The following is a 57,489-nucleotide window of genomic DNA, read 5'->3' as shown; positions in this document are numbered from 1 at the left end:
ATGGCGTCATCATGCCGCCGTCGGTGTCGGAGGACAAACAGGTCATCGACCTGCTGCGGGACCTGGACTGCCCCTATGTCCGCATCGCCTCGGTGGCGCTGGACGAGCCGCAGGCCATGGTAGTCACCAACGACTGGATCGGCGCGGCCGAGGCGGCGGCGCATCTGGCCGACCTGGGGCACAGGCGAATCGGCCTGGTGCGCGGCCCGGACCTGTTCCGGTCGTCGGCCGTGCGGGGCAAGGGCTTCCTGGACGCCCTGGCCGAGCGGGGCATACCGCTGGACCCGGCCTATGACTTCAAGGGCGCCTATACGTTCGAATCGGGCGTCGAGGCCGGGCACGCCCTGCTGGCGCTGGATACGCCGCCGACCGCCATCTTCACCCTGAACGACGACATGGCCATCGGCGTGATGCAGGCGGCGCGGGATCGTGGGCTGGAACTGCCGCGCGACCTGTCGCTCGTGGGCTTCGACGACCTGCCAATGGCGGCGCGGGTCTGGCCCAATCTGACGTCGGTGCGCTTGCCGATCCGCGACATGGGGCGGATGGCGGCCGAGAAACTGCTGGCGCCGATGCGCGGCGTCGATCCGGCCAAGATGCAGCAGCCGGAAGTCCGACCGGCCCTGGTGGTGCGCAAGTCGGCGATTCCTGCGGCCTGAAAGAAGGTCGGTCGGCGCGCGTGATCGCGCGCCGACCTCTAGGCCTTAAGCCGTTTCGAGAACGGACTTGGCGGCGAGAACACTCTTCAGATAGTCGCGGATGCCTTCGTCGGTGGCGTTGGCGAAGAAGTATTCCTGGAAGCGCTCGCCGGCGATGGCCGCCTTCAGCAGATCCTGGTCCATCGTCTTCAGCACCGTCAGCATGTCGTGGCAGGTCACGGCCTTCAGGTCGCTGAGCACGCCGCGGTTCTTGCGCATGATCTCGGCCCGCTCACGCGGATAGCCCAGGCCGCGTTCGCCTTCGAAGAGCTTGCGATAGACGTCCTGCAGGTTCAGTTCCGCCGCCCAGCCAAAGCCCTTGGCGTAAGGCATGGAGATGGCGTTGCCGTCATTGATCTGGCCGAACAGGAAGGCGTCGGTCGGGTCGATGATCAGGCCGCAGAAGACGCCCGGCATGCTGTTACAGGCCAGCATCGATCCCGTGCCCGTGCCGCAGCCGGTGACGACGAAATCGGCGGCGCCCGAGTTCAGCAGGATGGCGGTCAGGACGCCGTTCATCACATAGGTCAGCGAGGCCTTATCCTCGGCCGCATACATTCCATAGTGGAAGACTTCGTGGCCCAGGGGCTCCGCGACGGCGGTCAGCGCGGCATGCACCATCTCGCTTTTGGCGGCCTGGCTGTTTTCGATGATGAGAGCGATCTTCATGGGGGAATCCTCAAGACGGTGGCGAAGCGATGCCGAACAGATGTCGGCGATTATGGTCTAATCCATTGCATCATAATATGACACCGGTTACCTAGTCCACAGAAGGACGGACGCAAGATCCGTCACTGTGGCTCGCGGTGCGAGTTCCTAGGGAGACGGCATGTACGACCCCATGTACGACAAAGTCTATCAGGCGACCCATCCCGACATGATGGACGGCGCCTCGAACCAGAAGCTGCGGGATCGCTATCTGATCGAGGGTCTGTTCGTTTCGGGCAAGATCAGCCTAAACTATTCCCACCACGAGCGCATGATCATCGGCGGCGCGACACCGGCCGAGACCGCCCTGAGCCTGCCCACCCATTCCGAGCCGCCGTCACTGGCCGGCGCGCCGTTCTTGCAAGCCCGCGAACTCGGCGTGGTCAATATCGGCGGCGCCGGTTCGATCACCGTCGACGGAGAGACCATCGAACTGGGCTTCCGCGACGGCCTGTATGTGCCGATGGGGTCGAGCGAGGTCAGCTTCGCCTCGAACAACGCCGCCGAGCCCGCGAAATTCTATCTGGTCGCCACCCCGGCCCACGCCCGCTACAACCTGACCAAGATCTCGATCGACGAGGCCGTGCCGCTGGAAATGGGCGCGCTGGAGACATCGAACGAACGGACCATCTACCAGTATGTCGTGCCGGCCAAGGTGAAGTCCTGCCAGCTGCTGCTGGGTGTGACGGTGCTCAAGCCTGGCTCGGTATGGAACACCATGCCGCCGCACATTCACGACCGCCGCTCGGAAGCCTATCTCTATTTCGGCCTGGGCGAGGACGACCGCGTCTTCCACTTCATGGGCGAACCGGACAAGTCGCGACACATCGTCATCGCCGACGGCGAGGCCGTGATCTGCCCGCCGTGGTCGATCCACACGGGCGCAGGCACGTCGAACTACACCTTCATCTGGGGCATGGGCGGTGAAAATCTCGACTACACCGACATGTACAAGCTCGACATCTGCCAGTTGAAGTAATCAGGACAAGAGGAAGAAAAACATGAGCAATCCGTTCGACCTAACCGGCAAGGTCGCCCTGGTCACCGGCGGCAATGTGGGCCTGGGTCAAGGCATCGCCCTGGCTTTGGCAGAAGCCGGCGCCGACATCGTCTCGGTCGCCCTGTCGGAGTCCGACGACACGGTCGCCAAGGTCCAGGCCCTGGGCCGTCGCGCCCACGCCATCAGCGCCGACCTGACCTCGATCGAGCCGGTCGAGCGCGTGGTTCAGGAAGCCCTGGCCGCCATGGGCCGGATCGACATCCTGGTGAACAACGCCGGCCTGATCCGTCGCGCTGATGCGGTGGACTTCACCGAGGCCGACTGGGACCTCGTGATGAACATCAACCTCAAGACGGTCTTCTTCATGAGCCAGGCGGTCGCCCGCCTGTTCATCAAACAGGGCGAGGGCGGCAAGATCATCAACATCGCCTCCATGCTGTCCTTCCAGGGCGGCATCCGCGTGCCCTCCTACACCGCCTCCAAGTCGGGGGTCGCCGGCCTGACCAAGCTGATGGCCAACGAGTGGGCGCCGCACCGCATCACCGCCAACGCCATCGCCCCCGGCTATTTCGCCACGGCCAACACCCAGGCCCTCCGCGAGGATCCGGTGCGTTCGGCCGAGATCCTGGGGCGTATCCCCGCCGGTCGCTGGGGCGAGCCTTCGGACTTGGGCGGCGCAGCCGTCTTCCTGGCCAGCCGGGCCTCGGACTATGTCCAAGGCGCCATCCTGCCGGTCGACGGCGGCTGGCAAGCACGCTGATCTAAGGCTAGCCTTCCGACCATGACAGACCACGCCTCGGGCGGCAGGATTCTTTGCTTCGGCGAGATGCTGCTGCGGTTCTCGCCCAACGACAACGAACTGCTGATGCAGTCCCCCGCCCTGACGATCCGTCCGGCGGGGGCCGAGGCGAACGTCGCCGTGTCGCTGGCCCGCTTCGGCGCGCCAACCGGGATGGCGACGGTCCTGGCCGACAATGCGCTTGGCCGAGGCGTGCGCGACGAGGTGCGCAAGCACGGCGTCGACACCTCGCAGGTTGTGTTCAAGCCGGGCCGCATGGGCCTGTATTTCCTGACGCCCGGCGCCGTGCGTCGTCCGTCGGAAGTGCTTTACGACCGCGCCGGTTCGGCCTTCGTCGAGCATGTCGATACGGCCTTCGACTGGGATCAGTTGCTGGACGGGGTCGAATGGTTGCACGCCTCGGGCGTGACGCCGGCGACGGGGCCGAACGGCTCGGCCGCCGCCGTGGCCATCATCGAGGCTGCCGTCCGCAAGGGCGTGAAGGTCAGCTATGACGGCAACTTCCGCGGCAAGCTGTGGGAACAGTGGGACGGCGATCCGCCCGCCACCCTGGGAAAGATGCTGGCCGGCGCCACGGTCGCTTTCGCCGACGACCGTGACTTCGCCCTGGTGCTGAAGACCAGGTTCGACAGCGCCGATCCGGCCGTTCGCCGTCGCGAGGCCGCCAAGGCCGCCTTCGCCGCCTTCCCCCGCCTGCAACGAATCGCCTGCACCCTGCGCGTCCAGGAAAGCGTCGCCGACCAGGCCTTGTCGGCGGTTATGCTGACGCGCGACGGCGATGGGGTGATCGAGACAAACGCCGAGGCCATTCAAATGGCTGGCGTCGTGGACCGCGTCGGCGGCGGCGACGCCTTCGCCTCCGGCGTGCTGTTCGGACTGTGGAGCGGATGGTCGGATCAGGAGGCGCTGGACTTCGGCCTGGCCGCCGCCGGGCTGAAGCACTCCGTGCCCGGCGACTTCAATCTGTTCACGGCCGACGAGGTGCGCGCGGCCATGGGCGACGGCGGGTTCGATATCCGCCGCTGAGGCCGCAAACATCGTGATGTTGGTGGAGGCTGCGTGGAGAAGTCCATGCGGCCTTTTTCATTGACGACGAAGCACTAGGAAACCGGTGTCAGTCATGCTTGAGTAACGCTTCGAAACGGTCGCCAAGAACCGTCCGAGGTCACACCAGGAGTTCCCATGTCCGTCACGTCCATGAACCGCCGCGCCCTGCTGGCCGCCGGCGCCGCCGCCACCTTCGTCGCCGCATCCGGCCCCGCCTTCGCCCAGACCTCTCCCGAGCGCGCCGCCGTCTTGGACGCCATGAAGCGCGCCGCCCGGTTCATGAGCGAGGAGGCCGCCGTCGAGGGCGGCTATGTCTGGCAATATCTGCCCGACTTCTCGCGCCGCTGGGGCGAGCTGGAAGCCAGCCCGACCATGATCTGGGTCCAACCGCCCGGCACCGCGACCGTAGGCCACCTGTTCCTGGACGCCTATCACGCCACCGCCGACGAATATTACTATGAGGCCGCCAAGAAAGCCGCCGATGCCCTGGTCAAGGGCCAGCACCCATTGGGCGGCTGGAACTATGTCATCGACACCGCCGGCGAGGAGTCGCTGAAGGAGTGGTATGGCACGGTCGCCGCCAACGCCTGGCGGCTGGAAGAATACCACCACTACTATGGCAATGCGACGTTCGACGACGCGGGCACGGCCGAGGCGTCTCAACTTTTGCTGCGGGTCTATCTGGAGAAGAAGGACCGCAAATATCTGGCGCCGCTGAACAAGGCGATCAGCTTCGTGCTGGAGAGCCAGTACGAAAGCGGCGGCTGGCCCCAGCGCTATCCATTCGTCCAGAACGGCGGCCTGCATGGGCACGCGGACTATACCCCCTACATCACCTTCAACGACGATGTGGCGGGCGAGAACCTGGAGTTCCTGATCTACGCCTATCACGGCCTGGCGCGGAACGGCCGGGGCGACGCCAAGGTGCTGGACGCCATCAACCGCGGCATGGACATCTTCGTGAAGACCCAGCAGCCGCAGCCGCAACCGGCCTGGGGCTTGCAGCACTTCCCCGACACACTGAAGCCCGCCGGCGCCCGGACCATCGAGCCCCAGGCCTTCGTCACCCATGCGACGGGGACCAACATCAAGTCGATGCTGGGCTTCTATCGCCTGACCGGTGACCGGAAATATCTGGCGCGCCTGCCCGAGGCGATGGACTGGCTTGATCAGGTGGCGACCAAGCCGCCGCTGAACACGCCGGGCCGCACGCACCCGACCTTCGTTCTGGAAGGCGCCAACACGCCGATCTACATCCACCGACGCGGGTCCAACATCGCCAACGGCCAGTATTATTCCGACGACAACCCCACCAATCTGATCGTCCACTACGGCTCGTTCCGCAACGTGGACACCCCTGCCCTGCGCGCCGAATATGCGCGCCTGTCCGCCCTGCCGGTCGATGAGGCCACGCAAGGCTCGCCGCTGAAGGCGCGTCCCGGCTCGCTGAATCTGCCGAAATATTTCACGCTTCAGGACGTGGATGTCTGGGACATGTCCAGCGACGCCCGTCGTCCGACCCGTCCGCACGCGAACCGCGCCGCCGAGGTGATGGCCGGGCTGAACACACGCGGCTACTGGCCCACGCCGCTGACCACGACGTCCAATCCGTACAAGGGGCCTTCGCCCACGGCGGTGACCGGCGGCGAGTATCAGATGACCCGTGTCGGCGACCTGTGGGACACCTCGCCTTATCAGACGGATTTCCCGGTCGAGGGTGTCTCGACCTCGGTCTTCATCCGCAACATGGGCGACCTGATCGAGGCGTTGGGAGCGTAAGCCGCACATATCCCTCTCCCGTTGGGAGAGGGCTTGAGCCTCGGAGAGCCGCAGGCGATCCGTCAGGCGAAAGGGTGAGGGTCGGGTCTGCGACCTGGCCCACCACCCGACCCTCATCCGACCGCTTCGCGGCCACCTTCTCCCAACGGGAGAAGGAACAAGAAATCAGAGCGCCAGCATCTCGCGGGTGATGCCCTCGACCGACTTCGCCCCGGTCAAGGTCATGGCCACCCGCATCTCCTTGTCGAAAAGGTCGAGCAGGTTGGCGACACCAGCCTCCCCACCCGCCGCCAGCGCATAGACGAACGCCCGCCCCAGCAGGACGGCGTCAGCGCCCAAGGCGATGGCGCGCACCACGTCCAGGCCGTTGCGGATGCCGGAATCGACCAGGATTTTCAGATCGCCTTTCACCGCCTCGGCGATGGCCGGCAAGGCGCGGGCAGACGACAGCACCCCGTCCAACTGACGCCCGCCATGGTTCGACACCACGATGCCGTCGGCGCCGAAGCTGACCGCGTCACGGGCGTCCTGAGCGTCCAGAATGCCTTTGATGATCATCGGCCCGTCCCAGAAGTCGCGGATCCATTGCAGATCCTTCCACGAGATCGACGGATCGAAGTTGTTGGCCAGCCAGCCGATATAGTCGGCCAGACCCGTCGGCTTGCCCAGATAGGCGGACACATTGCCCAGATCGTGCGGCCGGCCGTTCAGCCCCACGTCCCACGCCCAGGCCGGATGGGTCATGGCCTGGGCCATGCGGCGGATCTCGGCGTTGGGGCCACTCATGCCCGAATGGACGTCGCGGTAGCGGGCGCCGGGGGTGGGCATGTCCACGGTGAAGACCAGGGTCTTGACCCCGGCCGCCCTGGCGCGCTCCAGCGCATTTCTCATGAAGCCCCGGTCGCGCAGCACATACAGCTGGAACCACATGGGCCGGTCGATCGCAGGGGCCACTTCCTCGATAGGGCAGACCGAGACGGTGGACAGGGTGAAGGGCACGCCGCGCGACGCCGCCGCCTTGGCCGCCTGCACCTCGCCGCGCCGGGCGTACATGCCGGTCAGGCCGACGGGCGCGAGGATGATCGGCAGGCGCAGGGTCTCGTCGAACAACCGGGTTTCGAGGCTGAGGCTGGTCATGTCCTGCAGCACGCGCTGGCGAAGCGCGATGGCCTGCCAGTCCTCGACGTTGCGGCGCAGGGTCTGCTCGGCGTAGGCGCCGCCGTCGATATAATGGAACAGGAAGGGCGGCAGCTTGCGGCGCGCCGCCTCTCGGTAATCGCCCGGCGACGAGATGATCACGCGCCCGTCCTACTGGAAGTTGGCGAAGGCGCCGCCATCGACCAGCAGGGCCGCGCCGGACATGTAACCGGCCATGTCCGAAGCCAGGAAGGCGACGACCGAGGCGATGTCCTCAGGCCGGCCCAGCCGGCCCAGGGGAATGCGGCCTTCCATATATTCGCGCTTGGCCGGGTCGGCGAGATCGTCCTTGTTGATGTCAGTGGCGATGGTGCCGGGCAGGACCGAGTTGCAGCGGATGCCATGGCGACCCAGGGCGACGGCGCAGGATTGCATCAGGCTGTGCACCCCCGCCTTGGTCGGGGTGTAGTGGGTCTGCATCTCGCCGCCGACCAGGGCCGAGATCGAGCTGATAGCGACGATCGATCCACCCTCCCCTTGCTTCACCATCTGGTTCGCCGCCGCCTGCGTCATGAAATAGGCCCCGTGCAGATTGACCTCCATCGTGCGACGCAGGGTCTCGACCGGCATGTCGAGGAAGCCGTGGAAGGGGCAAATGCCGGCGTTGGACACGAAGACGTCCACGCGCCCGAACGCCGCGACGGCCGCGTTCACGAAGGTCGTGGCGCTGTCCGGCAGGGCTACGTCGGCGTCGACCACGATGGCCTTGCGACCCAGAGCCTCGATCTCGGCGACAACCTCGGCGGCGACGGCGTCGTCCTTGTAGGTATTGATGGCGACATTGGCGCCCTGGCGTGCGGCCTCTCTCGCCGTCGCCCGTCCGATACCCCGCGATGCGCCCGTGATCAGGACGACCTTGTTCTCAAGCAGCATGCGGGCTCCGGCGTTTCACTGTATTCAGGGTTTCGGCAGCCAACCGAGGTCGGCGCTGATGGCGTTGGCGGCGTCCGTGACAGTCTTGGTCAGTTCCGTCATCCGGGCGTCGGACATGTATTGGGCGGCCGAGGAGACGCTGAGCGCCGCGACGATATGGCCGTCCACCGAACGGATCGGGGCGGCGACGCAGCGGATCTGGTCCTCGTTCTCTTCCAGGTCGAAGGCGTAGCCCTTCTGGGCATAGCCGTGCATCCGCTCCAGCCAGACGGCGCGGGCCGACGAATCATAGGGCGCGCCCTCCGGCGCATAGAAGTCCATCCAGTCCGGCTCGGACTTGTCGAGAATCAGGGCCTTGCCCAGGCCCGTCGAGGCGATGGGATGGCGTTCGCCCAGGCGCGAGCCGATGTTGATGCGGCGGCGACCGGCGACCTTGTCCAGATAAAGAGCGTGGCGACCATCGAGCACGCCCAGGTGAACCGTGTCGTCGGTCTGGGCCGACAGCTGTTCCAGCCAGGGCCGGGCGACGCGCGGCAGGTGCATCTGCTGGCTGGCCGCATGGCCCAGTTCCAGCAATTTCGGGCCAAGAGAATATCCCTCACGCGGGCGGAACGACAGCAGACGACGATCCACCAGGGCCGAAGCCAGGCGGTGGGTCGTGCTGCGGGTCAGGTCCAGCTTCTCGGACAACTCGGCCAGAGGCAGCGAGCCCTCCATCAGGGCGTCGATCACATCCAGGCCGCGCAGCAGGGTCTGACTGCCGGACGCCTTGGCGCCGACTTCTTCTTCCCCATCGACCTGTGCGGTCTTGATTGACGTCACTCGTCCCATTTCGTAATCCTCATTCTCAGAATGTAGCAAAACACGCAAGCTTGTCCGGGGAACTGGGTTGAGTTTGACGCGGCGCACGGAGGAAAGCCAGTGAAATCCCGCATGATGGGAGCAAATCACCAAATGCCGGTGATTTCTCAATGAGCCGCCTGCCGAAGATCAAACACGTCCGCGCCTTCGTCGTGAAGAACGACGGAACCGGGGGCGGCGCCGACTATCATGACCAAGGCGACGGCCACTGGATCGATGATCATATCGCCACGCCGATGGCCAAATATCCCGAGTATCGCCAGAGCCGCCGCAGCTTCGGCATCAATGTGCTGGGCACGCTGGTGGTCGAGATCGAGGCCGAGAACGGCGTCGTCGGTTTCGCGGTGACGACCGGCGGCGAACCCGCCGCCTATATCGTCGAGAAACACCTGGCCCGCTTCCTGGAAGGCCGCGATCCGTCCGAGGTCGAGAAGATCTGGGACCAGATGTATTTCTCCACCCAGTATTATGGCCGCAAGGGTCTGGTGGTGAACGCCATCTCCGGCGTCGATCTGGCCCTGTGGGATCTGCTCGGTCGTCTGCGCCAGGAGCCGGTCTTCGCCATGCTGGGCGGCCCTGTCCGCGACGAGCTGACCTTCTACGCCACCGGCGCGCGGCCCGACAAAGCCAAGGAACTGGGCTTCATCGGCGGCAAGATGCCCCTGCACCACGGCCCCGCCGAGGGCGAGGAAGGCCTGCACAAGAACATCGCCGAGTTGGAGGCCATGAGGAACGCCTGCGGCGACGACTTCTGGCTGATGTTCGACTGCTGGATGGCGCTGGATCTGAACTACGCCACCCGCCTGGCCCATGAGGCCCACAAGCTGGGTCTGAAGTGGATCGAGGAGGCGCTGAGCCCCGACGATTACTGGGGCTATCAGGCGCTCAAGAAAGCCGCCCCCAAGGGGATGCTGGTCACGACTGGCGAGCACGAGGCCACCCGCTGGGGCTTCCGCATGCTGCTGGAAATGGAATGCTGCGACATCATTCAGCCCGACGTGGGCTGGTGCGGCGGCGTGACCGAACTGATCAAGATCTCCGCTCTGGCCGACGCCAAGGGCGTGCTGATGATCCCGCACGGATCATCCGTCTATTCCTACCACTTCGTCGTGACGCGCCATAACAGCCCGTTCGCGGAGTTCCTGATGATGGCCCCCGACGCCGACGAAGTCGTGCCCATGTTCCATCCCCAGCTGATCGGAGAGCCGGTTCCCGTAAACGGCAAGCTCAAGGTGCCGGATGCGCCCGGTTTCGGCGTCGAGCTGAACCGCGACGTCGCCCTGCATCGCCCCTACGCGCGCTAAGACGAAAGACACTTAAAGAATGAAACTGCTGCGTTACGGCCCTAGGGGCCAGGAAAAGCCGGGCACGCTGGACGCCGAGGGGCGCATTCGCGACCTATCGGGCGTCGTCGCCGACATCACGCCGGACCAACTGCATGGTGCGGCGCTTGAGGCGCTGAAGGCCATCGACCCGGCTACGCTTCCCCTGGTCGAGGGCGAACCCCGATATGGCGTGCCGGTGAACGGCAGCCGCAAGTTCATCGCCATCGGCCTGAACTTCGCCGACCATGCCGCCGAATCCAACCTGCCCATCCCGGGCGAGCCGGTGGTCTTCACCAAGGCCATCACCTGCCTGAACGGGCCGAACGATGACGTGATCATTCCGCGCGGTTCGGAAAAGACCGACTGGGAAGTCGAGCTGGGCATCGTGATCGGCAAGCCCGCCACCTACGTCACCCAGGACGAGGCGCTGGATCACGTCGCCGGCTATGTGCTGATCAACGACGTGTCCGAGCGCGCCTATCAGACCGAGCGCGGCGGCACCTGGGACAAGGGCAAGGGTTGCGACACCTTCGGTCCCGTCGGTCCCTGGATCGTCACTAGCGACGAAGTGGGCGACGTCCAGAACCTGGACATGTGGCTGGACCTGAACGGCAAGCGCATGCAGACCGGCAACACCAAGACCATGATCTTCGGCGTCGCCGAAATCGTCTCCTATTTGTCGGAGTTCATGACGTTGGAGCCCGGCGACCTGATCACCACGGGCACCCCTCCGGGCGTGGGCCTGGGCCAGAAGCCGCCGCTCTATCTGAAGGCCGGAGACACGGTTCGCCTGGGCATCCAGAAGTTGGGCGAACAGGGCCAGACCTTCGTGGAGTGGACGCGATGAGCGCTTATCAAGGGCGCTTCGCGGGCCGCACCGCCGTCGTCACCGGCGGCGCCTCGGGCCTGGGCAAGGCCTCGGCCGCCCGCATCGTCGCCGAGGGTGGCAAGGTCGTACTGTGGGATCTGAACGCCGATGCGCTGAAGGCGGCGGCCGAGGAGGTCGGCGCGACCCACGTCGTGGCCCTGGACGTCTCGGACGCCGACGCCGTCGCTGCGGCGGCCGAGGAATCAAACAAGGCCTTGGGCAGGATCGACATCCTGATCGCCTCGGCCGGCATCACCGGCGCCACCTTGCCGGTGCACGAGTTTCCGATCGACAGTTGGAAGCGCGTCGTCGACATCAATCTGAACGGCGTCTTCTACTGCTCGCGCGCCATCGTGCCCTTCATGCTGACCAACGGCTATGGCCGCATCGTCAACGTGGCCTCGGTCGCGGGCAAGGAAGGCAACCCCAACGCCAGCGCCTATTCGGCGTCCAAGGCCGGCGTCATCGGCTTCACCAAGTCGCTGGGCAAGGAACTGGCGGGCAAGGGCGTCATCGCCAACAGCCTGACCCCCGCCACCTTCGAAAGTCCGATCCTGGCCCAGATGCCGCAAAGCCAGGTCGACTACATGCGATCCAAGATCCCGATGGGCCGTCTGGGAGAAGTCGACGAGAGCGCCGCCATGGTCTGTTTCATGGCATCGGAAGAATGCAGCTTCACCACCGCCTCGACGTTCGACACGTCGGGCGGACGCACCACCTACTAGGGCGCGCGGGTGGGTTCGGATCTGCGTATCGTCGACGGCCACGTCCACCTGTGGGACTTGTCGCGTGCGCGCTACGGCTGGCTTCAGGACGATCCCCTGCCGAACAATCCGGCGGGGGACATGAGCCCCATCGCCAACGCCGACTATCTCCTGGACGACTATCTGGCCGATACGGCTGGATGGCGCGTGGACAAGATCGTCCACGTCGAGGCCGGCCAGCCGGTGGGCCAGCAGTTGGCCGAGACCGACTGGCTCCAGTCCATGGCCGATGACCGCGGCTACCCGCACGCCATCGTCGCGGGCGCCGACCTGCTCGATCCCGACCTCGATGCCCTGCTGGAGGCCCACGCGGCACGCCCGAACGTGCGCGGCGTGCGCCAGATCGTCTGCTGGCACGAGGATCCGCTGAAGACCTATACCGACCGCGACCTGCTGCGCGATCCGCAGTGGGTCAAGGGCTTCGCCAAGCTGGCGCGCCACGGCCTGTCGTTCGACCTTCAGCTTTATCCGTCGCAGATGGAGACCGCCGCCATCATCGCCGCGCGCCATCCCGACATTCCCATGATCGTCAACCATGCCGGCCTGCCGACCGACCGGGACGAGGCGGGCATGGAGCGCTGGCGCACGGGCCTGCGCCTGCTGGCCGCCCAGCCTCAGGTCTCGATCAAGATCTCGGGCCTGGGCATCACCGACCGCGCCTGGACACCTGACAGTATCCGCCCCGTCGTTCTGGAATGCATCGACGCCTTTGGGACCGAGCGAGCCATGTTCGCCTCCGACTTCCCCGTCGAAAGCGTCCACGGAACCTTCGACGCCTTCTATTCCGCCTTCGACGCGATCACGGCCGACTTCTCGGCCGCCGAACGCGACCGCCTGTTCGCCGCCAACGCCGAGGCGATCTACCGCATCTGACCCCCATTCCGCCGAAGCCGCATCAAGACGGCTAGGCCCCAAGGAAATCCAGGAGAGTATCCCCATGGCCATCGAGACCGACGCCGCCCACACCCCCGGCGGCCTTGCCAAACCCGCCGGTTCGCTGAAGGGCCCGCTGGCCTTCGCCATCGCATGCTTCCTGATCTGGGGTCTGGCCTATGGTCTGCTGGACGTGCTGAACAAGCATTTCCAGGAGACTCTGAGCATCAGCCAGGCCGACAGCGCCTGGCTGCAGATCGCCTATTTCGGGGCCTATCTGCTGCTGTCGATTCCGGCGGGCATGCTGCTGAATGCGCGGGGCTACAAGTTCGGCATCGTATCGGGCCTGGCGGTCACCGCCATCGGCGCCCTGTTGTTCATTCCGGCGGCTGGCGCGGGCGCCTTCCTGCCCTTCGTCGGCTCGATGTTCGTGCTTGCCGCCGGCCTGTGCATCCTGGAGACCAGCGCCGACACCTACGTCAATGTCCTGGGCGATCCGGCCAAGGCCTCGCAGCGTTTGAACCTGGCCCAGTCGTTCAACGCACTGGGCGTCTTCTTCGGTCCGCTGATCGGCGGCGCGGTCTTCTTCAGCCCGACCACGACCGAGGCTCTGGGCGGCGCGACCCGCTCGATCCAGATCGTCTATGGCCTGATCGCCGTCGGCGTGGTCCTGTTCGCCCTCGCCGTCTGGCGCGCCCGCCTGCCCGAGACCGGCCTGTCGGATCACGGCGGCGCGGTCGAAGGTGAGGCCCCCGCCCTGCCCCTGTCCAAACAGCCGCACTTCATCGCCGGCGTGATCACCCAGGCCCTCTACATCGGCGCGCAGGTCGGCATCGGCGCCTATTTCATCAATCTGGTGACCCACAACTGGCAGGGCCTGACGTCACAGCAAGGCGCCTTCATGTTGTCGCTGGCGGCCATCGGCTATCTGGTCGGCCGCTTCTTCGCCACCGCCCTGCTGCTGAAGGTCAAGCCCCGCGTCCTGCTGACCACCTATGGCGTGATCAACGTCGTCCTGACCCTGGTCGTCGCCGCCGGCATCGACAAGGTCTCGCCCATCGCCTTGCTGGCCGTCTTCTTCTTCATGTCCACCATGTTCGCCACCATCTTCGCCCTGGGCACCACTGGCTTGGGCGCCGGCACCAAGAAGGCCTCGTCCCTGATGGTTATGGCCATCGGCGGCGGCGTTCTGCTGCCCTGGCCCATGGGCAAGATCGCCGACCTCTACGGCGCCAACGTCGCCTTCCTGCTGCCCGCCGTCTGCTTCGCCGTCGTCGCCTGGTACGGCTGGAAGGGCGCCGGCCTTGGACTGAAGAAGGAAGCCGCCTGATGCGTCTTCGCACCGCCCTCCTCGCCTTCACCCTGCTGGCCGGTCCCACGGCCGCCTGCGCCCAGACGGTGACGCCTACCGCCGCCGTCGCGCCCGCCGCGACGATCGACAGGCACGCCCTGGTCACGCGCCACAACGTCAGCCTGACCGCCATCGACCGCCATGCCCCGATCATGCTGGGCAACGGCGACCTGGGCTTCACCGCCGACATCACCGGGCTTCAGACCTTCCCGGAACAGTATTCGGAACTGTCGCCCCTGCTGACCATGGCCCAGTGGGCCTGGCACAGCTTTCCCAATCCCAACGGCTATACCGAACAGGACGGCCTGATCGACGTGCCCGTGCCGGGTCGGGGCGAGCAACCCTATGCCTGGATGAAGTCGTGGGCGGTCGCCGAGACCCAGCCCGCCTACACCTGGCTGCGGGCCAATCCGCATCGGTTCTCGCTCAGCCGCATCGGCCTGACGTTCGCCAACGGCAGGCCGCTGGACTTCGCCAAGGTCGCCGACACGCGCCAGACGCTGGACCTGTGGTCCGGCGCCCTGACCAGCCGTTTCACCTATGACGGCCAGCCAGTCGAGGTCGTGACCCGGGTCCACCCGGCGCTGGACATGGTCATGGTCGAGATCGCCTCGCCCCTGGTCGCCGCCCAGGGTCTGGGCGTCCAGGTCCACTATCCGGGCGTGAACCCCGCCATCAATCCCGATCCGACAACGTTTGAGGCCTCTGGCGCGCAAAGCCTGAGCATCGTCGCCTCCGACACGGGCGACGTCCGCATTCGCCGCACCCTGGACGACACCACCTATTATTCCGGCATCACCGCCTCGGGTAAGATCGAACAGAGCGGCGCCGACGCCTTCCGCGTGGCCGCCGCTGGTCGCGAGCGTCTGACCGTCATGGTCCGTTTCGACCAGCAAGCCCAGACGCCAGCCACCCCAGCCTACAGCGCCGGCGTCCAGGCGACGACTACGCACTGGAACGGCTTCTGGACCCAGGGCGGCGCCGTGGATTTCACGGGCTCCACCGATCCGCGCGCGGCCGAGCTGGAGCGCCGGGTGGTCCTGTCCCAATACCTGTCGGCCGTTAACGGCGCCGGCGAACTGCCCCCGCAGGAAGAGGGCCTGTTCTCCAACAGCTGGTACGGCAAGTTCCACCTGGAAATGCACCCCTGGCACGCCGGCTGGCAGGCCATGTGGGGCCATCCCGACATGCTGGAGCGCAGCCTGCCCTGGTATGTCGGCAATCTGGACAACGCCCGCGCCGAGGCCGCCCGCCACCATGTGAAGGGCGCCTGGTGGCCCAAGATGGTCGGGCCCGAGGGCCGCAACAGCCCCAGCCTGGTCTCGCCCTTCATCATGTGGCAGCAGCCGCATCCGATCCTTCTGGCCGAACTGGTCTGGCGTGCCGAGAAGGATCCGGCCGTGCTGGATCGATACGGCGAGGTGGTCGAGGCCACCGCCGACCTGTTGGCCTCCTGGCCCATCGAGCAGGACGGCCGGCTGAACCTGGGCACGCCGATGATCCCGGCGCAGGAGAACTACGATCCCCTGACCACGGTGAACCCGACCTTCGAGGTCGAGTATTTCCGCTGGGCGCTGGAAACCGCCCAACAGTGGCGCGAACGCAAGGGTCAGGCTCGCCGCGCCGACTGGGATCAGGCCCTGGCCAAGATCGCACCGCCGCCGATGAAGGACGGTCTCTATCTGCCGATCGAGAACCTGCCGGACTTCTGGGAGACTGCCATGTCCGACGCCTGCCGCAAGCACGCGGCGGCGGCTCAGTGCAAGAACCGCGATCATCCCTCCTTCCTGATGGCCTATGGCTTCATCCCCGGCGCGCGGATCGATCCGGCCGCCATGCGCCGCACCTTCGAGGCGGTGGAGCAGAACTGGGACGTGCGTCAGACCTGGGGCTGGGACTTCCCGATGATGGCAATGACGGCGGCCCGCATAGGCGAACCGGACAAGGCCGTGAACTGGCTGTTCGCCAACCTGAAGAACAACCAGTGGGGCGTCACGGGCATGACCCCGCGCGTCCACCTAGACGAGCACGCGGACGAACTGGTGCCCGTGTCGGCCGGCGCTGGCGGGGTCGCGATGGCGGTCAACCCGGATGGACCTGGATACCGCCGCGCCGCCGAAACCTATTTCCCGTCCAATGGCTCGCTGCTGATGGCCGTCGGCCTGATGGCGGCAGGCTGGGACGGATCGAGCGGCCACGCCCCAGGCTTTCCCAAGGACGGCTGGACCGTCCGGGTCGAAGGCCTGACCCCCGCGCCGTAATCCAGAAAAAACCGAGAGGAACGCCCCAATGACGACCTCCAGACGCACCGCCCTGAAGGCCCTGTTCGCGGCCCCCGCCGTCGGCGCCTTGGCCACCACGACCGTTCAGGCCCGGCAGGCCGCAGCCTCGCCTGCGCCGGGCCAGACCCCCGTCTGGCCCGCGCCCAACACCGCCCCGCCCTCGACCCAGGAGACGCCGGTCGAGCGGCCGCGCTGGGATGGCCCCGTGCCGACCGAGTGGGTCGATCCGAAGACCGGCCACCGCATCCGCCGCGTCTCGCCCGATGGCGGCGGCGGAAAGCCTTATTTCTACAAGAACATGTTCCTGCCGCCCAAGGCCGGCGCGCCCGACCTGATGGTCATCTCGACGCCCCAGGGCATCTCGACCGTTGATCTGGCGACCTGGACCGTCAGCGTCCTGGTCCCCGAGCACGACGCCGATCTGATGTTCACCGGCCGCAAGGGTCGCAACGTCTATTATTCGGTGACCGCGCCCGGCGACGGCCAGCTGATGGACCGGGCCAAGACCCTGTTCGTCATCGACGCCGACACCAAACAGCGGCGCGAGATCGGCCGCATTCCGAACGGCCAGATCAACTCGGTCAACGCCGATGAAACCTTGCTGCTGGGCTTCGTCGCCTATGACAGCCAGCCGCTTCAGCCGACCGTGCCCGATCCGCGCAACCGTCGCTTCGACCAGGCCGAATACGAGGCCAACGGGCCGGACGGCAAGCCGCTGAACTTCGCCCGCGCCAAGGGCGTGCGGATGCTTCAGCGCTGGGCCGCCGGGTATCCGATGGAGATCTTCGTCATCGACCTTGCGAAGGGCGAGCGCCGCGTGATCCACAAGACCAACGAGTGGATCGGCCACACCCAGTTCTCGCCCACCGATCCCCAGCAGATCATCTTCTCCCACGAAGGCCCCTGGCACCGCGTGGACCGGATGTGGGCCATCCGCGCCGACGGCACGGGCCTGAGGAAGACCCACCAGCGGACGATGAACTTCGAGATCTTCGGCCACGAATGGTTCAGTCCCGACGGCAAACAGGTCCTCTATGACCTGCAGACCCCGCGCGGCCAGGTCTTCTGGGTCGCCTCGGTCGATCTGGAGACGGGCCGCCGCGTCTATCGCCGGGTCGAGCAGAACGACTGGTCCGTCCACTACAACGTCTCGCCGGACGGAACCCTGTTCGCCGGCGACGGCGGCGATGGCGACATGGTCGCCCATGCGCCAGACGGCAAGTGGATCGTCCTGCTGCGTCCCGAACCGATCGTCGACGCCGATCCGTCCAGCGACAAGGACGACCAGATCTTCGTCGAATATCTGCGCTCGGAACGCCTGGTGGACCTGTCCAACCACGACTACCGGCTGGAGCCGAATCTGACCTTCACGCCGGACGCCAAATGGATCGTCTTCGTGTCCAACATGCATGGCGCCAATCACGTCTATGCCGTCGAAGTCGCGCGTCGCGCCTAGAAACATCGACAATTTGTCGATGCAGCCCAGCTGAATTGTCGAGGTTTTGTCGAGAATTCGACCTCAATTGTATCAGTTCGGATTTGGGCTGGTTGCAAAATGCGGGAAGCTGTCGCAATAAACGGCACGTCGCCAATCCGACTATGCGCGACAGCATACCAAAAAATGACACCGGTGCCAGATGGCCGCCGGGATGGGGAGAGAACGAATGCGACGGACCAACACCCGGACTCTGTGCGCCGTTGGCGTGTCCCTGGCGGCCCTGATGGGCGCGTCGGCGGCTATGGCGCAGACCGCCCCTGCCGTTGAGCCCGTAGCCGAGGAAGCCGCCCAGGACGACGCGACCGTCGTGGACGAAATCGTCGTCACCGGCTTCCGCTCCAGCCTGCAACAGGCCCTGAACATCAAGCGCCAAGAGGCCGGCGCCGTCGACGCCATCTTCGCCGAAGATATCGCCGACTTCCCCGACCAAAACCTGGCCGAGGCCATCCAGCGTCTGCCCGGCGTGACCATCGATCGCGAAAACGGTCAGGGCCGCAAGATCTCGGTCCGCGGCCTCGGCGCCGACTTCACCCGCGTCCGCATCAATGGTCTTGAGGCCCAGGCGGCCTATGGCGGCAACCGTGATCGCGGCTTCGACTTCTCCATGTTCGCATCCGAGCTGTTCAACAGCATCAAGGTCCGCAAGACGCAGTCGGCCGAGATTGAGGAAGGCTCGCTGGGCGCCACCGTCGATCTGCAAACCGGCCGTCCTTTGGACTTCAGCGGCAGCGGCTTCAACTCCGCCCTGTCGGTCCAGGGCTCGTACAACGACCTGTCCGAAAAGACCGTGCCGCGTATCGCCAGCCTGCTGAGCTGGTCAAACGACAGCCGCACCTTCGGCGCGCTGGTCTCGGTCGCCTATTCCGAGCGTGCGCCGATCAGCGAGAGCTTCAACACGACGCGCTGGCAATCGGGCAACGCTTCGATGGCCTATGGCTCCGGCAACAACTTCGCCGGCTGCATCCCCTGCACCACGACAGGGCAGCGCACCGAACTGCTGAACGCCTTCTACCCGCGCATCCCTCGCTATACCTTCGGCACGTTCAACGAGGATCGCCTGGGCGTGACGACGTCGCTGCAGTGGCGCCCCAGCGACCGTACCGAGGTCGTTATGGACCTGCTGTGGTCGCGCTTCAACATTGAGGCCGAGAGCCCCAATATCGAGGCCATCAGCTTCAGCCGCGCCGCCGGCGGCGTGCGCGACACCATCGTGCGTGATTACGCGATCGACGCCGACAAGAACGTCATCTCCTACGGCGTGTTCGACCGCGTCGATATTCGGTCCGAAAACGGCTTCACCCGCGACGAAAGCAACTTCTACCAGGCCTCGCTGAACCTGCGCCACACCTTCACCGATCGCCTGCGCGGCACGGCGAAAATCGGCGCGAACAAGTCCGAGGCCCGCACGCCTCAGTCGTTCGCCTATATGTTCGACGCCAATGACCAGAACGGCTTCACCTACGATTTCCGTGGCGATGATCGTCTGCCCCTGATCAACTATGGCTTCGACGTCACTTCGGGGTCGCGCTTCACCCTGACCGAGCGCCGCAAGAGCACGGGCGGCGCCAACTTCGAGAATGCAGTCTTCGCGGGCAATCTCGAATACGACTACACGCCGGACTTCACGATCAAGGCCGGCGGTGAATATCGCACCTACGGGTTCGACACCTTCGGCATGCAGCAGGCCTCGTCGATCTTGTCGGGCGCCGACCGCGTCGTGGGCGTCGATGCGCTGGGCAAGATCGTCAGCATCGACGGCAAGCTGGACATCCCTAACGGATCGAGCCTGAACTACATCGTTCCCGACATCTGGAAGATCAACGAGTTCCTCAGCGTCTTCGACGACGCGCTGGTGCCGACCTACAACGGCATTCGCGAGGTCGAGGAGACTGACAAGGGTCTGTTCATCCAGGCCGACTTCAACACCCAACTGCTGGGCATGACGGTTCGCGGCAACGCCGGCATCCGCCGCGCGATCACTGAAACCACGTCCAAGGGCTTCCTGAACACCGACTATGTCACGGTGGAAAACGAGTATGCGGACACCCTGCCCTCGTTCAACCTGGCCATCGAGCCGCGCGACGACGTCGTCATCCGTATCGGCGCCGCCAAGGTGATGTCGCGGCCGGCCCTGGGCGACCTGACGCCGGGCGGCACCCTTTCCACCCCGACGCGTCGCGTGTCCTATGGCAACCCTCTGCTGGAGCCATTCCGCGCCACCAACTTCGACGTGGCGGCCGAGTGGTATTTCCAGAGCGAAGGCCTGCTTGCGGCGGCTGTCTTCTACAAGGAGATCGACAGCTTCATCACCACGATCACCGATGTCGTGCCCTGGCGCAGCCTGGGTCTCGACGACAGTCTACTGATCGGTACGCCTGCCTCGCCGGACGAGGACTTCGAGGTCACACGGAGGGTTAACGGCGACGGTGGGTCGCTGCACGGGCTGGAAATCCAGTACCAGCAGCCCTTCACCTTCCTGCCCGGCTTTTGGTCCAACTTCGGCTTCATCGGCAACTACACCTACGTCACCTCCGAGGTGACCTATGGCGACGGCCGCAAGGGACCGCTGACGAACCAGTCGAAGAACGCCTTCAACACCACCCTGTACTACGAGGTCGATGGCTTCCAGGCCCGGGTCTCGGCGGCCTATCGCAGCGGCTATCTCACGGCCTTCCCGGGCGGCAACGGCAACACCGAAGAGGGCGTCAACGACACCGTCAACTTCGACGCCTCCATGTCCTACGAGATCACCGACAGCCTGACCGTCTCGCTTGAAGGCCTGAACCTGTCCGACGAGTTCAACGACCGCTACGTCGATGTGACGGACCGCGTCTCGAACTACCGTCACACCGGCCGAGAAATCGCCGTGGGATTGCGCTGGAAGTACTGATCTTCCCTCCCTGACGCTTCTAGCGCGATAGACTTAAGGCCCGGAGCGAAAAGCTCCGGGCCTTCTTTTTGTTCGGTGCTGAAGGTTTGCGGGCGGGTGTCAGGCCACGCGAGGGCGCAGGCCGGTGACGCCCGTCGAGTCCGTAACCTTGGGCCCCTTGCCGTCCAGGGTGTCGATATTGCAATCGCGGAAGCGCCAGTTTTCGGCGTTGGCGATGGCCCCCGCGTCCTGAACGTCCCAGTCCAGTCGTTCGAAGGTGAAGTCCTTCAGCGGCGCCTCGGGATAGGCAGCGGCCGCAAAGCCGACCTTGCCGCCGACGGCCTTGATGTTCGACAGATGGACATCGTGGATGCGGGGAATGCCCTGTTCGCGCGGGACCGGCATGGCCAGGGCGCGCCAATAGTCGGGGACGTCGGCGATGCCTGCCGGGATCTGGGCATAGCTGTAGTTCGGATACCAGTTCAGATTGACCTGCATCAGCGTCCGCACGTCTTGCAGATGGATGTCGCGCAGGCGGATATTGGAGATCACGCCGCCGCGCGTGTGCCCCGACTTGAAGAAGATGCCCAGCGGCACCGGATATTCGATCCGCAGGCCTGAAACCTCGATGTCGTCGAAACCGCCCGAGGTCTCCGAGCCGAACGTCATGCCGGCCAGGGCGTCGCGAACGATACAGTCGCGGATCTTCACCTGGCGACACGGGCGGGCGACCCGCAGCCCATCCCAGTCGCGGCCGGCCTTGATGCAGATGGCGTCGTCGTTGACCGACAGGTCGCACCGCTCGACCAGCACCCGCTCGGACGAGTCGATGTCTATCCCGTCTGTCGAGGGGCCTCGGCCGCCCAGGTTGTTGCGGATGATCAGGTCGGCGACCTTCACGTCGCGCGAATAGCAGATGTGGACCGTCCAGAAGCCCGAGCGCGCCAGGTTCAGGCCCGAGACCTCGACCCGCTGCGAGTCATAGACATGGATCAGGCGCGGGCGGCGGCAGTCGTAGTCGGCGGCCCAGCGCAGGTCGCGCGGATCATAGTCGCGACGCATGGCCCAATAGCTGTCCCAGAAGACCTTGCCGTCGCCATCGACCAGGCCCTCGCCGGTGATCCTGGCGTTCTGCTGCTGATAGATGTTCAGCAGGCCGGCGGGCCAGTCCATCTCCACGCCGGCGACGCGGGTGCGGACCATCGGATAGGCGTCTAGATTCTGAACCCCTCGCAGGGTCGCGCCTCGGCCGATCGACAGGGTCACGCCCGATTTCACGAACAGAGAGCCCGACAGATAGAGGCCGGGCTTCAGCACCACCACGCCCCCGCCCTGCCCCGCCGCCGCGTCGATGGCGGCCTGGATCGGGCGGGTGTTGATCGTTACACCATCGCCGACCGCGCCATAGTCGGCGGCGTCGAAGGTGCGACCGACCGATTGAGCGAAAGCCGGCGCGGCGGAGGCGAGCGCCCCGGTCAGGCCGAGTTGCAGCAGGGAGCGACGATGCATGGGCGTTTTCCTTCGCCGTCTGCGCGGCGTCTCACATTATGCTTATTCGTCCCACGATAATGGACAAGCCGTGAGACGCAAGCGCGAGCGTGTCGCAGTCGTCAGAGATAGGCTCCCACCTGCCAAGGCACGAACTCGTTGTCCCCGACGCCCAGGGCCTCGGACTTTGACGGTTCGCCCGAGGCGACATCGAGCATCTTCTGGAAGATGACGGCGCCGACCTCGGCCAGGCTGGTCCCGGTCAGGACGGGCGAGGCGTCGATGTCCATGTCCTCGTCCATCCAGTTCGCCAGTTTGGCGTTGGAGGCGACCTTGATCGATGGGGCGGGCTTTGCGCCGAAGACAGAGCCCCGGCCCGTGGTGAAGACGATCAGGTTTGCGCCCGAGGCGATCTGGCCCGTGGCCGAGCACGGGTCATAGCCAGGGCTGTCCATGAAGCTGAGGCCCTTGGCCTGAAGCGGTTCGGCATAGCCGATGACGTCGTTCAACGGCGTCGAACCGGACTTGGCCACCGCGCCCAGCGACTTCTCAAGGATGGTGGTCAGGCCGCCCTTCAGATTGCCGGGCGAGGGATTGTTGTTCAACTCCATCTGATGGCGATCGGCATAGTCGCGCCACCACTCCAGACGCGCGTTCAGCTTGTCCGCCACGTCCTGCGACGCCGCGCGCCGCAGAAGCAGGTGTTCGGCGCCCCATATCTCGGGGGTCTCGGACAGCATGGCCGATCCGCCGTGGGCGACCAGCAGATCCACCGCTGCACCCAGAGCGGGATTGGCGGTAACGCCGGACCAGCCGTCCGAACCGCCGCACTGAAGGCCGACCGTCAGGTGGGATGCGGACACCGGCTCGCGCTGGACGTTGGCGGCCTCGGCGACAAGGTCGCGAACGACCTCGATCCCGGCCTCGATAGCGCGGGCGGTTCCGCCGGCCTCCTGGATGGTCAGGGCGCGCAGATGCGGGCCGGATTGAAGGCCTTCGTTGGCCAACCAGGCGGGGATCTGGTTGGCCTCGCAGCCCAGGCCCACGATCAGGATGGAGTGGAAGTTCGGATGTCGGGCATAGCCCGCCAGGGTCCGTTGCAGCAGGGTCACGTCGCTGCTGAGCGAAGAACCGCCGCAGCCGCCCTGGTGTGTAAAGGCGACGACGCCGTCCACGCCCTGGGGCAGGCTGGAATCCGGGAAGGCGTCGGCGATGCGGCGCGCCACGGTGGCCGAACAGTTCACGCTGGTCAGGACGCCGATGTAGTTGCGGGTGCCGATCCGGCCGTCCGGGCGGACGATGCCATTAAAGGTGGCGCCCGATAGCGGCGCGGGCGGGCGCAGGTCGGCGCCGACCTCGGCCTCACGCCCGTCCTCGGCCATGGCCAGATTGTGGACGTGGACGTGATCCCCGGCGGCGATGGCGGTCCTGGCGCGGCCGATGACCTGGCCATAGCGGCGGACCAGACCGCCCTCCTCCACCGCATGACGGGCGATCTTGTGCCCGGTGGCGATGTCGGCGCGCGATGGCGCGTCCAGGCCGTCCGGCGCATCGCCGGTCGCGATATCATCCAGGGCGATGGCGACGTCGTCGGCGGGGTTCAGAATCAGGACGCGAGACATGGACTACTCCGCGACCAGACGCGCGGCCTCGACCGCGCCGTTCTGGCTGAGCGACAGATAGGCGCCCGTGACCGCGACCGCGAACCGGTCGTCGGCGGCGAGCGCGGGCGGGAAGACGGCGGACAGGCTCAGCAGGGCCGAAACCCGCGCCTGGTCGTAAGCGGCGCCGGCCAGCAATTCGGCGGTCTTGCCCGCCAGCGGATCGTCGACGACGAAGGTCTCGCCGCTCTCGGTCACGCCCGACTGCCATTTCATCCAGGCGGCGACGCCCAGGGCCATGGCCTCGATATCCTGCCCGGCCGCCAGACGTTCGGCGGCCCCGGCCAGCAGGCGCTGGGGCAGTTTCTGCGAACCGTCCATGGCGATCTGGCGGGTTCTGTGCATCAGGGCCGCGTTCGAGAAACGTGCCATCAGCGCCTCGCGATAGGCGGGGATGTCCAGACCTGGCGGCGGGTTCAGCGTGGTCTCGGCCTCGTCCCACAAAGCCTCGACATAGGCGCGGAAGTCGGGGACGGCGACGGCCTCGTGGACATGCTCATGACCCGACAGGGCGCCCAGATAGGCGATGGCCGAGTGAGCGCCGTTCAGCAGGCGCAGCTTGGCGTCCTCCCACGGCTCCACCGCGTCGGTCAGTTGCACACCCAGCGATGCGAAGTCCGGGCGTTCGCCGGCGAACCGGTCCTCGATCACCCATTGGGTAAAGGGTTCGGCCTTGACCATGCCCTGGTCCTCGACGCCGAGACGGGCCGTCAGGCAAGAGATGTCGTCGGGGATGGTCGCCGGGACGATCCGGTCGATCATGGTCTGGGGGAAGGCGCCCTCGGCTTCGATCCATTCGGCCAGCGGCGGATCGATCCGGCGGGCCATGGCGATGACCCCGGCGCGGATCCGTTTGCCGTTGTGCGGAAGATTGTCGCAACTGATGACGGTGAAGGGCTGAAGGCCTGCCGCCTTCCTCGCCCGCAGCGCCGCGACGATGAAACCGGGCGCCGTGCGAGGCGCGGCGATGTCGGCCAGGTCGGCGGCCACATCCGCGTCGTCCAGCAGCAGGTCGCCCGTCGCCGGGTCGAGGCGATAGCCCTTCTCGGTCACCGTCAGGGTGACGATGTGGACATCCGCGTCGGCCATGGCGGCGACCAGGGCGGCGGGGTCTTCCGGCCCGACCAGAACGCCGCGACCGGCGCCGATGATGCGCAGATGCTCGTCCGACCCGTCGCGCACGACCAGGGTGTAGAGGCCGTCCTGCGGGTTCAGCTGATCCCGCACGCCGGGCGACCGCAGCGAGGCGCCCAGCACGCCCCATCGCAGGTCGCCGCTCGCCAGCGCATCGTCGAACACGACCGCCTGGTGGGCGCGGTGGAAGGCGCCGATGCCCAGATGGACCACGCCGGTCTTCACCTGGGCGCGGTCGTAAACGGGAATGGCGACCTCGGCGGGCAGGTCCTTCAGGACCGCATCGGAAAGGCGGGTCACAGCTTGTAGGCCGCCTTGACCAGACCATAGGTCAGGGCGTGGGCCAGTTCGTGGGCCTCATCCTCTTCCATCCGGTGTTCGACCACCAGCTTGGCCAGGAAGCCGCAGTCCATGCGCCGGGCCACGTCGTGACGGGCCGGAATGGAGAGGAAGGCGCGGGTGTCGTCGTTGAAGCCGACGGTGTTGTAGAAGCCGGCCGTCTCGGTGACCTGTTCACGGAACCGACGCATCCCCTCGGGGCTGTCGTGGAACCACCAGCTGGGCCCCAGCTTCAGCGCCGGATAGTGACCGGCCAACGGCGCCAGTTCGCGGCTGTAGCTGGTCTCATCCAGGGTGAAGAGGATCAGCGACAGCCGGGTGTCCGATCCGAACCGGTCCAGCAGGGGTTTTAGCGCCCGGACGTAATCCGTCTGGGTCGGGATGTCGCAACCCTTGTCGCGGCCGAAGCGGTTGAAGACGGTGGCCGAGTGGTTGCGGAACGATCCGGGGTGCAGTTGCATCACCAGACCGTCCTCGACCGACATGGCGGCCATCTCGGTCAGCATCTGGCCGCGGAACAGTTCGGCGTCGGCAGGCGTCGCCGGGGCGGTCGAAACGCGGCGGAACAGGGCCTCCGCCTCACTCTTCGGCAGGTCTGCGGTGAAGGCGGTCGGGTGACCGTGGTCGGTCGAGGTGGCGCCCATCTCGATGAAGACCGCCCGGCGGTCGCGCAGGGCCTGCAGATAGCCGTCCCACGACAGGGTGTCGCGGCCTGTCTGTTCGGCCAGGATCTTCAGATTGTCGCGGAAGCCCTCATAGTCCGGGTCCAGCACCGGGTCGGGGCGATAGGCGGTCAGCACCCGCCCCTTCCAGCCCGAGGCGTTGATTGTCTTGTGGTGCTCCAGCGTGTCGAGCGGGCTCTCGGTCGTAGTCAGAACTTCGATATTGTAGCGGTCGAACAGGGCGCGGGGCCTGAAGGCGTCGGTCTTCAGCGCGGCATCAATGATGTCGTAGTAGTGGTCCGCCGTCTCGGCCGACAAGCGCACGTCGATGCCGAACGCCTCGGCATAGACCCAGTCGTGCCAAAGGCGCGACGGCGTGCCCCGGAACAGGTGATAGTTCTCGGCGAAACGGCGCCAGATCTTGCGCGGGTCGGTCTCGACCGGGCCGCCGTCGGCGCGGGGAACCCCCAGGTCCTCCATCGCCATCCCCTGCGAATGCAGCATGCGAAAGACATAGTGGTCGGGCGTGATCAGCAGTTCGGCCGGATTGGCGAAGGGTTCGTTCAGCGCGAACCAGCTGGGATCCGTATGGCCGTGCGGGCTGATGATCGGCAGGCCCTTGATCTCGGCATACAGACGACGCGCGACCGTGCGGGTATCGGCGTCGGCGGGAAAAAGGCGGTCGGGATTGAGCTTGAGCGGGTGAGCCATGACGTCCTTCACTGGTCCTCAATACGGAGACGTTGGATCGTCTCGCGAGTCTGATCCCACCAGATACTATGTCGCGGAGAAAAAGACACCGGTTACCTTGGCGTGCCATTTTGTCCACCTTATGGTACTCGACGGCAAATAATGAAAAGCGCAAGTCTCGGCGCTTCGGAGGACACAGATGGCGTATCGTTCGTTCCGCATGGCCGCAGGCCTGACCGCCGCTCTGATGGCGACCACCCTGCTGACCGGCCCGGTCGCGGCCCAGACGGGCCGTAGCGCGCCCCTGCCCCCCGGCGTCGAAACCGCCTGGCTGGAGCCGACCCCGAGGCCCGCGCTGAATGTCGATCCGACCGTCCTGCCTTCGCGCGCCGAGGCCTTGGCCGCCGCCGAATATGTCACGGCGTCCCAGATCGCGGCCATGGCGCGCGAGCCCCTGGCCCTGTCCACCGGCAGCAATCTGACGCAGATGTCGTCCAACTGGGTGGCCGCGACCTTCTATGTCGGGGCGGCGCGGCTGGCGCGGGTGTCGGACGATCCGGAAACCCTGCGTTTCCTGACCGCCGTGGCCGAACACTATAATTACAGCGTGCGCGGCGCCCGGTCGGGGCCGACCATGCTGAACGCCGACGATATCGCCATCGGCGACCTGTATGAAGAACTCTACGCCCGGCGTCGCCAGGAAGGCCTGCTGATGCCGTTGCGCCAGCGGCTGGATTGGCAGGTTCCGCACCTGAACCGCTCGGTCGAGACCCCGGCCCTGGTCTGGTGGTGGGCCGACGCCCTGTTCATGGCCCCGCCGGTGCTGGCGCGGATGTCGGCCCTGACCGGCGATCCGAAATACCTGACGGCGGCGGACAGAGAGTGGCGGCGTACGGCCGAACATCTGTGGGTTCCCGAGCAGCGGCTGTTCCTGCGCGACGAACGGTTCAAGGACCGCACCGAGGCGAACGGCGCACCCATCTACTGGTCGCGCGCCAACGCCTGGACCATGGCGGGCTTGGCGCGCTGGCTGGAGAGCCTGCCCGCCGACCATGCGAACCGGGCCTATTACGTCGATCTGTTCCAGAAGCTGTCGAGCCGCATCCTGGAACTGCAGCAGGACGCCGGCCTGTGGCGCGCCAGCCTGTTGGCGCCCGAGGTCTATCCCGAGGCGGAGACCTCGGGGTCCGGCTTCTATGTCTATGGCCTGGCCTGGGGCATCAACCACGGCCTGCTGGATCGCGAGACCTACTTGCCGGCGGTGACCAAGGGCTGGGCGGCGCTGAACCGCCATGTCCTGCCCAGCGGCCTGATCGGCGCGGCGCAGAAGACCGGCGACATGCCGGTGCACACCCGGCCGGAAGAGACCGGCCTCTACGCCACCGGCGCCTATGTGCTGGCGGGGCTGGAGATCGCGGACCTGAACGGCCCGGTCCAGTCCCTGCCCCGGGCCGAGCCTGAGCGCGACACGCCCGAGGTCATCGCCGCCACGACGCCGACGCCCCCCGCCCCCGTCACCGTCGTCGGCGAGGAGGAACTGCGTCGCCGCGCCGAGGAGATGCGCGCCACCGCCGCCCTGTCCTATGACCCCGCCGGGCTGAACCGGCCCTCGACCATCGAGCGACTGACGCCGCCAACCGCCGGAGAACAGCGCCCACGCGCCGTCGCCCGTTTCGCGCCGGATCGGTTCGACGACCTGCTGTGGGAAAACGATCGCGTCGCCCACCGCATCTATGGCCCGGCGCTGGAAGGCCGCGAGCCGCCATCGGGATCGGGCATCGACGTCTGGGCCAAACGGGTCCGCTATCCCTTCATGGACCGCCAGCTGAAGTTCCCCAACTATCACACCGACCGGGGCGAGGGTCTGGACTACTACGACGTCGGGCGCGGTCGCGGCGCCGGCGGTCTGGGCCTCTGGCAGGACAACAAGCTGTGGACCAGCCGCAACTTCAAGACCTATCGCATTGAAGAGACGGGCGGCGACGAGGCGCGCTTCAGCGTCGACTACGCCCCCTGGCCCGTCGATGTGAACCGGCGGGTTTGGGAGACGCGCGACTTCTCCCTGCCGATGGGGTCGAACTTCACTCGCATGACATCGACGCTGAACTCGGACAGCGCCGAGCCCCTGATCGTCGGTATCGGCATCACCCGGCGCGCCAATGACAACGGCTCCGGCTTCGTCACCCGCGACGCCGCCAATGGTCGGCTGACCTTCTGGGAACCGGAAAACCCCGAGCACGGCAGCATCGGTATCGCCATCCTGGTCGATCCGGCCATGGTCGAGGGCTTCGCTCAGGACGCGGACAACTATCTGATCCTGCTGCGCGTCACGCCGGGCCAGCCCTTCACCTATTACATGGGATCGGCGTGGGACGGCGGTCTGGACTTCAAGACCCGCGAGGCCTGGGAAAGCTTCGTCGCCAGTTACACCCCGTCCGTTGGGTGGCGTTAACGGGCGATTTGTCCGTAAGGGGCGCAAGGCCGTCTTGCGTCCCGGCGCGAGGCTGGACATAAGGGCCGCACACCGCACACGCGGGCCGGCTTAGCTCAGTTGGTAGAGCGCCAGTTTTGTAAACTGGATGTCGCGGGTTCGATTCCTGCAGCCGGCACCATCTCTATGCGACCATCGGGGACATGGCCGACACAACCAACAAGCTGGGCCACAAGATCGGTGCGCGCGGTGGGAGAACCCGCCAGGCGATCCTCGACGCGACCCAGCGCCTGTTGAACGAGCGGCATTACGGCGAGATCCGCGTCGCCGACCTCGCCTCGGCCGCCGGCGTGTCCCCTTCGAATTTCTACACCTATTTCAAGACGGTCGAAGAGCCTGTTCTGGCGTTGTGCGAGGTCGCAGCGACCGATTTTCAGGGTCTGGCGGCGCATTTCCAGGCGGACTGGCCGGGCGACAAGGCCTTCGCCATCGCGCGCGCCTTCATCCTGGACGTGATGGCGATCTGGCGAAGCCACGGCCAGGTGCTGCGGGTCGAGCACATGCTGGCGGACAATGGCGACGTGGCCTTCGTCGAGAGCCGGGTGCGTCGTCTGCGCCGTCTTCACCTCGCCATCGAACGCCGCGTGGCCCAGGCCCACGCCAGCGGCCTGCATCCCAAGGACTACAATCCGCGCCTGGCCTCGTACCAGATCGCCTCGATTGCGGAATCGACGGCGGCCAGTTTCGACCTGCTGCGCCGCGCCGACACGCCCGAAGCCATTCTGGACACGGCCGCCATCATCATCGTCAAGCTGACGACGGGGCGTTAGAGCCCCAGCGGTCCGTAGAGCCAGGTCAACCAGATCCCCACAGCCAGGAAGACGCCGAACGGCAGCTTTTCCGTCGGGCTGACCGTCCGGCGCACCACCAGCATGCCGAACACCAGGCTGAGCCCCACGGCGCAGGCCCACAGCAGTACACTGGGCAGGCCCAGCCATCCCACCCAGGCCCCTGCCCCGGCGAACAGGAAGGGGTCGCCCCCGCCCAGGCCTTCACGCTTGCGAACGATCTTGTAAATCCAACCGACTAGCCACAGCCCACCGAACCCGACAGCCGCTCCGACCAAGTGTGACAAGGCTAGGTCCCAATCGATTATCGCCGCTGCCGCTAGCCCCGTGGCGACCAGAGGCCAGGTTAGGACGTCGGGCAGCCAGAAGTTCTCGCCGTCGATGATGGCGATCAGCAGCAGTTGCCAACCCAGGACGGCGGTCACCGCGACCATCAGCCAGGACGCCCCGCTGACGCCTGCCCAGACGCCCACTACGGCCCCGCCCAGCTCGATCAGAGGATAGCGTTGGGAAATGCGGGTCTGGCACCGCGCGCAACGGCCGCGCAGGGCCAGCCAGCTGAACAGCGGAACCAGCTCCCATGCGCGCAAAGGCTGATCGCAGCCCCGGCATCGCGAGCGGGCGACGACGATGTCCTCGTCACGCGGCAGGCGCACGCTGACGGCGGCGATGAAACTGCCGAAAATCAGGCCCAGCCCGCCCATGACGGCGGCGGCGATCACAGGGTGCATCGAGACGTCCAGAAGGCGGCGAACGCCTGTGGCTTAGCCGCCTCCGAGCGCCACCGCCACATGATAGGTCACCAACGACGCCAGATAGGCCAGACCGAACATGTAGCCGATCATGATCCAGGTCCATTTCAGCGAGTTGGTCTCGCGCCGCACCACGCCCAGGGTGGCCACGCACTGGGGCGCGAAGATATACCAGGCCAGGAAGGACAACGCCGTCGCCAGCGACCAGTGCGAGGCCAGGGTCGTGGCCAGAAGCCCGGTCGCATTCTCCGCATCCGCGATGGCGTAGGTGGTGCCCAGAGCCGCCACCGCGACCTCGCGCGCCGCCATGCCGGGGATCAGGGCGATGACCATCTGCCAGTTGAAGCCGATGGGGGCGAAGATCGGCTCAAGCGCGCGACCCAGCATGCCTGCGAACGAATAGTCGATGGCCGGCAGGGTCGCGTTCTCGGGCGGATAGGGGAAGGTCGCCAGCACCCACAGGATGATCACGGCCGGCAGGATGATTCGGCCTGCGCGGTTCAGGAAGATCTTGGCCCGGAGCCACAGGTTGAAGCCGACGCTGCGCAGGTCCGGCGTCTTGTAGGTCGGCAGTTCCATCATGAAGGGCTCGACCGCGCCGCGCCAGAACACCTTGCGGATCACGAGGGACACGAGAAGCGCGCTGACGATGCCGGCGGCGTAGAGGCCGAACATCACCAGCCCCTGCAGATTGGCGAAGCCCCAGACCGTCTCGTTTGGAATGAAGGCGGCGATGATCAGCGTATAGACCGGTATCCGCGCCGAGCAGGTCATCAGCGGCGCGACCAGAATGGTGGTCAGGCGGTCACGCTTGGAATCGATGACCCGCGCCGCCATCACGCCGGGAATGGCGCAGGCGAAGCTAGACAAAAGCGGAATGAAAGCGCGGCCATGCAGTCCGGCCCCGCCCATGATCTTGTCCATCAGGAAGGCCGCGCGGGCCATATAGCCGAAGTCTTCCAGGGCGATGATGAACAGGAACAGGATCAGAATCTGCGGCAGGAACACCAGCACGCTGCCGACGCCGGAAATGATCCCGTCCACGATCAGGCTCTGCAACAGGCCATCGGGCAGGACCGTCGCGACCAGACCGCCTAGCCAGCCGATGCCGGCCTCAATGCCGTCCATCAGAGGCGCGGCCCAGCTGAACACGGCCTGGAACATCACGAATAGCAGGGCCATCAGGATCAGCAGGCCGCCGACGGGATGCAGCAGGACGGCGTCGATCTTGCCGGTCAGGGTGTCGGGCCGCTCGGGCGGGCGGACGCATGCCTTCATGATCCGCTCGGCCTCGCGCGCGGCGGTGCGCAGTTCGGCGGCGTCGGGGCTGCGCCACTGACTTTCGGCTGCGGCGGCGACGGCGGCCCGGTCCTCGATGGCGACGATCAGATCGTCGATCCCGCGCTTGCGCGTGGCGACCGTTGTGATGATCGGCACGCCCAGTTCGGCGCCCAGCGTCTCCAGATCGATCCGCAGGCCCTGGCGTTGGGCGATGTCGTACATGTTCAGCGCCAGAACCATCGGCCGGCCGACGGCCTTCAGCTCCAGGATCAGGCGCAGGACCAGACGCAGGTTGGTGGCGTCGGCGACGCAGACCACCACGTCGGGCGGCGCCTCTCCGGCCAGACGCCCCAGGACGGCGTCGCGCGTGACCTCCTCGTCCGGGCTGCGGGCGCGTAGAGAATAGGTCCCCGGCAGGTCCAGCACCGACATGGTCCGGCCCGAGGCGGCGCGGATCAGGCCTTCCTTGCGCTCCACCGTGACGCCGGCGTAGTTGGCGACCTTCTGGTGCGCGCCGGTCAGGGCGTTGAACAGGGCCGTCTTGCCGCTGTTGGGATTGCCGACAAGCGCGACGCGGGCGGTCTTCAGGGCGATGTCCATCATACCGTATCCAGCTTGATCGTCAGGCTCTCGGCCTCATGCCGCCGCAGGGCCACGCGCATGTCGTCCACCTTCATGGCGATGGGGTCCTGGCCGAACAGGCCTTCGTGCAGCAGTTCGATCTGCGCGCCCTCGACGAAGCCCAGTTCGAGCAGGCGGCGTTCTAGCTCCACGGCCTCACTTTGGTGATGACAATGGGCGCCCACCTGGACGATGACGCCGCGATCGCCGCGTCGGGCCTGGCTCAGCTTGATGGTGTCTGTCAATTCTACGCTCGCACGGGCGAGGCCGCTCCCCGGCGGCTTCGCGTTTCTTTGACAGTGATTATCAGGTGCGAGCCCCCCGCGTCCAGCAGGACAGGTTGACCAATTGCCGCGCCGACGCATTGCGCTATCACAGGCCGAACAGGAGCCGTCATGACCCGTTTCGCCCTCGCCGCCCCGCTGCTTCTCGCACCCATCCTCGCTTTGGCCGCCTGCGGCCAGGGCGAGCCGTCCTCGACGGCCCCAGCCCCGCCCGTTCACGTCCTGACGGAGACAGAAAAGGCGACCCTGCTGGCCTCCCTGCCCGCCCCCTACAATGCAGGTGATCTGGAGAACGGCCGCCGCGCCTTCGCGCGCTGCCGCTCGTGTCACACCATCGGCGAGGGCGGCGCGGACATGACAGGGCCGAACCTGCATGGCGTGTTTGGGCGCGAGGCCGGTGCGCGGCCGCGCTACAGCTATTCCAACGCCCTGCGGAACGCGAACTTCGTCTGGGACGCGGAGAAGCTGGACCACTGGCTGCAAAACCCGCGCGGCTTCCTGCCGGGCAACAAGATGACCTTCCCCGGCCTGCCCGACGCCACGGACCGCCGCGACGTCATCGCCTTCCTGAAGGTGGAGACGGGCTACAAGCCGGAGCCCGCGCCCGCCTCCTGATCCCTCAGCCTTCGGGCAGTTCCTTGGGTCCGCCGTCGCGCATTTCCTGGGCTTCCCATTCCTCGATCTTGCGGGCGGTCCATTCCGGCGACTTGGTGAAGCGCGCCAGGACGCCATAGATCACGGGCACCACAAACAGGGTCAGGACGGTGGCGAAGATGGCGCCGGTGAAGATCACCACGCCGATCGTCTGACGGCTGCCGGCGCCTGCGCCTTGCCACAGCACCAGCGGCAGGGCGCCGAAAGCCGTCGCGATCGAGGTCATGATGATCGGCCGCAGACGCAGCGACGACGACTCGATAATCGCCTCCCGAATCGACCGGCCCTGGTCGCGCAGTTGGTTGGCGAACTCGACGATCAGAATGCCGTTCTTGGCCGCCACCCCGATCAGGATGATCAGGCCGATCTGGCTGTAGATGTTCAGGCTGGAACCCGCCATCAACAGGCCGAACAGGCCGCCCGCCGCCGCCAGCGGCACCGTCAGCATTATGACCGCCGGCGTGATCCAGCTTTCGAACTGGGCCGCCAGCACCAGGAAGACCAGCAGCAAAGCGAGGCCGAAGGCCGCGAGGACCGCCCCGCCGGCCTCCTGCTGATCGCGCGCCGCCCCGCCCCACTGGGTCACGACAGTCCCTTGCGGCTGTTTGGCCGCCTCGGCCCCAAGGAATTGGATCGCGTCGTCGATGGTCGTACCGGGGTTGAGGTCGGCCTGCAGCGAGATCGACCGCTGGCGATCCAGACGGCGACGGTCCGGCGTGTCGCCGGTGGTCTTGGTCGTCACCACCGCCGACAGCGGCACCAGCTGCCCGCCGCCGGTCGCGACGTACAGGGCCTCCAGGTCCGAGACCTCGCGCCGGTTGTCGCGCTCGGTCTGCAGGATGACATCGTATTCCTGGCCGCCCTTGATGTAGGTCGTGGCGCGGCGGGATCCGAACATGGTCTCCAGCGTGCGGCCGATGGACTGGGACGACACGCCCAGCGCCGCCGCCTTCTGCGGATCGACATCGACCAGCAGGCGCGGCGAGTTCGGCTCATAGTTCAGGCGCGGGCGCGAGAAGCCGGGATTAGCCTGGGCCGCAGTCAGCAGCGGCTGAAGCCAGGCGTAAATCTGCTGATAGTCGCTGCCCGTGGCGATCAGTTCGATGGAGTTGGAGTTGCCGCCCCCGCGCTGGAAGGCGCCGGGGGTCGAGGCGTTGACCTGGGCGGCCGTCTGGCTGCGCAGCTTGACGTTCAGCTCCTGGGCGATCTTGGCGGCCGATCGGTCGCGCTTGGACCAGTCGGCCAGGGTCAGGACGGCGTTGCCGGAGTTGAAGCTGCCGCCGCCAAAGCCGGGCGCCGAGACCAGATAGCTATCCGCCTCGCCGCTGGCCTTGTATTCGGCCAGCAGGGGCTCCAGCCCCAGCATGATCTTGCGGGTATAGTCGAAGCCGGCGCCCTCGGGCCCGGCGACGCGCACGGTGACCCGACCGCGATCCTCGTCCGGCACCAGTTCGTTGGGCAGGGTCAGGAAAATGCCCCCCGCCCCCGCCGCCACCAGCAGGATCAGGGCGCCGACGCCGATCACGGCGATGCGACGGCCCAGCATCATGTCCAGCGACCGCGCATAGGAGCGTTTCAGCCGATCCATGCCCCAGTCCACCCGACGCGCGACCCAGCCGCCAGTGTGCGCCGGCTTCAGGATCTTGGACGCCAGCATCGGCGACAGGCTGAGCGCCAGGAAGGCCGAGAAGGCCACGGCCGCTGCGATCGCCGCCGCCAGTTCGACGAACAGCCGTCCGACATAGCCCGGCAGGAACAGCAGCGGCGCGAACACCGACAGCAGGACGATGGTCGTCGCCACGACGGCGAAGAAGACCTGACGCGCACCGCGTTCCGCCGCGACCAGTGGCGGCTCGCCCAGGTCCAGACGACGCTGGATGTTCTCGACCACCACGATGGCGTCATCCACCACCAGACCGATGGCCAAAACCAGGGCCAGCAAAGTCAGAAGGTTCAGCGAGAAACCCAATGGCGCCAGAACGATGAAGGTCGCCAGCAGGCAGATGGGCGCCACGATGGACGGGATCAGCGCCGCACGCAGGCTGCCCAGGAAGATGAAGTTGACCAGGGCCACCAGGGCCATCGAAATGCCGATGGTGATCCAGACCTCGTCGATGGCGTGCGAGGTGAAGACCGAGTTGTCCGACCCGATCTCGATCGTCACGCCCGGCGGCAGGCTGGGCCGGATATCGTCGATCATCGCATGGACGCCGTCCGAGATGGCGAGGTCGTTCGACTGGGCCTGACGGGTCACGGCCAGACCGATCTGATCCATGCCGTTGCCGCGGAACAGGCGGCGACCCTCTTCCGGCGCCTCCTCCACCCGGGCGATATCGCCCAGGCGCGTCACATAGGTGGGCTGGCCCTGGACGATCGCCGAAGTCCCGCTGCCTGTGCCCGTGGCGACCGACACCGAGGTCGTGGCCGAACCGCGTGTGCCGATGGGCAGTTGGCGGAAGTCGTCGGGCCGGGCGTAGGTGCGGGCGACGCGGACGGTGTAGTCCTTGTCCGTCGATTCCAGCGAACCGGCCGGCAGTTCGACATTCTGGTTGGTCAGGGCCGTCTCGACGTCGTTGACCGTCAGGCCGCGCGCCGCCATGGCGGCGGAATCCAGCCAGACCCGCATCGAATAGCGCTGCTCGCCATAGATGTTGACCTGGGCCACGCCCGGAACCGTCGCCATCCGGTCGATCAGATAGCGGTCGGCATAGTCAGTCAGCTGCAGCCGGTTCATGCTGGTCGAGCGCAGGAAGACGATGATGATTGGCTGGCTGTCGGAATCGGCCTTGGCCACTTCGGGCGGATCGGCCTGATCCGGCAGGCGACCGACCACCCGACTGACGCGGTCGCGCACGTCGTTGGCGGCGTCGTCGATGTTGCGGTCCAGCGAGAACTCGATGTTCACGTTCGAGCGGCCGTCGCGGCTGGTCGAGTTGATGCGTTCGACGCCCTGGATGCCGGCGATCTGCTGCTCGACCGGCTCGGTGATCCGGCTCTCGATCACTTCGGCCGAGGCGCCGGCGTAGGTAGTGTTGACCGAGACGATGGGCGGATCGACGTCCGGCAGTTCACGCACCGGCAGGAAGAAGAAGGCCGCCGCGCCGATCACGCACAGCACGATGGCGGCGACGGCCGCGAAGACGGGCCGCCGGACCGAAACGTCGGACAGCATCATTGGGCGGCGCCCGACTTGCGGTCGGCGCCCGCGACGCTGACCGGCGCACCCGGCTGGATACGGTTCAGGCCCGAGCCGACGATGCGGTCGCCCGCCTCGATGCCCGACAGGATTTCGACGAAGCCGTTCTCGACCGCGCCGGTCTCGACCTCGACCCGCTGGGCGGTCGAGCCGTTCTGACCCGGCGCGATGCGGTAGACGAAGGCGCCGGCGCCCTCATATTGCACGGCCGATTCCGGGGCCGCGGCCGCCTGGTGCTGGCCCTGCTGGACCACGACGCGCAGCAGCATGCCGGGGCGGATGCGACCGCCGGGATTGGCGAACTCGGCGCGGGCCGTGGCCGCGCGGGTCGTTTCGTTGACGCGGGTGTCGATCAGGGCGATCCGGCCCTGGAAGGGTTCGTCGCCATAGGCGTCGGCCGTCGCCGTCAGCTGGGCGCCGGGCTGCAGCAGGTTCAGATACCGCTCCGGCAGCGGGAAATCGACGCGAATGGTCGAGGTGTCGTCCAGCGTCGTGATGACGGCGCCCGGATTGATCAGCGTGCCCGGCGTCACCGTCGTCAGGCCCACGCGGCCAGCGAAAGGCGCGCGGATGACGCGATCCCCGCGTCGCGCCTGAGCGGCCTCAAGCGACGCGCGGGCGGTTTCCAGCCCCGTCTCGGCCTGTTCCAGCAACACCTGAGGCGCAATGCCCCTATCGGCCAGCACCTTGTAGCGATCATATTCCCGCTGGGCCTGATTGACGTTCGCGCGAGCCTCGATGATGACGGCGTCTTCCTCACGCGCCTGTAGCTCGACCAGGGGCGCGCCGGTCGAGACGACCTGGCCGTCGGTGAACAGGATGCGGGTGATCAGTTCGGTGGTGGCGGAGGTGATGTTGACCGACCTCTGTCCCCGCGCCACACCCAGCACCCGGATCTGGTCCGAGAATTGACGCTGGGCCACCACCGCCTGCGACACCTGCTGGCCGCCGCGTCGCGCGCCGCCCGCGCCCGGCGCCTGGGCCGACTTGTCATCTGTGGTGGTGATCTTGATGATGGCGGCGATGACCATCAGCCCCAGCAAAATGGCTGCGGCGATGAGGAAGAAGTGACGTTTGATCACGCGGGAGTCTCTCGGTCAGGGGGACGCCGCATGCATTACCGGGTAATGAAGTGCGCGCAATGTTACGTATCAGTAACGTGGCGGATCACATTCTCCGTCGCAGAAATCTTCCCTAAAAACGACGCCACAGCGCCAGAACCGGCCCACGGGCGATGGCGGCCTCGCGCCCTGCGACGGTTTGTCTCCATCCGGCCTGCACCCTCCAGCCGCCGAAATCGCGCACGACCGAGGTTTCCAGCGACAGCCAGCGCGACCCGCCGTCCGCCGCCCCGCCGAAGGCTTGACCCAGCACCATCCAGTCGCGACCGATGCGGGCGCCCGCAGTGGCGTCGATGCGGGTCTCATCCGGCAGGCCGTCACGCAGGCGACGCGCGGCCTGAAGCTCGACGAACGACCCGTCCATGCCCCAGCGCTTGCCCATGTCGCCCAGCGACCGGCCGACCGAAACCCGCGCCTCCCAGTCGTGTTCGCCGACGCCCGGCTGGGCATAGCCGGCGTTGCGCCCCTCCCCGGCCCAGGTGTAACCGCCGTACAGGCTGACGGCGTTACGGTCGTCGCGCCAGACCTGCCAGGTCGCGCCGATCTCGATGGGACCGCGCCCGTTGTAATCGACGAAGGCGTCCTCGCCGTCCTGCCAGTCGGCCTTCAACTGCAGGGTCAGCCGGTCCGATGCGCCATATTCGGCGAACAGGCCCAGCGCCGCGTCGCGCCGCTCGCCCGGCAGGTCGCGCTCTTCGCCAGAGGCGTCGAAACCGGTGTCGGCGCTCAGCCGCTCATATTTGACGATCGCCTGCCCCTTGCCCTTGGGCTGGGTCCAGGCGCCGGCGAAAGCCTGGGCGGGCGCCAGCGCACTTAGCGCCAGCACCGCCGCAGCCCAGGCGAGACCTAGGCGTCGTAACCCGGCGACTTGCGATCCAGCTGACGCAGGGCGCCCGGCCAGGCCAGGGCCGAGATGAAGCCGATGCCCCGTCCCTGCTCTTTCGTCTCCGCCTGCGCCTCGTCGGGGGCCAGCAGGATGTGCTGACGCCCGCCCGACAGGGCCGCGACCTGCTGTGCGCAGGCCCTCTCCAGGAAGAAGATGCCGATCCATGCCTGAGCCGCCGTTTCCCCGACCGCCAGCGTGCCGTGGTTTCGCAGCAGCATCAGCGGTTTGTCCCCCAGATCGGCCACCAGACGTTCGCGTTCGTCATGGTTCAAGGCCAACCCCTCGTACCCATGATACGCAACCTGATACTGTAGTAAACACGCGTTCTGGCTGATCGGCAGCAAACCTTCCGCCTGAGCCGCGACGCCGACGCCGTTCACCGTATGCAGGTGGATGACGAACCTGGCGTCGTCGCGTGCCGCGTGGACGGCCGAGTGGATGGTGAAGCCCGCCGGATTGATGAAGTTGGCCGTGTCCTGGACGATGTTCCCCTCCAGATCGACCTTCACCAGCGACGAGGCCGTGATCTCTTCGAAATAGAAGCCGTAGGGATTGATCAGGAAATGATGCTCGGGCCCCGGCACGCGCGCCGAGATATGGGTGAAGATCATGTCGTCCCAGCCGTGCAGCGCGACCAGCCGATACAGGGCCGCCAGCTCAACGCGGACCTGCCATTCGGCCTCGGACACGCGGGATTTGATCGAAGGACTCGTTCCGTCCGCCATGGTTTCCTCCTGCCTCTGAACGGGCTTTGAGGAACCGTCCCCCTGCACGCCAGCGCCGTCAACCCGCCTTGACCGATGTTGACGCGACGTCACTGGCCGTTCGTCAGCTTTGCTTAACGCCGTCTTCACGACCCCGCCTTATGGTTAAGCATCGTCGTCGGTTCGGGGAGCCGCTGTGTCTGTCGTTCAATTGGAGACGCCCCGCGACGCCTGGGACGACCGGACTGTTTCCCAACTCCTGATCCTGGCGCAAAGTCGCTCGGCGGAGGATCGCCAGCGGTTACTGCTGAAGGTCACCTCCCTTTGCGAAGCGACGCACCCGCCGGCCGAGGTCGGCCCGCTGCTCAGCGACATCTTCCTGACGTTGGCGGCCCAGGCCGAGCGGGACATCCGACTGGCCCTGTCCGAACGCATCGCCGGCGTCGATTGGGTGCCGCCCGCCCTGATCAACATGCTGGCGCTGGACGAGATCGAGATCGCCCGCCCGGTCATCACCGCTAGCCCCCTGCTGAAGGACGCCGACCTGATCCGGCTGCTGATCGAGGCGACGCTGGAACATCAGATCGCCGTGGCGCGCCGGCCCCAACTGTCTCGCCCGGTAGCGGACACGATCATCGACCGCGGCGAGGCCGTGACCATGACGGCCCTGGCGTCGAACCGTTCGGCGGACATCAGCGAAGAGGCCATGCGCAAGCTGGTTGACCATTCGCGCCGCATCGCCGGCCTGCGTGCGCCGTTGACGCGCCATCCCCGGCTGAACGAACAACTGGCCCAGCAGCTCTATCAGTGGGTCGGCCAGGCCTTGCGCCAGTCGATCGGCGAACGGTTCCGCATCGACGACGCCCAACTGAACGCCGCCGTCCAGCAGGCCGCCGCCAAGGCCGTGGGCAGCCCGGAATGGCGCACCTCACCCACCAGTCGGCTGGTCGAGGATCGCGAACGCTCTGACATGGAACGTCGCCTGGTGGACAAGCTGCAGGCCGCCGGCCAGTTGCGTCCCGGCCTGCTCGTCCGCGCGTTGCGGGAACAGCGGTTCGAACTGTTCGAACAGGCGCTCGCGGCCCTGGGCGGTTTCAGCGACGCCCAGGTCCATCACGCCGTACGCGCCCCGACCGCCGAACCCCTCTATCTGGCTTGTATCGCCGTGGGCGTGGACAAGGCCGTCTTCGCCTCCCTGCTGGTCGAGGTGCGCAAACTGTCAGGCGGAATGCCTGCCGACGGCGGCTGGACGGCGACGCCGATGAACGCCCATTCGGCCTCTCGCGCCTTCCGCCAGATGATGGAAAAGCCCGCGATCGTTTGACTTCGCGCTCAAGCTCGGCTCACGTCCCGCCGTGACCCAGCCCAGTCCCTCCTCCCCCATACCAGCCTCGCCCTCGCTGGCCTTCGTCGCCAGCGACCGCTCTGAGGCCCAGGCGGCGCGCAAGGCCCTGATCGCGCGCTATGGCGCCGTGTCCGAGCTGGAGGCCGACGTCATCGTGGCCCTGGGCGGCGACGGTCAGATGCTGGAGACGCTGCACGGCAACCTGCGCCAGCGCACGCCCGTCTATGGGATGAACCGCGGCTCGGTCGGCTTCCTGATGAACGACTACGAGGAAGAGGGCCTACTGGAGCGAATCACAGCCGCCGAACGCACCGTCATCCATCCCCTGCAGATGGACGCCTGGACCGAGAGCGGCGAGGTCCATACCGGCCTGGCCATCAACGAAGTCTCGCTGCTGCGCCAGACGCGCCAGACTGCAAAGCTGCGGATCACCGTCGACGAGCGGGTGCGGCTGGAAGAACTATCCTGCGACGGCTGCCTGGTGGCGACGCCGGCGGGATCGACCGCCTATAATCTGTCGGCGCATGGCCCGATCATTCCGCTGGACGCCCGCATCCTGGCCCTGACGCCGATCAGCGCGTTTCGGCCCCGCCGCTGGCGGGGCGCCCTGTTGTCGCACGGCGCCAAGGTGCGGTTCGAAGTGCTGGAGGCCGACAAACGCCCGGTCTCGGCCACCGCCGACAACTTCGAAGTCCGGCGCGTCGCCCGCGTCGAGGTGCGTGAGCGACGAGATCTGACGCTGACCATGCTGTTCGACGCCGGTCGCTCGTTCGACGAACGCGTGATGGCCGAACAGTTCGCCAACTGATCCGGTCACGGGTTCTTAAGTCCGATCCCGTAAGTTTGCATCAAAGTCCTATGGAGCCCGCCATGAGCAATCCGGCGCAGATCACCCCCCCGACGAACGCCCTGCGCATGAAAGTCGGCGGCGGTTTCGGCATCAATGCCGACGCCATCGCCCGCGCCGAAGAGGCGCTGAAGGCCATGTCGGCCCAGTTCGGCCAGTGGCTGAACGACGAGATCGTCAAGCTGGACAAGGCCCAGGCCGACATCCGTGAACAGGGCTACACCCCGACCACCGCCGAAGCCCTGTATTTTCGCGCCCATGACCTGAAAGGCCTGGGCACGACCTACGAATATCCGCTGGTGACGCGCATCGCCGGTTCGCTGTGCAAGATGCTGGACGATGCCGACCGCCGCATGGCCGCGCCGGTCGCCGTGCTTGACGCCCACATCGACGCCATCCGCGCCGTGGTCCGCGACCAGATCAAGACGGACGAACACCCCACCGGTCGCGCTCTGGCCGAAACCCTGGAAGCCCGCGTCGCAGACTATCTCGCAGGCTGAACGTCCCTCCAGCCGTTTGCGAAAGGCCCGCCGACTTGGCGGGCCTTCTTCTTATGCAGCGTTGGCGGCGCTGAGGGACAATGACGGCGACTGGTCCAGCCGCTCCATCAGATAGGCCAGGTCGTCGCGTTGGACGTTGGGCCGCTGGGTCAGGAACCGCTCCAGCATCTGCTCGCGGAAATAGGCGCTGGACGTATCGATCCCCTCGGACGCCAGCGCCCGCCAGGTATCGACCCCGGCGCGGAAGGCCTGGAACAGGCGTGGCGGCAGGCCCGCCCGATCATAGATGGCCTTCAGCCCCAGCGGCCCGGCGTCATGCACCATAAGCCAGGCCCGGTGGTGGGGCGTATTGGCCAGCTCGGCCAGGCCATGTTCGAACATCGCCATCTGACCGCGCGCCAATCCACGCAACAGAAGCGAGGCGTTCAGGACGCGACGCGCATTCAGATGGGTCATGAAGGCGGCTAGATCCGAACTGACGGCGGCCTGATCGACCAGATCGACGGTCGTTCTCTCGCGCGCATATTGCGCCAGACGAATAGCGGTTTCAGGCGCGACGGCATGGCGGCTGATCAGATGTTCGCGCACCGCGTCGCTGGCCAGTTGGATCAGGCGCTCGGTCACGCTCAGCGGCAGAACCTGGCGATAGGCCAAGGCCGTCAGCACCTCTGGCGTCTCTGTGAAACGATCGACAACGGCCGCCAGGGCGGCTTCCGACAGGTCAGCGTTGTCGTTCGCCGCCACGGTGCGAACCGCCTGTTCGCAGCCTTCCTCGGCCAGCACGGTCGCGACATCGCGCGAGACCCGCGACCGCCCCGCCACCGCGACCTGACGCACCACCGACCCGGCGCGCACGATCTCGATCAGATCCTCGTCGCTGAAGGCCGGAGAAGAGGCGATGATCGGCAGGGCGATGCTGTCCAGATCGCCGGCCAGCTTGCGCGCCACATCATTGGGGATCAGGTCCGACGCCTTCAGCGTGACGGCCATGGCGCGTCGCACCAGTTCGGCCGCGTCGTTGGCCAGCAGCCGCAGAATCTTCTGCGCCGCCACCCGGTCGTCCTCGTCCAGATCGGCGCGTTCCATGTTGCGGCACAGCTTGTGCGCCGCCTCGGCGCGCTCGTCGTCGTCCGTCGCCTTGATGAGGCGTCGAATGTCCACTTCTGTCAGGCGTGCGCGGAAGGCGGTCATGGACGGCTCGTCATGGAATCGGGCGTTGATCCCAGAATGAGACTGCCATGCTTAACGGGCAGTTTACCATCGGTTGCCAAGTGACGACTCAGGTCGATTGTTTGCCATTTGGCGAGAAAGCGCCGCCGAAGCCGTTGCTGGACGACCCATCCTGACCCAGCAGCAGGGCCAGCAGCCCCTGGTCCTGCTTCAACCGGTCCATCCGCGCCGCCAGCATTTGATCCTTGTCGCTCAGACTCGGCACGGCGTATTTGGTTTCGCCCGTCCCGGCCGCCGGCGCGCCCTCGCCCGCCGTGCGTTGCAGATTGGCGTGAACCTCGGCGACCGTGGCGGGGCGGCCGCTCCGGTAAAATATGCTGCGATTGGCCCGCGCTGCGTCGGGGAACAGGGCCACGGCGCTGGCGCCCGGATTGCGATCCATCGCCTGCATCAGGCCCGCCGCCCCTGCCGGACCCAGGAAGTGGGCGGCATATAGATCGCCCGCCCCCGGTTCCTTGCCCGTCCGCCCACGCAGATAGGCCGCGTTGGACGCCGTCAGTTCGGCCGCCATGGTCGAGGCGGCTTGGGGGTCGAACCTCAGATCCAGCACGACATTTCGCGCCGAACCGTCCACTCGCCAGCGACCGTCGCTGCCTCTTTGGATCAGGTCAGCATACTGACCATAACCGTGCTGGGCGCCGTGCTGTTTGACGGTGCCGAGCCAGGTCTGCTCGATGAATTGGAACAGGCCGGCCGCCGAAGAGGTCGGCGCCTTGGCGGACGGGTTCATGGCGCTTTCGCGACGCGCCGTCTTAATCAGAAAATCATAGTCCACGCCCACGGCGTTCGACGCGCGCCGAATGGCCGCCTCTACCCCGCCTGCCGATGGAATCGCTCCGATGCCCATGTGCGGATGGTCGGCGAACGTAGTTAACCAACCCTTAATTCTTAACGCCACCGTTAACGGATCGACATTGGTCGAACCCCGAAACATCCGCCGTAAAGCCGCCACAACCTGCGCGCTCAACTTGCAGTTACGGGCGCTGCGGGGGCGGTGAACGAGGGCGTGAAGCCATGATGATCCGTGCCGCCAGTGGACCCGGCTTGATCAGCCCCATCGACTTCGGGGAACGCAAGAAACCCATCCCGCGCTGGATGCTGGGCGCCATCGGCGTCTCGGTCGTCCTGCACGTCGCGGCGGGGGTGGTGCTGTATAACCAGCGGTTCGAACTGAGTGGAATGACCGATCAGATCCCAGATGAGCCGATCTTCAGGGTCACGATGGAAACACCACCCAAACCCAAGCCATTGCCGTCGCCAGCAACGGCGGCGCCGCCGACGCCGATCCACAAGCCGCTTCTGACCGTGCCGACCACGATGCCCCCCGTCCCGCTGGCGCCGCCTGAGCCCGGCGTCACTACCGCTCAGCCGGGCTTGCCAACCATCAGCGTCGCCCCGACCGGTGTCGAAGGCGGCACAGCCACGGTCGAGACCCCGCCCCGCCCGCCCTCGGTGATCAACAATCCGACCTGGGCCAGCCGCCCGTCGCCGGCGCAGATGGCGCGCGCCTATCCGACACGCGCGGCGGAAAACGGCACGCCGGGTTCCGCCAGCCTCAGTTGCATCGTGGGCGTGAGCGGCGGTCTAACCGGCTGCCGCGTCGTGGGCGAGACCCCCAGCGGCCAAGGCTTCGGCCGCGCCGCCCAGGGTCTGACGCGCGACTTCCGCATGAACCCGCGCACCGTGGACGGCCGACCCGTCGACGGCGCCACGGTCAACTTCACCGTCCGCTTCGCAATGGCGGGCTAGAACCGACCAGGATCGAGGGCGCGGGCTTCCATCAAGGCCGCCCGCCCCTCGATCACATCGGCCACGATCGCGCCCACCAGCGGCCCCAGCAGCCAGCCGTTGCGACGCGGCGCCAGGGCCATGAGCAGACCCTGCCCGCCCGGCGCGGCGCCCGCCAGCGGCAGACCGTCCGCCGTAGCCCCGCGCACGCCCGCGCGCCATTGTATGTCCACCGGCTCGGGCGACCGGTCCAGCACGCGCCACGCCGCCTGGGCCAGTCGTTCGGATGTCTCGGCATCCGGCCCCGTGTCTCGCCGCCCCGGCTCCATCGTCGCCCCGATTACCGCACCCGAGGCCATCGGCGCGACATAGGCCCCCGGCCCGCGCACCACATGATCCACCAGATCTCGGGCCGCGACGCCGATCTGTCCCCGGATCGGCTGGATGCCGTCGATCAAAACTCGCGCGGCCTCAGGCAGCCCCGCGACGGCCTCGCCCGCGCCCGTCGCCAGCACCACCGCCTCGGCGTCCAAAGTCAGGTCGCCGACAGAGACCCGCCAGCTGCGGTCGGTGCGGGCGATACCCGTCACCCGCCCTATAACGACGGCCTCGCCCAGCGCCTGTTTCAGCGCCGACAGCGCCTGTTCGGGATCGACCTGATAATCCTCGTCGGTCGTGATACGGTCGCCCTCGCGCCGAGCTTTGAAGCCCAGCGCGCGCAGCCTAGCCTCCATCCCGTCCGCGTCGCCGCCCCGCCACTCGGCCGGTCGATGCGCCAGAACGATCCCCGCCGCCGCCGCGAACGCGGGCCACAGGTCGCGCCCTGCCCGAAACAGCAGGGCGTGATCGGGCGACACGTCGTCGATGGCCGATTCCATCGCCGGCGCAATCATCCCCGCCGCGACCAGGGAGGCGTTCACCTCCCCCGGATCGATCACCACCATCGCCCGGCCGCGCCGATGCAGTTCGAACGCGGTGCAAAGGCCAAGCACGCCGGCGCCGACGATCACGATGGGAGAGGAAGACATCACGGGCCGTCTGATCAACCCGCGACGCCCCTATTGCAAGATGCCGACGCCTATTCCGCCGCCATCGAGGCCGCGCCAGCTTCATCCAGGCGCGCGACCAGGGCCGTATGCTGGTCCCACAGGGCGGTCGGCAGACGGTCGCCGAACTGGCGATAGAAGTCCGGGATGAGCGCCGCCTCCTCGGCCCAGACGCCCGCATCGACATCCAGCAGGATCGACAGCTGCGCCGGCGTCAGATCCAGACCCGACAGGTCCAGGGCTGCCACGGACGGAACACGCCCCACCGCGGTCTCCACCGCCTCGGCCTCGCCGTCGATCCGCTCGCTAATCCACTTCAACACGCGCGCATTGTCGCCGAATCCGGGCCAGACAAACCGCCCGTCCTGATCCTTCCTGAACCAGTTGACGAAGAAGATGCGAGGCAGCTTCGACGCGTCGCGCCCCTGCCCCATCTTCAGCCAATGCGAGAAATAATCGCCCATGTTGTAGCCGCAGAAGGGCAGCATGGCGAAGGGATCACGGCGAAGCTCCCCCACCTTGTTCTCGGCCGCCGCCGTGCCTTCGGACGCCACGGTCGAGCCCATGAAGACGCCGTGCTCCCAATCGAACGCCTCGGTCACCAGAGGCACGGCGCTGGCCCGCCGGCCGCCGAACAGGATGGCGTCGATCGGCACGCCCCTGGGGTCTTCCCACTCCGGCGCGATGGCCGGGCACTGGCGGGCGGGCGCGGCGAAGCGGGCGTTTGGGTGCGCCGCCGGTTCGCCGGACGCGGGGTCGTGCGGCTGGCCCTTCCAGTTCGTCAGGCCTTCGGGCGCGGTCTTGGTCAGCCCCTCCCACCACACGTCGCCGTCCGCCGTCAGGGCGGTGTTGGTGAAGATGGTGTTGGACGCCAGGGTCTCCAGCGCATTGTGGTTGGTGTTGCGGCTGGTGCCGGGCGCGACGCCGAAGAAGCCGGCCTCGGGGTTCACGGCATACAGCCGCCCGTCCTGGCCGAACCGCATCCAGGCGATGTCGTCGCCGATGGTCTCGGCCTTCCAGCCCGGCAGGCTGGGTTGCAGCATGGCCAGGTTCGTCTTGCCGCAGGCGCTCGGGAAGGCGGCGGCCACATATTTCGCGCGCCCCTTCGGATCGGTCAGCTTCAGGATCAGCATATGCTCGGCCAGCCACCCCTCGTCGCGGGCCATGATCGAGGCGATGCGGAGGGCGTAGCATTTCTTGCCCAGCAGGGCGTTGCCGCCATAGCCCGAGCCATAGGACCAGATTTCCCGCGTCTCGGGGAAATGCACGATCCATTTGTCGTCATTGCAGGGCCAGGGCACGTCGGCCTGCCGTTCGACCAACGGCGCGCCCAGCGTATGGACGGCCGGCACGAACACGCCGCTGTCGCCCAACTGGTCCAGCGCCGGCTTGCCCATGCGCGTCATCACCCCCATCGACAGGGCGACATAGCCGCTGTCGGTGATCTCGACGCCCAGGGCGCTGATGGCCGATCCCAGCGGCCCCATGCAGAAGGGCACGACATACATCGTCCGCCCCGCCATGCAGCCGTCGAACAGGCCGTCCAGGCGCTCGCGCATCTCTACCGGATCGGCCCAGTTGTTTGTGGGACCGGCATCGGCCTCGTCGTCCGAGCAGATGAAGGTCCGGCTCTCGACCCGCGCCACGTCGCGGGGATCGGATGCGGCGTAATAGCAGCCCGGCCGCTTGTCCTGATCCAGCGCCTTCAACGTGCCCTTGGCCAGCAGGTCGGCGGTGATGGCCTGTTTCTCGTCCTGCGACCCGTCGCACCAGTGGACGCGGGCAGGCTGGGTCAGGGCGGCGATCTGCTCGACCCAGGCGACGAGGCCAGGGTGGGCGGTCGGCGCCGGATGGAGTCCGGGCGTGGTGGAAATAGACAAGGGCGTCTCCTGAACGAACAGGCCCGACGATCTGACGCCGTCGTGACCTTCAGCACGCGACGATCACGCACTGTTACAGCCGAAATGCTCCGGTCTTTCCACCGCGTCAAACCGTGCAAGAAAGCGCCGCTGTCCACCGGTGTCGTCGGCAAAAGATCGCAGGTGTCAGGGGCGCGCGTGGACGCTAGAAGGGCGTGTGCAAACGCTGGATTCCATCTCCGCCCTGCCCGACGGGGCTCTCAGTTCGCCCGCTGCGCGTCGCAATGCGGAGGCGATTCTTCGCGTGCTTCGCGCTCATATGCCCGCGCGCGGATCGGTGTTGGAAATCGCCTCGGGATCTGGCGAACATGCCACCGCCTTCGCCGCCGCGATGCCCGGCCTGAACTGGACGCCCAGCGACCCCAGCGAACAGGCGCGAGACAGCATAGCCGCCTGGACGCACCAACTCGCGCTGGCGAACCTGAACCCGCCGCTGGCGCTCGACGCCGCCGATCCGGCGACATGGCCAAAAGGACCGTTCGACGCCCTCTATTGTGCGAACATGACGCACATCAGCCCCTGGTCGGCGACCGAGGGGCTGATGGATTTGGCCGGTCGCGTCCTGCGACGCCCCGGCGGTCTGCTGGCGCTCTATGGCCCCTATCGCGAGGCCGAAGTCGAGTTGGCGGCGTCGAACGCCGCCTTCGACGACAGTCTGAAGGCGCGAAACACGGAATGGGGTCTGCGCGACCGCGAGGCGGTCGAGGCCCTGGCCCGCGCGCATGGCCTTGCGGCCACGCTACGGGTTCAGATGCCGGCGAACAACCTCATCCTGCTGTTTCGCGCCGTCTGATTCAGGCGATCGCGCCGACGATCTTGGACAGTGCGCCGTTGTCGCTCAGCAGCGTCACGGCGCCGTCCTTGAACACCGCGCCATCGGCCTCGGCCGAAACGCCGAAGCTTTCGGCCGCCAGGGCCACGCCGTCGGCGAAGGCGATGACCGTCAGGCCGTTGGCGCGCGCCAGGTCGAGCAGCGACTTGATCGCCGCCAGCGACGCCTCGTCCGTCGAACCGCCCGGAACGACCAGGCCCTTCAACCGACCTTCGACAATGTCCTTGGCCGTCGCGGTGGCCAAAACGGTCACGCCGCCGGTGATCAGGCTGGCGTCGCCCGTCGAGATCGGGGCCAGGCCCACGCCTTCGGCTCGCAACGCGCCCTCCACGTCGCCCAGCTCGCCGAACGCCATGTCACGCCGCATCACCAGCCCCATGCGCAGACGGGTGGGAACAGGACGGTTGTAGCCGGTGCGACGGGGGCCTGCGGAAGATTTGTTTTGAGCGAACAAGACGTCTCCTTGGTATGTTTCAATACTGATCCAGATCCGACAAGCGACGCTGTCGAACCGCCCACGCCAATGATCAGAAAAAAGAAAATCGACGGGTCCGACGACTGTCGTCCCGCACTCTGGATCATTTGTGGAATGCCGTCAGATATAGTGACGATCCCGCCAGGATCAACCTGCCAATTCCAACAGACTGGCCTTCCTGATCCTGAAAACCGTGTCCGGCTTGCTCGCGCCCTCGCCCGGCTCTAGACAGCGACATCGACTGGACGACGGAATCGCATGGCCTTCACCCGCACCTATGACGGCGACGAACCGGTTCGCGTGAACAAGTGGCTAGGCCAGACCGGCGTCTGTTCCCGGCGCGAGGCCGACACCCTGATCGCCAACGGCCTGGTCTCCATCGACGGCGAGACCATCAGCGATGCGGGCCGCAAGATTCAGCCCGGCGAGACCCTGACCCTGAACGACACAGCCCAGGCAGCCCTGGCGTCGGGCATGACCCTGGTGCTGCACAAACCGGTCGGTTACGTCTCGGGCCAGCCCGACCCCGGCAAGATTCCCGCCGTGCGCCTGCTGAACAAATCCAACCGCATCGGCGAGGGCGAAATCCCCGCCCGCGACGCCTCCCTGCCCCCCATCGGCCGACTGGACGAGGATTCGCGCGGCCTCTTGCTGCTGTCGTCCGACGGCGTCGTCGCCAAGGCGGTGATCGGTCCGGCGTCAGAGCTGGACAAGGAATATCTGGTCGTCGTCGACGGCTTGATCACCGAGGGCAAGCTCAGCCGCCTGCGACACGGCATGGAACTGAACGACAAGCCGCTCAAGCCCGCCCGCGTCACCCAGATCGGGCCGCAACGCCTGCGGTTCATCCTGGACGAGGGCAAATACCGCCAGATCCGCCGAATGTGCGACCTGGTCGGGCTGGAGGTCGTGGACCTGTATCGCATCCGCATTGGCCCGCTGGAGCTGGGCGATCTGCGCGAGGGCCGCTGGCGTCACCTGACGAACGAAGAGCGCGCGATGCTGATCGCCCACTCAGCATCCTGAGTTCAGCCCCTAATCCAAGGCTCTGAACCATTGATCCAGCAGTTGCGCCTCGGCGCGGCGCGCTTCGGTGCGTTCGGCGGCCTCGGCGTCCACGCCCCATTGTTCTTCCTGGAACAGCTCGTCGATCCGTGACAGGTCGAACGCCGTGCCGCCGTCCAGCGCGCCCCGCTCCACCGTCAGGGCCAGCACCGCCGATCCCAGCAACGGCACGGCCGTCGCCAACCCCGTCAGGCGGAAGTCGTCCAGCGACAGGGCGTGCGCCTTGACCCTCGCGATGGCGTCCGGCGACTGCGGCCGATGGACGATGCCGGCGACCGGCGTCAGAACCACCCCCATCTCGCGCGCGGCCCAGTCACGCCACGGCCCCCATTCCCGTGCCTGGCGCTCGACCAGCGGCGTCGGATGTTCGGCCAGGTAGCAGACCACGTCCGACCCGGCGTAGGCGGCGATCTCATCGGCCACCGGCTCGCGCGCCTGACCGATCCGGTCGATGGCGGTCGAGGCCAGGCGGGTCGCCGGCATGGTCGAGGGATCGAGGAACTTGCCCTGCGCCGCCCATTCGTCGGCGACCAGCTGGGCTGCGGCCTGTGTCGGCAGGACCAGCGCCGCCTTGTCCGGCGTCTTGGGTGTGCGCCCGTCCAACAGCACAGCCCAGCCGCCATCAGCATGCGGCCCCACGACCGCCTCCTTCCAGAAGCGCGAGATCCGATCCGGCGACTGTTCGACGAAACGCGGGCGATGCGGGGCGGGCTTGTCAGTCATGAAAGGTCCGTTGAAATCAGGCCGGCACGACGTCGAACGCCAGCGTCAGGCGCGACGCCTCGCCGCCGAACGGCTGGGTGCCGTGCCACATATAGGAAGGAAACAGCACCAGCGTCCCCGGTTGGGGCTGCACATGGTGTTCGGCTGCAAGGTTCGGCAGGCCCGGCGGCGCGCCGAACCGCAACCAGCCCTCGCGCCCCTCGCCTGCAACCTCATCTGTGATCACGGGCGGCAGTTCGATATGGCAGGCCGACGACAGCCAGCCGTTCGAATGGATATGGTCGGCGTGAAACCCGTTCGGCCGCAACCGCACCGACCAGCTGCCCTGGATGCGATAGTCTGCGGTGTTGCGCGCCCTCAACGGATCGTCGCCCTGACCGACCGCCGCCATATAGTCGCGGATCGGCTTGTCGATGGCCTGGAAGAAGGCCCGGATGGCGGGATCGTCGCTTTCGGACAGCGCAGCGGCAGTCTGCGATCCCCCGCGCAGCGACTGACCCACCGGATGGGTCTTCAGCGTGTGCAACTGATGCAGCGCACGCGCCAGATCGACCAGATACGCTTCCAGCGACGCCCACCCCTGCGGCGCCTCCAGCCGATAGGGACGCACGAAGGCGTCATAGTCGTACATCCGGCCATAGCGATGATCGCCCAGCATCCGCCAGGCCGTCGCCTGGAAGGCCAGCACATGCTGGTTCAACGGCTCTCGCACACGCAGCGCCTCGATCGGCGCCAGCGCCGCCTCGGCCTCGCCCAGGGCCAGCAAACATTCGGCCTGGGTCACCATGATCGCCGCGACCTCGCCTCCGGCCAGCGCCGCCGCCCGGTTCGCATGATCCAGCGCCAGGCGCGGATCCAGCGTCAGGCAGGCCTGCGCCGCCGCCAGCTCTCCCGGCCCGTCCAGCGGCCCGGCGACCAGCGTGCGATAGGCCCGCTCCACCTCCCCGGCGTATTCCAGCAGCCGCGCCTTGATCTGACGTGGCGTAGGCACGTCGGGCGATGCCGCGATGGCGGCGTCCAGCGGCGAGCAGGCGGCCTCCAGATCGGCGTCACGCATCCAGATCAACTGGCTAAGATCGCGCAGCGCATCGCCATAGCCGGGTCGCCGCGCCAGCGCCTGACGATAGGCGTCTTCCGCCTCATCGAACCGGCTCTGCGCCTGCATCGCGCGCGCCAGCACCAGCCAGGTCTCCGGCGCATCCCCGCCGATGGCCATCGCCCCGCGACAGGCGGCCTCCGCCTCGGCCGCCCGGCCCAGATCGCCAAGGGTCGAGGCCAGATTGTGCCGCGCAGGCACGCTGTTCGGCCGAACCGCGATCAGTCGCTGGGACACCGCTGCGCTGTCCGCCAGACGCCCCGCCCGCTTCAGCAGATCGGCCTGAACCGACAACGCCTGCCACGGCGCATCGGCCTTCGCGACCACCGCCGCCAGAACCTGCAAGGCCTCGTCCAGCCGTCCGGCAACGGCCAGGGCCTTGGCCTGCTCGACCTGTGCCTGCCCGATAGCCGTCACCGGATTCGCTTCACGCCCAGGAAGGGATCGTCCTCCGCCTCGTCTTCGGAGAAGCCGAAGTGGGCGAAGCCGGCCTTCATCTCTGGGCTCAGCGGCGCCGTGACCTTCAGCACGCCGCCGCGCGGGTGGTCCAGTTCGATGCTGCGCGCGTGCAGTTGCAGCTTCAGCGGCCCGGACAGCTCCCTGGATTTCTCGTCGCCGTATTTCGGATCGCCCAGGATCGGGTGGCCGATCCCCGCCATGTGAGCGCGCAACTGGTGCGTCCGTCCGGTGAAGGGGCGCAGCGCCATCCACGACGCACGGTGCGAGGCGCGGCTGACGGTGCTGAACGCCGTCTCGGCCGGTTCGGCCTTGGGGTCCTTGCGCTCGGCCGGACGCATCATCTCGAAGTCGTTGATGCCAGTCTTCTTCAGCGGCATGTCGATCTGGCCTGAATAGGGTTTCGGATTGCCGATGACGATCGCCCAATAGGTCTTCTTGGCCTGACGCCGCGCGAATGCGCCGGCCAGCCGCTTGGCCGCCTCCGGCCCCTTGCCCAACAGCAGGACGCCCGAGGTGTCGCGGTCCAGACGGTGAACCAGGCGCGGCCGGTTGACCCCCTCGCCCCAGGCCGAAAGCAGGCGGTCCACATGACGGCTGGTCTTGGTGCCGCCCTGCACCGCCAGACCGTGCGGCTTGTTGATCGCAATGACCATGTCGTCCTCATAGAGGACCAGCGACTTGACGAACCGGATGTCCTGTTCGGACAGGGTGTGCATGTCCCCGGCCTGGCGCGAAGTGTCGTCGGGGATCGGCGGCACGCGCACGGCGGCCCCGGCCGTCAGGCGGCCTTCAGGCTTGATGCGGGCGCCATCGACGCGGATCTGGCCGCTGCGCGCCATCTTCTGCACCTGAATGTTCGACAGGTGCGGCCAGCGTCGACGGAACCAGCGGTCAAGGCGGATGCCGTCCTCGTCCTCGGCGACATAGATGGTCAGGACTTCGCGCTTCGGGGCGTCCTTTGCGGCGTCTTTTTCAGCCTCATGCGGCTCGTCGGCGGGAGAATAGTCGGTCAAAGCGGAGCTCCAAGGGCGCGGCGGGCGATCATCAGGCCGACGAAAAGGGCCAGGATAGCCAGGACGACCGAGCCGACCACATAGGCGCAAGCCAAACCGATCTGGCGGCGCTCGATCATCTGCACCGCCTCCAGCGAATAGGACGAAAAGGTCGTGAACCCGCCCAGCACGCCGACGGCGGCGAACAGTCTCACCGCCTCCTGTTGCGCCCCGCCCCGGAACGCCAGCCAACCGACCAGCAGGCCCATCAGCAGGCCGCCGACCACATTGGCCGCGAACGTGCCCCAAGGCCAGGCTGCGTTGGGCGCCAGCCGCCCGGCGGCCAGCCCCAGGCCATAGCGGGCGACGGAACCGATAGCCCCGCCTGCCGCGACGAGAAGAAAACGTGTCATCGTGCGGCCTTCTATACGCCGCACGCGCCGAAAGCGATGGTCAGCGCGGGATGGAACCCTGGACCGAGCGCGCATCATAGGCGTTGGGGCGATCCGGCTTCTGGCCCCGGCCCAGGACGACCTCCAACGTGGTCGATGTCGGCTGCGGGCCGCTGAAGTTCAGACCCACGCCCACCCCGACACCGGACGCGGAATAGCCGCCATACCGGCTGCTGCCGCCGCCGATGGACACGCTGGGGCGAACCCCGCCCGCCCCGCCCGGCCGACCGTCGGTCCAGCTCTGGGTCACCTCGAACCAGTCATAGCCCTGTTCGGTCGTCAGGTCGGCGGCGCGCAGCAAGGCCCAGTCGGCGACACGCCCGGCCGCCCCCACGCCGTTATAGCTGACGCGATAGCGGTTGGACTCGATCCGCTGCTCCGAGAACCCCTGCCCGCCCTGTCCCTGCTGGGCGCCATAGGGGGCCAGGCTGGCGCAGGCGCTCAGCGCAAGGGCGGACAGGCCGGTCAAGGCGATGGCAAGACGCTTCATCATAGGTATCCTTTTAAAGACATAGCGCCAAAACCGGCACGGCGTTCCCTAAAGAAACCGGTGACCTACAGGCCCAGCGCGGTACGCAGTTTGGCGAAATCCTCGGGCGGCGGCGCCTCGACCGTGGTCGTACCGCCCTCAGGATGGGGAAAACTCAGCTTGGCGGCGTGCAGCATCAGGCGCGGCGCCGGCCCGACCGGCGTGGTCAGGGCGCCGCCGTAACGCACATCCCCGATCAACGGCCGACCGATATGGGCCATATGCACCCGCAACTGATGCATCCGCCCGGTCAGCGGCTCCAGCTCGACCACCGCCCCCTCCGGCCCAGAGGCCAAGGTGCGATATTTGCTCTGCGATCCTTGCGCGCCCGGCGCATCGAACGCGACGACGCGCATATAGCTCTCGCGCCCGATCTCTTCGCGACGCAGCGGCGCGTCGATGGTCGAAGACGCCGGTTCGGGCGCGGCCGACAGCAGGGCCAGATACTGTTTTCGAAACCGCCGCATCTGCAGCGCCTTGCCCAGGAAACTCGCCGCCGGCTTGGTCTTGGCCGCCAGGATCACGCCCGAGGTATCGCGGTCCAGCCGATGCACCAGCTCCGGCCGCTTGCCGTTCGACCGCGCGAACGCCCACAGCAGATCGTCCAGCGTATGCGCCTTGATCCGCCCGCCCTGGCTGGACAGGCCCGACGGCTTGGAAAAGGCGATGACATGCGCATCCTCGTGAATCACCCACGAACGGACGGCGGCGATCTCATCCTCGGACAGGACGACGGGTTGGCGGGTTGTCATCGGGTGCTTCTAGAGGTCAGTCGCCCGCCGCGTCCACAGCGCCGTCCACCGCCATCCGCGCCCTCATCTCGGCCCAGCGGTCCAGCCGCGCCTTGACCTTCTCCTCATGCCCCTCGCCCTTGGGCTTGTAGAAGGTACGGCGCTCCATTTCGTCGGGGAAGAAGTTCGCGCCGGAGAAGCCCTCGGGCGTGTCCGGGTCGTACTGGTAGCCCTTGCCGTAGCCGAGCGACTTCATCAGCTTGGTCGGGGCGTTGCGGATATGGGCCGGCGGCATCAGCGAGCCGGTCTCATAGGCCGCCTTCCTGGCCGCCTTGAAGGCCTCGTAGACGCCCACCGACTTGGGCGCGGTCGCCAGGTGGACCACGGCCTGCGCCAGGGCCAGTTCGCCCTCGGGGCTGCCCAAAAAGTCGTAGGTGTCCTTGGCCGCATTGGCGACCAGGATCGACAGCGGGTCCGCCTCGCCGATGTCCTCGACCGCCATCCGCACGATCCGCCGCGCCAGATACAGCGGATCCTCGCCCCCGTTCAGCATCCGCGCCAACCAATACAGCGCCGCGTCCGGGTCCGACCCCCTCACCGATTTATGCAGGGCCGATATGAGGTTGTAGTGCTCTTCTCTCGACTTGTCGTAAGCCGGCGCCCGCCGCTGCAGCACCCCCGCCAGCCCCTGCACGTCCAGCATTTCGCCTTGCGGCAGGTCGAACAAGACTTCCGACATGGTCAGCAGGTATCGCCCGTCACCGTCGGCCAGGGCCAGCATCGCGTGGCGGGCCTCGGGCGACAGCGGCAGGGCCTTGTCCATATGCGCCTCGGCTCGTGCCAGCAGCTGATCCAAAGCCGCATCGTCCAGCCGCTTCAGCACATAGACCTGGCTGCGCGACAGCAGCGCCCCGTTCAGCTCGAAACTGGGATTCTCCGTCGTGGCCCCGACCAGGGTGACCACCCCCGCCTCGACGAAGGGCAGAAACCCGTCCTGCTGGGCGCGGTTGAAACGGTGGATTTCGTCCACGAACAGCAAGGTCGATTGCCCCGCCGCCCGCCGCATCCGCGCCGCCTCGAACGCCTTTTTCAGGTCCGCGACGCCGGAAAACACCGCGCTGATCGCCTGATATTCATAGCCCGCCGCCTGGGCCAGCAGCCGGGCGATGGTGGTCTTGCCTGTCCCCGGTGGTCCCCACAGGATCATCGAGCCCAGCCGCCCGGCCTCGATCATGCGTCGGATCGGCCCGCCGGGACCGAGCAGGTGATCCTGTCCCACCACCTCGTCCAGCGTGCGTGGGCGCAGGCGGTCGGCCAGGGGGGCGTCGGGGGGCAGAATGCCGGAGGCTTCGAACAGGTCGCTCATGTGTGCGACCTATGTAGTCGTTCGCCAAAGGCTTTTCACGCGTTAGTATGCCGACCTGCCACGGAGACCGCCTTCATGACCGACGCCAATCCGCATCAAGGCCCGACCTCGGGCCTGACGCCCCACCTGACGATCCCGTCGCGCGGCGCCTCGGCGGCGGTGGACTTCTACATCATCGCCTTCGGGGCCGAGGTGCTGGCCCGCAATGTCGCCGACGACGGCGAGCGACTGATCCACGCCCATCTGAAGATCAACGGCGCCAGCGTCATGTTGAACGACGAGTTCCCGGAATACAGCGGCGTCCAGGACGTCCGCCCCGCCGGCGTCACCCTTCACCTCCAGGTCGCCGATCCCGACGCCTGGTGGACCCGCGCCATGACCGTCGGCGGCGCAGAACCCGTCATGGACATGGCCGACCAGTTCTGGGGCGACCGCTACGGCCAACTCCGCGACCCCTTCGGCCACACATGGTCCATCGGCGGCCCGGCTAAGGGCTGAGGCGTCAGACGCGCTTCACCGCCGTCAAGGCCCAACTCACAGGCAGGCTGACGGCGACGATAAGCACCAACAAACCGAGCCCTCCGCCCCACTCCGGCGGAAAATCATGCCT

Annotated in this window: 51 protein-coding genes and 1 tRNA gene (2 of these 52 only partly in view); 24 read left to right on the top strand and 28 right to left on the bottom strand. The window is 66.9% G+C overall.

Annotation, left to right across the window (positions count from 1 at the left end; genetic code table 11):
- Nucleotides 1–659, top strand: the 3' portion of a protein-coding gene (locus WC597_RS04960; RefSeq protein WP_372692162.1) for a LacI family DNA-binding transcriptional regulator. The gene continues 427 nt to the left of window position 1, outside the view; the window shows 659 of its 1,086 coding nt (coding positions 428–1,086); its start codon lies beyond the left edge, outside the window; its stop codon occupies nt 657–659.
- Between the two features lie 45 nt (nt 660–704).
- Here the strand turns inward: WC597_RS04960 and WC597_RS04955 are convergent, their stop codons facing one another.
- Nucleotides 705–1,367: an RpiB/LacA/LacB family sugar-phosphate isomerase gene (locus WC597_RS04955; RefSeq protein WP_372692161.1), complete on the bottom strand. Its 663-nt coding sequence runs from the start codon at nt 1,365–1,367 to the stop codon at nt 705–707.
- A gap of 172 nt (nt 1,368–1,539) precedes the next feature.
- On the opposite strand from WC597_RS04955, the gene kduI reads away from it, so the two are divergent.
- From kduI to WC597_RS04935, 4 genes are all read left to right on the top strand, one after another.
- Nucleotides 1,540–2,385 (top strand): 5-dehydro-4-deoxy-D-glucuronate isomerase, encoded by an 846-nt coding sequence (gene kduI, locus WC597_RS04950; RefSeq protein WP_372692285.1) that lies wholly within the window; start codon nt 1,540–1,542, stop codon nt 2,383–2,385.
- A 22-nt stretch (nt 2,386–2,407) separates the two neighbouring features.
- On the top strand, nt 2,408–3,166 hold the full coding sequence (gene kduD, locus WC597_RS04945) for a 2-dehydro-3-deoxy-D-gluconate 5-dehydrogenase KduD (RefSeq protein ID WP_372692160.1): 759 nt from the start codon (nt 2,408–2,410) through the stop codon (nt 3,164–3,166).
- 21 nt (nt 3,167–3,187) lie between these two features.
- Nucleotides 3,188–4,231: a PfkB family carbohydrate kinase gene (locus tag WC597_RS04940; RefSeq protein ID WP_372692159.1), complete on the top strand. Its 1,044-nt coding sequence runs from the start codon at nt 3,188–3,190 to the stop codon at nt 4,229–4,231.
- A gap of 156 nt (nt 4,232–4,387) precedes the next feature.
- A complete protein-coding gene (locus WC597_RS04935; protein ID WP_372692158.1) occupies nt 4,388–6,031 on the top strand; it encodes a pectate lyase in 1,644 nt (547 codons plus the stop codon).
- Nucleotides 6,032–6,196: 165 nt separating this feature from the next.
- Here the strand turns inward: WC597_RS04935 and lldD are convergent, their stop codons facing one another.
- From lldD to WC597_RS04920, 3 genes are read right to left on the bottom strand one after another with little or no spacing between them, the layout of a single operon-like run.
- Nucleotides 6,197–7,330 carry an FMN-dependent L-lactate dehydrogenase LldD gene (gene lldD, locus WC597_RS04930; protein WP_372692157.1) on the bottom strand — a complete coding sequence of 378 codons (1,134 nt, stop codon included), beginning with the start codon at nt 7,328–7,330 and terminating at the stop codon, nt 6,197–6,199.
- A 9-nt stretch (nt 7,331–7,339) separates the two neighbouring features.
- Nucleotides 7,340–8,101, bottom strand: coding sequence for an SDR family NAD(P)-dependent oxidoreductase (locus WC597_RS04925; RefSeq protein ID WP_372692156.1), 762 nt, complete (start codon nt 8,099–8,101; stop codon nt 7,340–7,342).
- A 24-nt stretch (nt 8,102–8,125) separates the two neighbouring features.
- Nucleotides 8,126–8,932 (bottom strand): IclR family transcriptional regulator, encoded by an 807-nt coding sequence (locus tag WC597_RS04920; protein ID WP_372692155.1) that lies wholly within the window; start codon nt 8,930–8,932, stop codon nt 8,126–8,128.
- 140 nt (nt 8,933–9,072) lie between these two features.
- On the opposite strand from WC597_RS04920, the gene rhmD reads away from it, so the two are divergent.
- From rhmD to WC597_RS04880, 8 genes are all read left to right on the top strand, one after another.
- Entirely contained in the window at nt 9,073–10,266 is a 1,194-nt protein-coding gene (rhmD, locus tag WC597_RS04915) for an L-rhamnonate dehydratase (protein WP_372692154.1), read from the top strand.
- A 19-nt stretch (nt 10,267–10,285) separates the two neighbouring features.
- Nucleotides 10,286–11,134, top strand: a complete 849-nt coding sequence (locus WC597_RS04910; RefSeq protein ID WP_372692153.1) for a fumarylacetoacetate hydrolase family protein — start codon at nt 10,286–10,288, stop codon at nt 11,132–11,134.
- Nucleotides 11,131–11,880 carry an SDR family NAD(P)-dependent oxidoreductase gene (locus tag WC597_RS04905; RefSeq protein ID WP_372692151.1) on the top strand — a complete coding sequence of 250 codons (750 nt, stop codon included), beginning with the start codon at nt 11,131–11,133 and terminating at the stop codon, nt 11,878–11,880. The genes WC597_RS04910 and WC597_RS04905 overlap by 4 nt, the downstream gene beginning before the upstream one ends.
- A gap of 9 nt (nt 11,881–11,889) precedes the next feature.
- Complete coding sequence (locus tag WC597_RS04900; RefSeq protein ID WP_372692150.1) at nt 11,890–12,792, top strand: amidohydrolase; 903 nt, start codon at nt 11,890–11,892, stop codon at nt 12,790–12,792.
- Nucleotides 12,793–12,856: 64 nt separating this feature from the next.
- On the top strand, nt 12,857–14,122 hold the full coding sequence (locus WC597_RS04895) for a sugar MFS transporter (protein WP_372692148.1): 1,266 nt from the start codon (nt 12,857–12,859) through the stop codon (nt 14,120–14,122).
- On the top strand, nt 14,122–16,404 hold the full coding sequence (locus WC597_RS04890; protein WP_372692147.1) for a hypothetical protein: 2,283 nt from the start codon (nt 14,122–14,124) through the stop codon (nt 16,402–16,404). The genes WC597_RS04895 and WC597_RS04890 overlap by 1 nt, the downstream gene beginning before the upstream one ends.
- A 28-nt stretch (nt 16,405–16,432) precedes the next feature.
- Nucleotides 16,433–17,881 carry an oligogalacturonate lyase family protein gene (locus WC597_RS04885; protein WP_372692146.1) on the top strand — a complete coding sequence of 483 codons (1,449 nt, stop codon included), beginning with the start codon at nt 16,433–16,435 and terminating at the stop codon, nt 17,879–17,881.
- Between the two features lie 208 nt (nt 17,882–18,089).
- Nucleotides 18,090–20,813 (top strand): TonB-dependent receptor, encoded by a 2,724-nt coding sequence (locus WC597_RS04880; protein WP_372692145.1) that lies wholly within the window; start codon nt 18,090–18,092, stop codon nt 20,811–20,813.
- A 99-nt stretch (nt 20,814–20,912) separates the two neighbouring features.
- On the opposite strand, the gene WC597_RS04875 is transcribed toward WC597_RS04880, so the two are convergent.
- The 4 genes from WC597_RS04875 to uxaC all read right to left on the bottom strand — a co-directional run bounded on the left by WC597_RS04875 (nt 20,913) and on the right by uxaC (nt 26,787).
- Entirely contained in the window at nt 20,913–22,301 is a 1,389-nt protein-coding gene (locus tag WC597_RS04875; protein WP_372692144.1) for a glycoside hydrolase family 28 protein, read from the bottom strand.
- Between the two features lie 101 nt (nt 22,302–22,402).
- Nucleotides 22,403–23,902: a UxaA family hydrolase gene (locus tag WC597_RS04870; RefSeq protein ID WP_372692143.1), complete on the bottom strand. Its 1,500-nt coding sequence runs from the start codon at nt 23,900–23,902 to the stop codon at nt 22,403–22,405.
- 3 nt (nt 23,903–23,905) lie between these two features.
- Nucleotides 23,906–25,375 carry a mannitol dehydrogenase family protein gene (locus tag WC597_RS04865; RefSeq protein WP_372692142.1) on the bottom strand — a complete coding sequence of 490 codons (1,470 nt, stop codon included), beginning with the start codon at nt 25,373–25,375 and terminating at the stop codon, nt 23,906–23,908.
- On the bottom strand, nt 25,372–26,787 hold the full coding sequence (gene uxaC / locus WC597_RS04860; protein WP_372692141.1) for a glucuronate isomerase: 1,416 nt from the start codon (nt 26,785–26,787) through the stop codon (nt 25,372–25,374). Before uxaC ends, WC597_RS04865 begins: the two co-directional genes overlap by 4 nt.
- A 178-nt stretch (nt 26,788–26,965) precedes the next feature.
- Here uxaC and WC597_RS04855 point away from each other — a divergent pair, with 178 nt between their 5' ends.
- The 3 genes from WC597_RS04855 to WC597_RS04845 all read left to right on the top strand — a co-directional run bounded on the left by WC597_RS04855 (nt 26,966) and on the right by WC597_RS04845 (nt 30,027).
- Complete coding sequence (locus WC597_RS04855; protein WP_372692140.1) at nt 26,966–29,218, top strand: glycoside hydrolase family 88 protein; 2,253 nt, start codon at nt 26,966–26,968, stop codon at nt 29,216–29,218.
- 84 nt (nt 29,219–29,302) lie between these two features.
- Nucleotides 29,303–29,378 (top strand) — tRNA-Thr (locus WC597_RS04850).
- A gap of 22 nt (nt 29,379–29,400) precedes the next feature.
- Nucleotides 29,401–30,027, top strand: coding sequence for a TetR/AcrR family transcriptional regulator (locus tag WC597_RS04845; RefSeq protein WP_346497511.1), 627 nt, complete (start codon nt 29,401–29,403; stop codon nt 30,025–30,027).
- Here the strand turns inward: WC597_RS04845 and WC597_RS04840 are convergent.
- The 3 genes from WC597_RS04840 to WC597_RS04830 are packed head-to-tail and all read right to left on the bottom strand — an operon-like array spanning nt 30,024 to nt 32,944.
- Nucleotides 30,024–30,776, bottom strand: a complete 753-nt coding sequence (locus WC597_RS04840) for an A24 family peptidase (protein WP_372692139.1) — start codon at nt 30,774–30,776, stop codon at nt 30,024–30,026. The two genes, WC597_RS04845 and WC597_RS04840, sit on opposite strands and share 4 nt — an antisense overlap.
- A 33-nt stretch (nt 30,777–30,809) precedes the next feature.
- Nucleotides 30,810–32,678 carry a ferrous iron transporter B gene (locus WC597_RS04835; RefSeq protein WP_372692284.1) on the bottom strand — a complete coding sequence of 623 codons (1,869 nt, stop codon included), beginning with the start codon at nt 32,676–32,678 and terminating at the stop codon, nt 30,810–30,812.
- Nucleotides 32,678–32,944: a ferrous iron transport protein A gene (locus WC597_RS04830; protein ID WP_372692138.1), complete on the bottom strand. Its 267-nt coding sequence runs from the start codon at nt 32,942–32,944 to the stop codon at nt 32,678–32,680. The genes WC597_RS04835 and WC597_RS04830 overlap by 1 nt, the downstream gene beginning before the upstream one ends.
- A 150-nt stretch (nt 32,945–33,094) precedes the next feature.
- Between WC597_RS04830 and WC597_RS04825 the strand changes: the two genes are divergently transcribed.
- Nucleotides 33,095–33,598, top strand: coding sequence for a cytochrome c family protein (locus WC597_RS04825; protein WP_372692137.1), 504 nt, complete (start codon nt 33,095–33,097; stop codon nt 33,596–33,598).
- A 4-nt stretch (nt 33,599–33,602) separates the two neighbouring features.
- On the opposite strand, the gene WC597_RS04820 is transcribed toward WC597_RS04825, so the two are convergent.
- The 4 genes from WC597_RS04820 to WC597_RS04805 all read right to left on the bottom strand — a co-directional run bounded on the left by WC597_RS04820 (nt 33,603) and on the right by WC597_RS04805 (nt 39,565).
- The gene (locus WC597_RS04820; RefSeq protein ID WP_372692283.1) at nt 33,603–36,809 is read right to left on the bottom strand and encodes an efflux RND transporter permease subunit; all 3,207 of its coding nucleotides are present in this window, start codon (nt 36,807–36,809) and stop codon (nt 33,603–33,605) included.
- Nucleotides 36,809–37,915: an efflux RND transporter periplasmic adaptor subunit gene (locus WC597_RS04815; protein WP_372692136.1), complete on the bottom strand. Its 1,107-nt coding sequence runs from the start codon at nt 37,913–37,915 to the stop codon at nt 36,809–36,811. Before WC597_RS04815 ends, WC597_RS04820 begins: the two co-directional genes overlap by 1 nt.
- Nucleotides 37,916–38,027: 112 nt before the next feature.
- Nucleotides 38,028–38,780, bottom strand: coding sequence for a hypothetical protein (locus tag WC597_RS04810; protein ID WP_372692135.1), 753 nt, complete (start codon nt 38,778–38,780; stop codon nt 38,028–38,030).
- Nucleotides 38,781–38,800: 20 nt separating this feature from the next.
- Nucleotides 38,801–39,565, bottom strand: coding sequence for a class II aldolase/adducin family protein (locus WC597_RS04805; protein WP_372692134.1), 765 nt, complete (start codon nt 39,563–39,565; stop codon nt 38,801–38,803).
- Nucleotides 39,566–39,740: 175 nt separating this feature from the next.
- Here WC597_RS04805 and WC597_RS04800 point away from each other — a divergent pair, with 175 nt between their 5' ends.
- From WC597_RS04800 to WC597_RS04790, 3 genes are all read left to right on the top strand, one after another.
- The gene (locus WC597_RS04800; RefSeq protein ID WP_372692132.1) at nt 39,741–40,868 is read left to right on the top strand and encodes a DUF2336 domain-containing protein; all 1,128 of its coding nucleotides are present in this window, start codon (nt 39,741–39,743) and stop codon (nt 40,866–40,868) included.
- A 31-nt stretch (nt 40,869–40,899) separates the two neighbouring features.
- Nucleotides 40,900–41,697, top strand: a complete 798-nt coding sequence (locus tag WC597_RS04795) for an NAD kinase (RefSeq protein ID WP_372692131.1) — start codon at nt 40,900–40,902, stop codon at nt 41,695–41,697.
- Nucleotides 41,698–41,759: 62 nt separating this feature from the next.
- Nucleotides 41,760–42,236 (top strand): Hpt domain-containing protein, encoded by a 477-nt coding sequence (locus WC597_RS04790; protein ID WP_372692130.1) that lies wholly within the window; start codon nt 41,760–41,762, stop codon nt 42,234–42,236.
- A gap of 51 nt (nt 42,237–42,287) precedes the next feature.
- On the opposite strand, the gene WC597_RS04785 is transcribed toward WC597_RS04790, so the two are convergent.
- Together WC597_RS04785 and WC597_RS04780 are read right to left on the bottom strand one after the other, a co-directional pair.
- Nucleotides 42,288–43,427, bottom strand: a complete 1,140-nt coding sequence (locus WC597_RS04785; protein ID WP_372692129.1) for a DUF2336 domain-containing protein — start codon at nt 43,425–43,427, stop codon at nt 42,288–42,290.
- Between the two features lie 88 nt (nt 43,428–43,515).
- Nucleotides 43,516–44,313: a transglycosylase SLT domain-containing protein gene (locus tag WC597_RS04780; RefSeq protein ID WP_372692127.1), complete on the bottom strand. Its 798-nt coding sequence runs from the start codon at nt 44,311–44,313 to the stop codon at nt 43,516–43,518.
- A 167-nt stretch (nt 44,314–44,480) separates the two neighbouring features.
- On the opposite strand from WC597_RS04780, the gene WC597_RS04775 reads away from it, so the two are divergent.
- Entirely contained in the window at nt 44,481–45,215 is a 735-nt protein-coding gene (locus WC597_RS04775; protein WP_372692126.1) for a TonB family protein, read from the top strand.
- Here the strand turns inward: WC597_RS04775 and WC597_RS04770 are convergent.
- The gene (locus tag WC597_RS04770) at nt 45,212–46,222 is read right to left on the bottom strand and encodes an NAD(P)/FAD-dependent oxidoreductase (RefSeq protein WP_372692125.1); all 1,011 of its coding nucleotides are present in this window, start codon (nt 46,220–46,222) and stop codon (nt 45,212–45,214) included. The genes WC597_RS04775 and WC597_RS04770 overlap by 4 nt on opposite strands.
- A 50-nt stretch (nt 46,223–46,272) precedes the next feature.
- On the bottom strand, nt 46,273–48,120 hold the full coding sequence (locus tag WC597_RS04765; protein ID WP_372692124.1) for a phosphoenolpyruvate carboxykinase (GTP): 1,848 nt from the start codon (nt 48,118–48,120) through the stop codon (nt 46,273–46,275).
- A gap of 196 nt (nt 48,121–48,316) precedes the next feature.
- Between WC597_RS04765 and WC597_RS04760 the strand changes: the two genes are divergently transcribed.
- Entirely contained in the window at nt 48,317–48,952 is a 636-nt protein-coding gene (locus WC597_RS04760; RefSeq protein WP_372692123.1) for a DUF938 domain-containing protein, read from the top strand.
- 1 nt (nt 48,953) lies between these two features.
- On the opposite strand, the gene WC597_RS04755 is transcribed toward WC597_RS04760, so the two are convergent.
- Nucleotides 48,954–49,445: a hypothetical protein gene (locus WC597_RS04755; protein ID WP_372692122.1), complete on the bottom strand. Its 492-nt coding sequence runs from the start codon at nt 49,443–49,445 to the stop codon at nt 48,954–48,956.
- Between the two features lie 279 nt (nt 49,446–49,724).
- On the opposite strand from WC597_RS04755, the gene WC597_RS04750 reads away from it, so the two are divergent.
- Nucleotides 49,725–50,492, top strand: a complete 768-nt coding sequence (locus WC597_RS04750; protein WP_372692120.1) for a pseudouridine synthase — start codon at nt 49,725–49,727, stop codon at nt 50,490–50,492.
- A gap of 9 nt (nt 50,493–50,501) precedes the next feature.
- Here WC597_RS04750 and WC597_RS04745 read toward each other — a convergent pair whose 3' ends face one another.
- From WC597_RS04745 to WC597_RS04715, 7 genes are all read right to left on the bottom strand, one after another.
- On the bottom strand, nt 50,502–51,254 hold the full coding sequence (locus tag WC597_RS04745) for an ATP12 family chaperone protein (protein WP_372692119.1): 753 nt from the start codon (nt 51,252–51,254) through the stop codon (nt 50,502–50,504).
- Nucleotides 51,255–51,270: 16 nt separating this feature from the next.
- Nucleotides 51,271–52,767, bottom strand: coding sequence for a putative 2OG-Fe(II) oxygenase (locus WC597_RS04740; protein WP_372692118.1), 1,497 nt, complete (start codon nt 52,765–52,767; stop codon nt 51,271–51,273).
- Entirely contained in the window at nt 52,764–53,744 is a 981-nt protein-coding gene (locus WC597_RS04735; RefSeq protein WP_372692282.1) for an RluA family pseudouridine synthase, read from the bottom strand. The genes WC597_RS04740 and WC597_RS04735 overlap by 4 nt, the downstream gene beginning before the upstream one ends.
- Nucleotides 53,745–53,818: 74 nt before the next feature.
- Nucleotides 53,819–54,214, bottom strand: a complete 396-nt coding sequence (gene crcB, locus WC597_RS04730) for a fluoride efflux transporter CrcB (RefSeq protein WP_372692117.1) — start codon at nt 54,212–54,214, stop codon at nt 53,819–53,821.
- 40 nt (nt 54,215–54,254) lie between these two features.
- Nucleotides 54,255–54,743: a hypothetical protein gene (locus tag WC597_RS04725; protein ID WP_159850755.1), complete on the bottom strand. Its 489-nt coding sequence runs from the start codon at nt 54,741–54,743 to the stop codon at nt 54,255–54,257.
- A 65-nt stretch (nt 54,744–54,808) separates the two neighbouring features.
- Entirely contained in the window at nt 54,809–55,534 is a 726-nt protein-coding gene (locus WC597_RS04720) for an RluA family pseudouridine synthase (protein WP_372692115.1), read from the bottom strand.
- A gap of 16 nt (nt 55,535–55,550) precedes the next feature.
- On the bottom strand, nt 55,551–56,879 hold the full coding sequence (locus tag WC597_RS04715) for a replication-associated recombination protein A (protein ID WP_372692114.1): 1,329 nt from the start codon (nt 56,877–56,879) through the stop codon (nt 55,551–55,553).
- Nucleotides 56,880–56,954: 75 nt separating this feature from the next.
- Here WC597_RS04715 and WC597_RS04710 point away from each other — a divergent pair, with 75 nt between their 5' ends.
- Nucleotides 56,955–57,377: a VOC family protein gene (locus WC597_RS04710; RefSeq protein ID WP_372692113.1), complete on the top strand. Its 423-nt coding sequence runs from the start codon at nt 56,955–56,957 to the stop codon at nt 57,375–57,377.
- 4 nt (nt 57,378–57,381) lie between these two features.
- Here the strand turns inward: WC597_RS04710 and WC597_RS04705 are convergent, their stop codons facing one another.
- A protein-coding gene (locus tag WC597_RS04705; RefSeq protein ID WP_372692112.1) for a hypothetical protein crosses the window boundary here: on the bottom strand, nt 57,382–57,489 show its 3' portion. The gene runs 171 nt beyond the window's last position; 108 of the gene's 279 nt are visible here — the last part of the coding sequence; the start codon falls outside the window, past its right edge; its stop codon occupies nt 57,382–57,384.

Origin of the sequence: Brevundimonas sp., from assembly GCF_041648115.1 — a bacterium.
Lineage (GTDB): Bacteria > Pseudomonadota > Alphaproteobacteria > Caulobacterales > Caulobacteraceae > Brevundimonas.
This window is presented reverse-complemented; position numbering and strand designations above follow the sequence as displayed.

Bases quoted from the DNA above. Each gene is read 5' to 3' on its own strand.
- WC597_RS04955 (WP_372692161.1), bottom strand. From the start codon at position 1,367: ATGAAGATCGCTCTCATCATCGAAAACAGCCAGGCCGCCAAAAGCGAG.
- kduI (WP_372692285.1), top strand. From the start codon at position 1,540: ATGTACGACAAAGTCTATCAGGCGACCCATCCCGACATGATGGACGGC.
- kduD (WP_372692160.1), top strand. From the start codon at position 2,408: ATGAGCAATCCGTTCGACCTAACCGGCAAGGTCGCCCTGGTCACCGGC.
- WC597_RS04940 (WP_372692159.1), top strand. From the start codon at position 3,188: ATGACAGACCACGCCTCGGGCGGCAGGATTCTTTGCTTCGGCGAGATG.
- WC597_RS04935 (WP_372692158.1), top strand. From the start codon at position 4,388: ATGTCCGTCACGTCCATGAACCGCCGCGCCCTGCTGGCCGCCGGCGCC.
- WC597_RS04925 (WP_372692156.1), bottom strand. From the start codon at position 8,101: ATGCTGCTTGAGAACAAGGTCGTCCTGATCACGGGCGCATCGCGGGGT.
- WC597_RS04920 (WP_372692155.1), bottom strand. From the start codon at position 8,932: ATGGGACGAGTGACGTCAATCAAGACCGCACAGGTCGATGGGGAAGAA.
- rhmD (WP_372692154.1), top strand. From the start codon at position 9,073: ATGAGCCGCCTGCCGAAGATCAAACACGTCCGCGCCTTCGTCGTGAAG.
- WC597_RS04910 (WP_372692153.1), top strand. From the start codon at position 10,286: ATGAAACTGCTGCGTTACGGCCCTAGGGGCCAGGAAAAGCCGGGCACG.
- WC597_RS04905 (WP_372692151.1), top strand. From the start codon at position 11,131: ATGAGCGCTTATCAAGGGCGCTTCGCGGGCCGCACCGCCGTCGTCACC.
- WC597_RS04895 (WP_372692148.1), top strand. From the start codon at position 12,857: ATGGCCATCGAGACCGACGCCGCCCACACCCCCGGCGGCCTTGCCAAA.
- WC597_RS04890 (WP_372692147.1), top strand. From the start codon at position 14,122: ATGCGTCTTCGCACCGCCCTCCTCGCCTTCACCCTGCTGGCCGGTCCC.
- WC597_RS04885 (WP_372692146.1), top strand. From the start codon at position 16,433: ATGACGACCTCCAGACGCACCGCCCTGAAGGCCCTGTTCGCGGCCCCC.
- WC597_RS04880 (WP_372692145.1), top strand. From the start codon at position 18,090: ATGCGACGGACCAACACCCGGACTCTGTGCGCCGTTGGCGTGTCCCTG.
- WC597_RS04875 (WP_372692144.1), bottom strand. From the start codon at position 22,301: ATGCATCGTCGCTCCCTGCTGCAACTCGGCCTGACCGGGGCGCTCGCC.
- WC597_RS04870 (WP_372692143.1), bottom strand. From the start codon at position 23,902: ATGTCTCGCGTCCTGATTCTGAACCCCGCCGACGACGTCGCCATCGCC.
- uxaC (WP_372692141.1), bottom strand. From the start codon at position 26,787: ATGGCTCACCCGCTCAAGCTCAATCCCGACCGCCTTTTTCCCGCCGAC.
- WC597_RS04855 (WP_372692140.1), top strand. From the start codon at position 26,966: ATGGCGTATCGTTCGTTCCGCATGGCCGCAGGCCTGACCGCCGCTCTG.
- WC597_RS04845 (WP_346497511.1), top strand. From the start codon at position 29,401: ATGGCCGACACAACCAACAAGCTGGGCCACAAGATCGGTGCGCGCGGT.
- WC597_RS04840 (WP_372692139.1), bottom strand. From the start codon at position 30,776: ATGCACCCTGTGATCGCCGCCGCCGTCATGGGCGGGCTGGGCCTGATT.
- WC597_RS04835 (WP_372692284.1), bottom strand. From the start codon at position 32,678: ATGGACATCGCCCTGAAGACCGCCCGCGTCGCGCTTGTCGGCAATCCC.
- WC597_RS04825 (WP_372692137.1), top strand. From the start codon at position 33,095: ATGACCCGTTTCGCCCTCGCCGCCCCGCTGCTTCTCGCACCCATCCTC.
- WC597_RS04820 (WP_372692283.1), bottom strand. From the start codon at position 36,809: ATGCTGTCCGACGTTTCGGTCCGGCGGCCCGTCTTCGCGGCCGTCGCC.
- WC597_RS04805 (WP_372692134.1), bottom strand. From the start codon at position 39,565: ATGGCGGACGGAACGAGTCCTTCGATCAAATCCCGCGTGTCCGAGGCC.
- WC597_RS04790 (WP_372692130.1), top strand. From the start codon at position 41,760: ATGAGCAATCCGGCGCAGATCACCCCCCCGACGAACGCCCTGCGCATG.
- WC597_RS04785 (WP_372692129.1), bottom strand. From the start codon at position 43,427: ATGACCGCCTTCCGCGCACGCCTGACAGAAGTGGACATTCGACGCCTC.
- WC597_RS04780 (WP_372692127.1), bottom strand. From the start codon at position 44,313: ATGGGCATCGGAGCGATTCCATCGGCAGGCGGGGTAGAGGCGGCCATT.
- WC597_RS04775 (WP_372692126.1), top strand. From the start codon at position 44,481: ATGATGATCCGTGCCGCCAGTGGACCCGGCTTGATCAGCCCCATCGAC.
- WC597_RS04770 (WP_372692125.1), bottom strand. From the start codon at position 46,222: ATGTCTTCCTCTCCCATCGTGATCGTCGGCGCCGGCGTGCTTGGCCTT.
- WC597_RS04750 (WP_372692120.1), top strand. From the start codon at position 49,725: ATGGCCTTCACCCGCACCTATGACGGCGACGAACCGGTTCGCGTGAAC.
- WC597_RS04745 (WP_372692119.1), bottom strand. From the start codon at position 51,254: ATGACTGACAAGCCCGCCCCGCATCGCCCGCGTTTCGTCGAACAGTCG.
- crcB (WP_372692117.1), bottom strand. From the start codon at position 54,214: ATGACACGTTTTCTTCTCGTCGCGGCAGGCGGGGCTATCGGTTCCGTC.
- WC597_RS04725 (WP_159850755.1), bottom strand. From the start codon at position 54,743: ATGAAGCGTCTTGCCATCGCCTTGACCGGCCTGTCCGCCCTTGCGCTG.
- WC597_RS04720 (WP_372692115.1), bottom strand. From the start codon at position 55,534: ATGACAACCCGCCAACCCGTCGTCCTGTCCGAGGATGAGATCGCCGCC.
- WC597_RS04715 (WP_372692114.1), bottom strand. From the start codon at position 56,879: ATGAGCGACCTGTTCGAAGCCTCCGGCATTCTGCCCCCCGACGCCCCC.
- WC597_RS04710 (WP_372692113.1), top strand. From the start codon at position 56,955: ATGACCGACGCCAATCCGCATCAAGGCCCGACCTCGGGCCTGACGCCC.